The sequence below is a fragment of the Streptomyces sp. NPDC051218 genome (assembly GCF_044455475.1).
GTDB lineage: Bacteria > Actinomycetota > Actinomycetes > Streptomycetales > Streptomycetaceae > Streptomyces.
Genome location: NZ_JBITEU010000016.1, coordinates 114,688 through 168,063, shown reverse-complemented (window position 1 = coordinate 168,063; position 53,376 = coordinate 114,688). Strand labels below are relative to the sequence as shown.

Annotated in this window: 45 protein-coding genes and 1 pseudogene (1 of these 46 only partly in view); 23 read left to right on the top strand and 23 right to left on the bottom strand. The window is 69.0% G+C overall.

What is annotated here, in order from left to right; all coding sequences use genetic code 11:
* Window positions 1–143 precede the first annotated feature (143 nt).
* The 4 genes from ACIBCK_RS37045 (at window position 144) to ACIBCK_RS37030 (ending at window position 3,856) form a co-directional block, all read left to right on the top strand.
* Window positions 144–1,472 carry an MFS transporter gene (locus tag ACIBCK_RS37045; protein WP_399397511.1) on the top strand — a complete coding sequence of 443 codons (1,329 nt, stop codon included), beginning with the start codon at window positions 144–146 and terminating at the stop codon, window positions 1,470–1,472.
* Between the two features lie 122 nt (window positions 1,473–1,594).
* The gene (locus ACIBCK_RS37040) at window positions 1,595–2,077 is read left to right on the top strand and encodes a hypothetical protein (RefSeq protein WP_399397509.1); all 483 of its coding nucleotides are present in this window, start codon (window positions 1,595–1,597) and stop codon (window positions 2,075–2,077) included.
* A 98-nt stretch (window positions 2,078–2,175) separates the two neighbouring features.
* Window positions 2,176–2,694, top strand: a complete 519-nt coding sequence (locus ACIBCK_RS37035) for a hypothetical protein (protein WP_399397507.1) — start codon at window positions 2,176–2,178, stop codon at window positions 2,692–2,694.
* Entirely contained in the window at window positions 2,684–3,856 is a 1,173-nt protein-coding gene (locus ACIBCK_RS37030; RefSeq protein ID WP_399397505.1) for an MAB_1171c family putative transporter, read from the top strand. Before ACIBCK_RS37035 ends, ACIBCK_RS37030 begins: the two co-directional genes overlap by 11 nt.
* Before the next feature lie 486 nt (window positions 3,857–4,342).
* Here the strand turns inward: ACIBCK_RS37030 and ACIBCK_RS37025 are convergent, their stop codons facing one another.
* Window positions 4,343–5,761, bottom strand: a complete 1,419-nt coding sequence (locus ACIBCK_RS37025) for an aldehyde dehydrogenase family protein (RefSeq protein ID WP_399397525.1) — start codon at window positions 5,759–5,761, stop codon at window positions 4,343–4,345.
* A gap of 280 nt (window positions 5,762–6,041) precedes the next feature.
* On the bottom strand, window positions 6,042–6,857 hold the full coding sequence (locus ACIBCK_RS37020; RefSeq protein ID WP_399397503.1) for an SDR family NAD(P)-dependent oxidoreductase: 816 nt from the start codon (window positions 6,855–6,857) through the stop codon (window positions 6,042–6,044).
* A gap of 2,455 nt (window positions 6,858–9,312) precedes the next feature.
* On the opposite strand from ACIBCK_RS37020, the gene ACIBCK_RS37015 reads away from it, so the two are divergent.
* The 3 genes and pseudogenes from ACIBCK_RS37015 (at window position 9,313) to ACIBCK_RS37005 (ending at window position 11,674) form a co-directional block, all read left to right on the top strand.
* Entirely contained in the window at window positions 9,313–9,837 is a 525-nt protein-coding gene (locus ACIBCK_RS37015; protein ID WP_399397501.1) for a hypothetical protein, read from the top strand.
* 69 nt (window positions 9,838–9,906) lie between these two features.
* Window positions 9,907–11,444, top strand: a pseudogene (locus ACIBCK_RS37010) (ISKra4 family transposase).
* Between the two features lie 38 nt (window positions 11,445–11,482).
* On the top strand, window positions 11,483–11,674 hold the full coding sequence (locus ACIBCK_RS37005) for a hypothetical protein (RefSeq protein ID WP_399397500.1): 192 nt from the start codon (window positions 11,483–11,485) through the stop codon (window positions 11,672–11,674).
* A 218-nt stretch (window positions 11,675–11,892) separates the two neighbouring features.
* On the opposite strand, the gene ACIBCK_RS37000 is transcribed toward ACIBCK_RS37005, so the two are convergent.
* From ACIBCK_RS37000 to ACIBCK_RS36980, 5 genes are all read right to left on the bottom strand, one after another.
* Window positions 11,893–12,870 carry a tyrosine-type recombinase/integrase gene (locus ACIBCK_RS37000; RefSeq protein ID WP_399397498.1) on the bottom strand — a complete coding sequence of 326 codons (978 nt, stop codon included), beginning with the start codon at window positions 12,868–12,870 and terminating at the stop codon, window positions 11,893–11,895.
* Window positions 12,871–13,349: 479 nt separating this feature from the next.
* On the bottom strand, window positions 13,350–14,042 hold the full coding sequence (locus tag ACIBCK_RS36995) for an excisionase family DNA-binding protein (RefSeq protein WP_399397496.1): 693 nt from the start codon (window positions 14,040–14,042) through the stop codon (window positions 13,350–13,352).
* A 229-nt stretch (window positions 14,043–14,271) separates the two neighbouring features.
* Window positions 14,272–15,594 carry a DNA cytosine methyltransferase gene (locus ACIBCK_RS36990; protein ID WP_399397494.1) on the bottom strand — a complete coding sequence of 441 codons (1,323 nt, stop codon included), beginning with the start codon at window positions 15,592–15,594 and terminating at the stop codon, window positions 14,272–14,274.
* Window positions 15,581–16,555: a TRM11 family SAM-dependent methyltransferase gene (locus ACIBCK_RS36985; RefSeq protein WP_399397492.1), complete on the bottom strand. Its 975-nt coding sequence runs from the start codon at window positions 16,553–16,555 to the stop codon at window positions 15,581–15,583. Before ACIBCK_RS36985 ends, ACIBCK_RS36990 begins: the two co-directional genes overlap by 14 nt.
* A 12-nt stretch (window positions 16,556–16,567) precedes the next feature.
* Window positions 16,568–17,230, bottom strand: a complete 663-nt coding sequence (locus tag ACIBCK_RS36980) for a hypothetical protein (protein ID WP_399397490.1) — start codon at window positions 17,228–17,230, stop codon at window positions 16,568–16,570.
* A gap of 380 nt (window positions 17,231–17,610) precedes the next feature.
* Between ACIBCK_RS36980 and ACIBCK_RS36975 the strand changes: the two genes are divergently transcribed.
* The 10 genes from ACIBCK_RS36975 (at window position 17,611) to ACIBCK_RS36930 (ending at window position 30,007) form a co-directional block, all read left to right on the top strand.
* Complete coding sequence (locus ACIBCK_RS36975; RefSeq protein ID WP_399397489.1) at window positions 17,611–18,366, top strand: hypothetical protein; 756 nt, start codon at window positions 17,611–17,613, stop codon at window positions 18,364–18,366.
* Between the two features lie 362 nt (window positions 18,367–18,728).
* On the top strand, window positions 18,729–19,067 hold the full coding sequence (locus ACIBCK_RS36970; protein WP_399397524.1) for a pilin: 339 nt from the start codon (window positions 18,729–18,731) through the stop codon (window positions 19,065–19,067).
* Window positions 19,064–21,097 carry a hypothetical protein gene (locus tag ACIBCK_RS36965; RefSeq protein WP_399397487.1) on the top strand — a complete coding sequence of 678 codons (2,034 nt, stop codon included), beginning with the start codon at window positions 19,064–19,066 and terminating at the stop codon, window positions 21,095–21,097. Before ACIBCK_RS36970 ends, ACIBCK_RS36965 begins: the two co-directional genes overlap by 4 nt.
* Window positions 21,094–21,999, top strand: coding sequence for a PrgI family protein (locus ACIBCK_RS36960; RefSeq protein WP_399397486.1), 906 nt, complete (start codon window positions 21,094–21,096; stop codon window positions 21,997–21,999). Before ACIBCK_RS36965 ends, ACIBCK_RS36960 begins: the two co-directional genes overlap by 4 nt.
* A complete protein-coding gene (locus ACIBCK_RS36955) occupies window positions 21,999–23,828 on the top strand; it encodes a VirB4 family type IV secretion system protein (protein WP_399397484.1) in 1,830 nt (609 codons plus the stop codon). The genes ACIBCK_RS36960 and ACIBCK_RS36955 overlap by 1 nt, the downstream gene beginning before the upstream one ends.
* A complete protein-coding gene (locus ACIBCK_RS36950; protein ID WP_399397482.1) occupies window positions 23,825–26,221 on the top strand; it encodes a type IV secretory system conjugative DNA transfer family protein in 2,397 nt (798 codons plus the stop codon). The genes ACIBCK_RS36955 and ACIBCK_RS36950 overlap by 4 nt, the downstream gene beginning before the upstream one ends.
* A 29-nt stretch (window positions 26,222–26,250) precedes the next feature.
* The gene (locus ACIBCK_RS36945; RefSeq protein ID WP_399397480.1) at window positions 26,251–27,225 is read left to right on the top strand and encodes a replication-relaxation family protein; all 975 of its coding nucleotides are present in this window, start codon (window positions 26,251–26,253) and stop codon (window positions 27,223–27,225) included.
* 2 nt (window positions 27,226–27,227) lie between these two features.
* Window positions 27,228–28,154: an NlpC/P60 family protein gene (locus ACIBCK_RS36940; protein ID WP_399397478.1), complete on the top strand. Its 927-nt coding sequence runs from the start codon at window positions 27,228–27,230 to the stop codon at window positions 28,152–28,154.
* Entirely contained in the window at window positions 28,151–28,990 is an 840-nt protein-coding gene (locus ACIBCK_RS36935) for an extensin (RefSeq protein WP_399397476.1), read from the top strand. The genes ACIBCK_RS36940 and ACIBCK_RS36935 overlap by 4 nt, the downstream gene beginning before the upstream one ends.
* Window positions 28,991–29,242: 252 nt before the next feature.
* Complete coding sequence (locus tag ACIBCK_RS36930; protein WP_399397474.1) at window positions 29,243–30,007, top strand: hypothetical protein; 765 nt, start codon at window positions 29,243–29,245, stop codon at window positions 30,005–30,007.
* Between the two features lie 592 nt (window positions 30,008–30,599).
* Here the strand turns inward: ACIBCK_RS36930 and ACIBCK_RS36925 are convergent.
* The gene (locus ACIBCK_RS36925; protein ID WP_399397473.1) at window positions 30,600–30,779 is read right to left on the bottom strand and encodes a helix-turn-helix domain-containing protein; all 180 of its coding nucleotides are present in this window, start codon (window positions 30,777–30,779) and stop codon (window positions 30,600–30,602) included.
* A 189-nt stretch (window positions 30,780–30,968) separates the two neighbouring features.
* Here ACIBCK_RS36925 and ACIBCK_RS36920 point away from each other — a divergent pair, with 189 nt between their 5' ends.
* The 6 genes from ACIBCK_RS36920 to ACIBCK_RS36895 all read left to right on the top strand — a co-directional run bounded on the left by ACIBCK_RS36920 (window position 30,969) and on the right by ACIBCK_RS36895 (window position 39,255).
* Entirely contained in the window at window positions 30,969–31,802 is an 834-nt protein-coding gene (locus ACIBCK_RS36920; RefSeq protein WP_399397471.1) for a hypothetical protein, read from the top strand.
* Window positions 31,803–31,804: 2 nt separating this feature from the next.
* Complete coding sequence (locus ACIBCK_RS36915; RefSeq protein WP_399397469.1) at window positions 31,805–32,896, top strand: hypothetical protein; 1,092 nt, start codon at window positions 31,805–31,807, stop codon at window positions 32,894–32,896.
* A gap of 64 nt (window positions 32,897–32,960) precedes the next feature.
* Window positions 32,961–33,272: a hypothetical protein gene (locus ACIBCK_RS36910; RefSeq protein ID WP_399397467.1), complete on the top strand. Its 312-nt coding sequence runs from the start codon at window positions 32,961–32,963 to the stop codon at window positions 33,270–33,272.
* A 7-nt stretch (window positions 33,273–33,279) separates the two neighbouring features.
* Window positions 33,280–37,830, top strand: a complete 4,551-nt coding sequence (locus ACIBCK_RS36905; protein ID WP_399397464.1) for a DUF6531 domain-containing protein — start codon at window positions 33,280–33,282, stop codon at window positions 37,828–37,830.
* Between the two features lie 570 nt (window positions 37,831–38,400).
* Window positions 38,401–38,868: a hypothetical protein gene (locus tag ACIBCK_RS36900; RefSeq protein ID WP_399397462.1), complete on the top strand. Its 468-nt coding sequence runs from the start codon at window positions 38,401–38,403 to the stop codon at window positions 38,866–38,868.
* Window positions 38,869–39,042: 174 nt separating this feature from the next.
* On the top strand, window positions 39,043–39,255 hold the full coding sequence (locus ACIBCK_RS36895) for a hypothetical protein (protein ID WP_399397460.1): 213 nt from the start codon (window positions 39,043–39,045) through the stop codon (window positions 39,253–39,255).
* Window positions 39,256–39,420: 165 nt separating this feature from the next.
* On the opposite strand, the gene ACIBCK_RS36890 is transcribed toward ACIBCK_RS36895, so the two are convergent.
* From ACIBCK_RS36890 to ACIBCK_RS36820, 15 genes are all read right to left on the bottom strand, one after another.
* A complete protein-coding gene (locus ACIBCK_RS36890) occupies window positions 39,421–39,807 on the bottom strand; it encodes a hypothetical protein (protein WP_399397458.1) in 387 nt (128 codons plus the stop codon).
* Between the two features lie 108 nt (window positions 39,808–39,915).
* The gene (locus ACIBCK_RS36885) at window positions 39,916–40,350 is read right to left on the bottom strand and encodes a hypothetical protein (protein WP_399397457.1); all 435 of its coding nucleotides are present in this window, start codon (window positions 40,348–40,350) and stop codon (window positions 39,916–39,918) included.
* A gap of 37 nt (window positions 40,351–40,387) precedes the next feature.
* Window positions 40,388–40,864, bottom strand: a complete 477-nt coding sequence (locus tag ACIBCK_RS36880) for a hypothetical protein (RefSeq protein ID WP_399397456.1) — start codon at window positions 40,862–40,864, stop codon at window positions 40,388–40,390.
* Window positions 40,865–40,941: 77 nt separating this feature from the next.
* On the bottom strand, window positions 40,942–41,160 hold the full coding sequence (locus ACIBCK_RS36875; protein ID WP_399397455.1) for a hypothetical protein: 219 nt from the start codon (window positions 41,158–41,160) through the stop codon (window positions 40,942–40,944).
* 191 nt (window positions 41,161–41,351) lie between these two features.
* The gene (locus ACIBCK_RS36870) at window positions 41,352–43,145 is read right to left on the bottom strand and encodes a VWA domain-containing protein (RefSeq protein ID WP_399397454.1); all 1,794 of its coding nucleotides are present in this window, start codon (window positions 43,143–43,145) and stop codon (window positions 41,352–41,354) included.
* A 44-nt stretch (window positions 43,146–43,189) separates the two neighbouring features.
* Entirely contained in the window at window positions 43,190–44,269 is a 1,080-nt protein-coding gene (locus ACIBCK_RS36865; protein ID WP_399397522.1) for an AAA family ATPase, read from the bottom strand.
* 995 nt (window positions 44,270–45,264) lie between these two features.
* Window positions 45,265–47,943 (bottom strand): BTAD domain-containing putative transcriptional regulator, encoded by a 2,679-nt coding sequence (locus ACIBCK_RS36860; protein ID WP_399397452.1) that lies wholly within the window; start codon window positions 47,941–47,943, stop codon window positions 45,265–45,267.
* On the bottom strand, window positions 47,943–48,413 hold the full coding sequence (locus ACIBCK_RS36855) for a pilus assembly protein TadG-related protein (RefSeq protein ID WP_399397450.1): 471 nt from the start codon (window positions 48,411–48,413) through the stop codon (window positions 47,943–47,945). Before ACIBCK_RS36855 ends, ACIBCK_RS36860 begins: the two co-directional genes overlap by 1 nt.
* The gene (locus ACIBCK_RS36850; protein WP_399397449.1) at window positions 48,410–48,844 is read right to left on the bottom strand and encodes a TadE/TadG family type IV pilus assembly protein; all 435 of its coding nucleotides are present in this window, start codon (window positions 48,842–48,844) and stop codon (window positions 48,410–48,412) included. The genes ACIBCK_RS36855 and ACIBCK_RS36850 overlap by 4 nt, the downstream gene beginning before the upstream one ends.
* Window positions 48,845–48,848: 4 nt before the next feature.
* The gene (locus tag ACIBCK_RS36845) at window positions 48,849–49,253 is read right to left on the bottom strand and encodes a TadE/TadG family type IV pilus assembly protein (protein WP_399397447.1); all 405 of its coding nucleotides are present in this window, start codon (window positions 49,251–49,253) and stop codon (window positions 48,849–48,851) included.
* Window positions 49,246–49,455 carry a hypothetical protein gene (locus ACIBCK_RS36840; protein WP_399397446.1) on the bottom strand — a complete coding sequence of 70 codons (210 nt, stop codon included), beginning with the start codon at window positions 49,453–49,455 and terminating at the stop codon, window positions 49,246–49,248. The genes ACIBCK_RS36845 and ACIBCK_RS36840 overlap by 8 nt, the downstream gene beginning before the upstream one ends.
* 46 nt (window positions 49,456–49,501) lie before the next feature.
* Window positions 49,502–50,401, bottom strand: coding sequence for a type II secretion system F family protein (locus ACIBCK_RS36835; RefSeq protein WP_399397445.1), 900 nt, complete (start codon window positions 50,399–50,401; stop codon window positions 49,502–49,504).
* Complete coding sequence (locus tag ACIBCK_RS36830; protein ID WP_399397444.1) at window positions 50,398–51,267, bottom strand: type II secretion system F family protein; 870 nt, start codon at window positions 51,265–51,267, stop codon at window positions 50,398–50,400. The genes ACIBCK_RS36835 and ACIBCK_RS36830 overlap by 4 nt, the downstream gene beginning before the upstream one ends.
* Window positions 51,264–52,592 (bottom strand): CpaF family protein, encoded by a 1,329-nt coding sequence (locus tag ACIBCK_RS36825; RefSeq protein ID WP_399397520.1) that lies wholly within the window; start codon window positions 52,590–52,592, stop codon window positions 51,264–51,266. The genes ACIBCK_RS36830 and ACIBCK_RS36825 overlap by 4 nt, the downstream gene beginning before the upstream one ends.
* Window positions 52,592–53,376 carry the 3' portion of a hypothetical protein gene (locus ACIBCK_RS36820; protein ID WP_399397442.1) on the bottom strand. 64 nt of this gene lie beyond the right edge of the window, so the window shows 785 of its 849 coding nt (coding positions 65–849); its start codon lies off the right edge, out of view; its stop codon occupies window positions 52,592–52,594. The genes ACIBCK_RS36825 and ACIBCK_RS36820 overlap by 1 nt, the downstream gene beginning before the upstream one ends.

Genomic DNA, 53,376 nt, shown 5'->3' with positions numbered 1-53,376 from the left:
TTGAGACGTCAGACATCTCGATCAACAGCCCGGGGGCCTCGCTCGTTTCGCTTCACGGGCTGTCACCCGATCGGTGGCCACATCGAAGAAGCTCAGTTACTCCCGTTACGAACAACCCGCCCCTCACAGTGATCCCTGGGAGCATGATGCGCCGGACCCCGCGCACACCTACTAGACGACCCTGGCTGTCCCCCGCTCACAAGGCGGGACTCGCCGGCCTGGCAGGGACCACGGTCGAGTGGTACGACTTCTTCGTCTTCTCTACGGCATCCAGCCTGGTCTTCCCAGAGTTATTCTTTCCCGGAGCGCAGCAGGCCACCGGTCTGCTGGCATCGTTCGCGACGTTCTGGGTTGGCTTTCTGGGCCGTCCTGTCGGTGCAGCGCTATTCGGCCATTTCGGGGACCGGCTCGGACGAAAACGCAGTCTGGTGGCGACACTTGTACTGATGGGGTCGGCCACCACAGCCATCGGATTGCTGCCCCGTTACGACGAAGCGGGGATCACCGCTCCGGTGCTGCTGTGCGTTCTGCGCCTCGTCCAAGGGGTCGCAGTGGGCGGCGAATGGGGCGGCGCCGTGCTGCTGGCCGGTGAGCACGCGCCGCAGGGCCGCCGGGTGATCCTGACAGCTATGGTGCAGCAAGGGGCCCCGCTGGCCTCGATCCTGACCAGCGCGGTGTTCCTCCCGTTCTCGCAACTGAGCGACGGCGAATTCTTGTCCTGGGGCTGGCGGGTCCCCTTCCTGCTCTCTACGGTCCTCATGGTCGTAGGCCTGGTCATACGGCTGATGGTGCCCGAATCCCCAGAGTTCGAGAGGCTGTCGGCGCAGGGGCGGGTTGCGCCCGCCCCTGTGCGCGACACCTTGCAGCGACACTTCCCGAAGATGGCGGTGTGTGTCGGGGCCTGTGCCGTTCCAGTGGCCGGAACATATCTGGCCGGCACCTTCGTGCTGTCCTGGGCGACGGTGCACATCGGCTTTCCCCGGGAGAAGGTACTGAGCGTGGTGCTATGCGCGGCTGTCGCCCGATTCCTGGTACAGCCCGTTGCTGCGATAGCCGCCCAACGCTTGGGTGCCGCACGGATCTGCGCCCTGGGGCTGGCTCTCTACTTGCTCGCGGTACCACTCACTGTCCTGGCCTTGGGGAGCGGCTCGCTGCTCCAGATCACTTTGGGGGTATGCGCGTTGGAGTCCGCCAGCGCAGTTGTCTACGCCGTGATCGCCGCTCTGCTCGTCGATACCTTCCCGGTCCAGGTGCGCTACACCGCGATTTCCATATCCCAGCAGTTGGCTGGTGTGGTGTTCGGGGGCACGGCGCCAGCCCTGGCCCAGACCCTGGTCACGGTGGGGCACGGCTCGCTGTGGCCGGTAGCTCTCTACCAGGCGCTCCTGGCCGTCCTGTCAGCCTTGTGCCTGTCCGCTCTGACATCCGCCCGCCGCACTGCCAAGACGGCCGCGCACCCCGCCGGGAGGTGACCATTGCGCCAGGATGTTTCCCTGGGGCAATGTCATTGGCCGGGTTAGACTCTCTCCCTCTTGGCAGACGCCGAGGTGGCTCCTGCCTACGTTGGGAGATCTCTGTTTGGGAAGGGCGAGAGATGCGCAGTACCGGATCCGGGCGCGGCGAGGACGACCGTCCGCTACTCATGCAACTCGAGCAACGTCTCACCAAGTTGATCGAGACGCTCTATCCGGACGAACGCACTCGTCCCGGTTACTCGCGGCTCGCTAAGGAGATCCGGGAGACGACCGGAGGCACCATCTCCGCCACCTACCTGTGGGAACTTGCTACCGGAAAGAAGCGCAACCTCACGCTGGAACAGCTGGACGTTCTCGCGCAGTTCTTCGGAGTGCCACCCGATTACTTCCTCGACGACGAAGTGTCGGAACGGGTCAATGCCCAACTCACGCTGGCCACCGCACTGCGCGACGCCAAAATCCGCAGTCTGGCGCTGCGCGCCGAAGGTCTCTCGCCTGCCAGCCTGGATGCCCTGCTCTCAATGGTCGATGAGGCCCGCAAGCTACAAAACCTCTCGGCGATGAACGACCCGAATCCCCCCGCAGCGGGACCCCATGGCTGAGGCAGCGTTCTCCTCGGAATATCCGGGCGGGCAGGCCCCTTCGTCACTACGCACCCCGCAAGCAGCCAGCCTTTCCATAGCAGGCTGTTGAGAGACGCATGCTGAAAAAGTATGCTCGCTTACAACAGCGTTGCCAGTCGATTCTGGATCAACTCAGTGTGCCACGCCCCTTTTCCATCGATACTCTATGCCAGGAAGTTTCCGCCCAGCGTGGACGTCCGTTGCATCTGCATCCGTTGCCGCAACAGGCCACCGGGAAGAGTATCTGCGGCATATGGCTCGCCACTGAGACCGACGACCACATTTTTTTCGAGCAGCGCACCAGCCGGGCACACCAAGAGCACATTGTGCTGCACGAGATCGGGCACATGCTGTTTGACCACTCTGGCACGGACCTAGGCCACGGCGAGGCTTCTCAAGCTCTCCTTCCCGACCTGAGCCCACAGTTGGTGCGCCGCATACTCGGACGCGCCAGCTACACCAACCACCAGGAACAGGAGGCGGAGATGCTTGCCAGCCTGCTGCGCATCGGCGCTTCACCGACCGCCAGAACACCGCACGGCGTGCTGGGCCGGCTAGAGACCGCCCTGGGGGCGTGTGCCGCGGATGAACGCTGAACCCTCCACCGTGCTGGGCTGGTTCAGCTATATCTGCGTGAGCTGCCTATGGCTGGCTCTGGCGCTGCGCTGCTCCACCGCCCTACGCACGCCTGAGCAGCGCGGACTGTGGTTAGCCGTGGCTACCGCTACGGTGGCCATAACGCTCACGCTCCCCGACGTGACCCAGCTCGCTCTCCAGGCCACCGGAGGGGGCCATGCCATTCCCCTGGCACGGAACCTGATCGGAGTGCTCTCCTCAGGTGCAGTGCTGTACTTCGTCTCAGCGGCCTCCGGCGGCCGATCACGTTGGGGCGTGTGCTGCGCGACGAGCCTGGCCATGGTGAGCCTGCTGATCCTGGATTCCCTGGCTCCACCGCACCAGGAACACGTCGTAACGGGCCCCGGTGCGCCCGCTCCCTCCACTGCCTACTGGCTTGTCTTGGTCATGGTGCATCTCATCGCGGACATCTCCTGCACCTCCCTATGTCGCCAGTACAGCAATCGCACAGCCAACCCCGTCCTCAAGGTGAGCCTACGGACCTTCGGAATCGGCACCGCGCTCTCCTTCCTGTTCTGGTTCTCCCAGCTCATCAGCCTGCTGTTCCACACCCATCGGCTTATGCCGTACCTCCCGTATGTCATGAATTTGCACGGCCTACTACGCGCGATCGCCCTCTTGACGCCCTCCCTGTATGCCGTGCGGGGTGCCGTCGCGGAGATCTGCATCATCTGGCGTCTGTGGCCATTGTGGCGCGACCTGGTGCAGGCCGTGCCGAACGTCGCGTTCCTCAAACCCCGTCACCGACTGCTTGAGGTCGTGTGGCCGCAGGCATCCTGGCGGCTGGTGGCCTACCGCAAAGTCATCGAAACCCGGGATGCCATCCTCATCCTCAACGACTATGCGGCCGCCGATACGTGGGCTCGCGCTCGCCGACATGTGGCCACTGCGAGTGTCGCTCAGGCTAAAGCCGATGCAACGGTGCTTGCGTGTGTGATGGCAGGGGCACGCAGCGCCAAGCTCGCCGGGTTGCCTCACCAGCGCTCCGCCGACAACCTCGTTAACTTCGACAAAGGCGATCTCGATCGCGAGAAGGAATTCCTCCTCGACATGGCGCAAGCTTACGCCTCGGCCCACGCACGGAACTTCGCAGTCCATCCGAACACATCCAGCAAGAAGTGAGTTTAGATATTCATGCCGTTTCGTTTATGCAGCGCCCGGAGCAGCACGGGGTGTCGGGGGCGATTCGGCCGATCGGCAGCAAGGAACCGTCCAGAGTGACGAGCACTTTCGTTTGCGCCGTCTACATCACGTGCCAGTGTAGGTGCGAGTGCGATCCGGATGCCGAACCCGGCGGCGAGCTGGGCGTCACCCCCGGCAAATAGGCCAGGACGAGCAGGGCCTGTCACGGCCGAGTGATGACCTCCCGTCGCCGGACAGCAAGTTACGCAAGGTTTCGCAGGGTGCGACGGCCTGATTCATAGACGCCGGTCACCAAGCACGGAAGCTCCTGGCGACACGGGAGTCTTGGTCGATAACCTGCCCACCAAGAACTTCATCGTTCACATGTCTACCCGACTCGCGGTCACTTCCACCAGATTGGAAGAAGCTCACTCAAAGGGTTCGGGGCAGACCCCGCCAGCGGCGCCAACAGGTAAATCATCACTGTCAGAGTTGTAGCGACTTTGTCTGCAGAAACTCCATAAGCCCGTGCTTGCCTAGTTCTCGCCCGATACCTGATTTCTTATACCCTCCGAACGGAGCGAGCGGGTTGTATGACCCACCGTTAACCGTCACTTGGCCGCACTCCATCGAACGCGCAAAGGTGATTGCCCGATCCTCCTCAGCCCCCCAGACGGCCCCCGCCAGACCGTATTCGGAGTCGTTGGCGATGCGCAGTGCCTCCCCCTCGTCCTCATACCTCATGAACGAGAGAACAGGACCGAAGATCTCCTCACGAGCAATGCTCATCTCGGCAGTGACGTCAGCGAAGACTGTAGGGCGGATGTAGTGGCCCTTGTCTCGTCCTTCAGGGGCCTCCGGTCCACCCGCAACGAGACGGGCACCTTCTGCTACACCACGACGAATATGGTCGCGGACTTTCTCTTGCTGGGCGCTGCTCACCACAGGGCCCAGGCGGCAGTCGGGGTCGGCCGGGTCGCCGGGAACGTATCTAGCAATCTCCTCGACAGCGATCCGGACTGCCTCTTCATAGTCATCGGTATGCACCAACGTGCGCGTCAACGCGTTGCATGACTGCCCTGTGTTGCGCATAACATCAGCGACATTGGTGCGGACAGCCTGTGCGAGGTCTGCTCCGGGGAGGATGACACTGGCAGACTTGCCGCCAAGTTCTAGGGCTACACGCTTAACATCAGCACCGGCAAGTGACCCAATATGCTTGCCGACCACCGTAGAACCCGTGAACGAGATCATGTCGACCCCAGGGTGACGTACCAGTGCCTCCCCAGCTTCCGTTCCTCTGCCGGTGACTAGGTTGAAGACGCCTACAGGGAAGCCTGCGGCTGCCACGCACTCGGTGAACATCTGGGCCGAAAGCGGCGTCAACTCCGCAGGTTTGAGGACCACGGTGCAACCTGCAGCGAGTGCGGGAACAACCTTGCAGACGATCTGGTGTACCGGGTAGTTCCACGGTGTGATGGCCCCCACGACTCCGACGGGCTCTAGCATGACAAGCGAGTTGCCAACGCGCTCCTCGAAGACGAAGTCAGCCGCAAGCTCAGCATGCAGACGCGTCATGGTGACCGGCAGACCGGCTTGTACCCTGCGGGAGAACCCAATTGTGGTTCCCATCTCGGCTGTGATGATCGACGTCATCTGATCCTGGCAAGCGGCAAGTTCGTCAGACAACGCAGCCAGCAACTCGGCTCGGCGGCTAGGCGCGGTGGCCGCCCACCCCGGCAGCGCCGCACGAGCTGCGTTGACTGCAACATCAACATCGGCTGCAGAGCCAGCTGGGACAGCTCCGATAACTCGCTCGTCCGACGGGTTGGTGACCTCAATGACGCCTGTTCCTACCGCAGATCGCCAGTGCCCTGCGATGAACACCTCGTCGTGTGCATTCACAAACATGATCTCCTCCATATGTCTGGCGGTAGCGGAAATGCAGTCGTGGAAGCTGTATGACACACCAGCCCCGCTCATTAGTTAGAGACCGCTCACTCGTTGGCGCTGCTCAACCTGAGTCCGGGAGGGGGTGCAGCCGGGGTAGGCGCACTCGTGGTCACTCGGTAGACGGCCGACTATGCCGCGAGCACGTCAGGCCGCTTGCTGGAGCCCTGCTCCTGCCATGGGTCCTGGCTAGCCTCGAGGCGGTCCCTGGGAAGTGGGCCTGTCCGGTAGTCCATTACGGGCGCGAGGGACGCGCCTCAATGCGGTAGTCGAAGGCGGCACCACCAACGCCGACCGCGGTCACCCCACCATCAACAGTGAGGACGGACCCGTTCACGTAGGACGCGGCGGGGGACAGCAGCCAGTCGATCGCCTCAGCGACCTCCTCCGGATCGCCCGGCCGCCGGGCGGGAGTCAGCCGGTTTGCCTCCACGTAAGCCGCCTCGGCACCACCCGCCAGCCCGGCCTCCGCAGCGAACCGCGCCATCCGCTGGTCGGCCATCTCCGTACGCACCCAGCCCGGGCAAACCGTGTTGGCCCGCAGCCCCTGCGGGCCATAGTCGACGGCGAGGGAGCGGCACAGGTGGAGCAAGGCCGCCTTGGACGTCGCATAGGCGGCGTTGCCGACGCTGTTACGGAGGGCGGCAACCGAGGCCACCGCAACCACCGCACCGCGGGTTTCCAGCAGATGCGGCAGCGCGGCACGCAGCAACAGGAACGGGCCAGTGAGGTTGGTCCGTATCAGCTCTTCCCAATCCTCGACCTCGGTGTCGCCGACCGCGCCGCCCCGCCCGATTCCGGCGTTGAGCACTACGCCATCGAGTCTCCCGTAGGCCTTCACCGTCGTCTCGACAAGTTCGCACACGGCCTCGGGATCCGCGACGTCGGCAGGATGGGCCAGCGCTCCCGTCTCGGCAGCGACTTGGTGCAGCGGCTGCGGTCTCCTGCCAGCGATCACGACCTGGTGTCCGTCGGCCCGTAGCAACCGGGCTGTCGCAGCACCGATGCCCGTCCCCCCGCCAGTGACGACAACAACTCGCTCACCAGTCATGAACGTTGAACTCCTCACCTCTTGAAAACGTGCAGTGCGATCATATGCAGCACTGTCGAATCCGGATGGCCCCGCTCTTGTTCGCACATGTCAATGGCTGGTTCTGTCGCTGACGATGATCAGTCGTGGCTGAATCACAACCTCCCAAGCCTGCAGGCTGCGGTTCCACAGACGAGGCGGTTAGTGGGAAACAACTAAAGCAGGCCAAGCATCGCCAGACGGCAGGTCCTGAGTCGTCACAAAGCCACCCCAGACCGCCCGCTCCTCACTGAGTGTTCCGCTCTGGGTTTCGTGTTTGGTTCCGTGGGGTCAGACATCCCTCTGTGCTAAGCCGTCAAGAGGCCTCCGAGAGGATCTTGTCGGCGAGTGAACGGGGAAGGCCTTCGATTCGTCGTAGGCCTCCCCGGCAGGCAGACAGTGGAACATCATGCCCACGAAGCGGTTGAACCAAAGACCGCGGCCGCCAAGTCAAGGCCCTCCGCTCTCTGCGGGCAATAGGCACTCGGGTGCGAGTTTGTAGGTCACGTTCGCGGTCTTCTCGAGGAGCACTTCCCTGGTCCAGCGGCTCAACTGGACGCAGAAGCCGTCGTAGTGGGTGAGAGTGAGGGCGGTCGCAAGCGCGCGCGTGCCAGGACCGATGCGGCGAGGTTCGCATGTGCCGGAGGACCTGATTGCGTCCGTTGCTGGTGGTGAGTGTGATGTCGGCTTCGATGATGCGGGCACGCAGGCCGCGGAAGCAGGTGAGGTAGGAGCCGTAAGGGAGGGCTGCCAGCACTGCGGAGCGTCGGTGTGCACCCGGCCGGATCAGGAACTGAGAGCCGGTGTCGGAGACAGCTCGTAGGAAGTCGTCGCCGTCGAAAGCTCGGTGTGCCAGCAGGAGCATCTGCGGTGTGAGCCGGGGCAGTAGCGCGGTCGCCTGGACGGTCTCTCCGTTCTCGGATGGGCCGAAGACCGCGCCGAGCAGGCCTCGAGTCCCGGTCTCGCACAGGACGGTCAGTCTCAGAGCGGGGTAACCCGACATGCCCCAGTGGCGCCGAACCTTGCCCAGCAGAGTTCGGATGAGCGGCACCCGAACCACTCCCCCACACACAAATCACCCAACTGAAAGTGCGCCGAAGGGACCGCCTCGGCGGAGTCCTCCACGAGTACCAACACGCCGCTTGAACTGCACGGATGGAGTTTCCGGCAGGCGCAGTGTTCTCTCCCCGTCGCTCCCGCTCGCGGCTGCCGCATCGATCACCGAGCGTACAGGGAGTCGGCCTTAGCGCCATGGCTGGCCTGCAAGACTGCCGTCTCGGCGGTCTGTCGAGACCATGGACGCAGCACGGCTCCAGGTGTCTTACCGGTGACGTCAGTAGTTGTGTATTTGACGCAGCTCCGCCTCGACGACGTCTCGCAGCAGCTCACGGTCAACATCAGGCAGTTGCAGGCCTTTCCGCCCGTACTTGGTCCATAGGCGCCTCCGTCATCAGCGGGCCCCCGTGGGTCGCCACCGCAATGTCTGCTGTATCCAGCGCCCCCAGGTGCGTGGCCGCTGCTCCGGGCAGCACGGGGGTTCTGCCTCTTCGGTGAGGAGGCATCGCAGGGCGAGATCCTGGGGCATGGCTCTGCGACTGCTGTACCTGACCTCCTTGAAAGTCCTGGGATGGATCACATTGGTGGCGCGATCGGAGGCTGCCAAGAACGCGGAGATACTCGTACTCCGACACCAACTCGCCGTCCTCCGCCGTTAAGTCGCCCGGCCACAACCATTATGGGTCGACCGGGCAGTGATCGCGGCACTGGCCCGGCTGCTGCCCAAGAACCTGCGAGGGCATCTGTTCGTCACTCCGGGCACACTGCTGCGCTGGCACTCCGACCTGATCAAGCGCCGCTGGACCTACAAACGCCGACGTCCCGGCCGCCCGCCTACCCGGCCCGCTGTACGGGAACTGGTGCTGCAAATGGACCGGTGGTCGCGCTCAAGCGTCCTTCCGGTATGCCCCAGCCAAGTCCCAGGCCAGCCCTTGCCCCTCCATGGCAGTCGCGACGACGGCGGCCGTCACGGTGAGCACGGCTGTGACTCGGCGGCGCGGCGTGGAGAAAGGACGGGGTATCACCAGCGGATGTTACGGAACGGCACACCGGCAGCGGACGACCGGGGTGTTGTGCCAGCAGTTGATGACACCTTCGGTGACACCACAACTGACCTCACCGAGGAATACGCAACACCTCAACATGAGGGCCTACCAGTCCCGCGGCCTCATCTGTAGCACGCCCCTGCCCGGCAAGGAGCGTTCCACCGGATATCTGTACGGCCCGCACCGAGCGGCTCCTACGTTGAAGCACTCGCATCTCCCGACACGGAGGAACACCGATGGGTGTGGATCCTCTCGGGGGAAGACTGACCTGGGGAGACGCTGATCGGTGGTGTCGGGTCGGTGGCTTGCTTCTACCGTGCTGGAGGTGGGGCGCCATGGTGTCTTTGCCGGAGGAGCTCGAGGCGCGGGAGGCCGCGGCTCGGCGCCGTGTCGAGGAACTGCGGGCTGATACAGCTGAGTTGGCACTCAGGCTGGAGGCTGCTCAAGAGGTCCTGTCGCGGTTGGAGATCACGCGGGAGACCGTCACGAAGGTGCTCGCTGAACTGTCGGCCGCACAGGCGGACAGCGAGGCGGATGTGCCGGTGGAGCCTGCGCAGAAGCCGCATCCGCACGGTGCGGGTGTGGTGATGGTTCCGCCGGGGCGGGAGGGCCTGGCGGCAACGGTGTTGCCGGATGTGTATCGGGACATCATGGAGGTGCTGGCTGACGCGCCGGGCCCGTTGCAGGCCAAGCAGATCGTGCCGCGGATCGGGCTGGCGGCGACGGCCGGGAAGATCGAGGGCACACGGGCCAAGCTCAAGCGGCTGGTGGAGCGGGGCTGGCTGACCGAGGATGCGCCGGGGCGCTTCACCCTCGTCCGTCGTCGTACTTTGGGCATCGACCCGCCCGATCTCCAGTGACCAAGGGGCTCTCCTTCGTAGATTCGTAGGTACCAACCGAAACGAATCGCTGCCGAAGAAGAGCCCGCGATGAAACCGTACGACGCCTTACCCGAGCCTGATCCGTATGCCGCCTCCCGTGATGCCTTCGACCGCCTGATCTCGACGCTGGCTACCAGCCCGGCGACGCATATGGCCCACGACCAATTGGAGGAGCAACTCGAAGTATGGGGACGCGAACTGTTGCGCCAGATGCTGCAGGACCACCTCGATCAGCGAGCCAGGACGGAGGAAGCCGTGCTGCCGGCGGCCGCGGGGCAGCCAGCGGTGGTCGGTCCCGAAGGACAACGGCGAACCTGGCGGGAGCGGGGCCATCACCACATGTTGACCTGCGTATTCGGACCGATCCAGGTGACCCGGATCGCGCATCGCGGCCGGGGTGTTGCCAACGTGCACCCGGCGGACGAAGCCCTCTCGCTGCCCGCCGGCCGGCACTCTCGCGGCCTGGCCCGGCTCGCGGCCCTGGAAGCCGTGCGCGGCTCTTTCGACCAGGCTGCCGCCGCGATCGCGACGCTGCGGCAAGGTGCTGGCCAAACGCCGTCTGAAGGATCTGGTGGCCGCCGCGGCCGTCGACATCGCCGCCTACTACACGGCGAAGATCCCCGTCCCCTGCACCCGCGAGATGCCGCTGGTTCTCCAGGTCGACGGCAAAGGCGTGGTGATGCGCCCCGAAGCCCTGCGCGAGGCCACCCGCAAAGCCGCGGCCAAGAGTGCCGCGGCCGGTCGGCGCGGGCGCCTGGCGCCGGGTGAGAAACCCAACCGCAAACGTATGGCGACGGTGGCCTGCGTCTTCGACGCGACGCCCGCCCCGCGCCGGCCGCACGACATCGTCCATCCGCCCGGCGGCCGCAGCCGGGACCGGCCGCCCCGGCCAGGGCCGAAAGCGGAGCAGAAGTGGTGCACCGCCTCGGTGATCCGCCGGCCGGAGCAGGTCATTGCCGATGCGTTCGCCCAGGCCCAGGCTCGTGACCCGCAGCAGCGGCGGGACTGGATCATGCTCGTCGACGGCGCCCGGCACCAACTCGACCTGATTCAGGCCGAAGCCGTTCGCCGCGGCGTCCGCCTGCACATCCTGCTCGACTTCGTGCACGTCGCCGAGTACTGCTGGACAGCCGCGCACGCCTTCCACCCGGTCGGCAGCCGCGAGGCCGAGACCTGGGCCGCGGACAAACTCACCGCGATCCTTGCCGGAGATGCCGAACGGGCCGCTGCCGAGATGACCGCTCAGGCCGCAGCCGAACAGCTTCCCGCCACCCGCCGCGACGCCGTCACCACCTGCACCCGTTACTTCACCGGCCCACCTCGACCAGCTCCACTACGACACCGCGCTCGCAACTGGCTGGCCGATCGCCACCGGCGCCATCGAAGGTGCCTGCCGCCACCTGATCGCCGACCGCCTCGACATCACCGGCGCCCGCTGGGGACTCAACGGCGCCGAAGCCATCCTCCAACTCCGCGCACTGATCACCAACGGCGACTTCGACGACTACTGGACCTTCCACACAGCCCGCGAACATCAACGTCTCTACCCAAGCCTTGACCAGCAGAACTACAGCCTCACTGCCTGATCCCGACCGTCACTGCAGAGGATCCGCACCCAACACCGATGAACACCCCAAGCCTGCCACTCACCGGCCCGCAGCAGGTCGTGCTCGGCACCGTTGCGGCGCTCACCGTCGCAGCTTTCTCGGCCGCGCTGTGGGGAAACCCCGAACAGAGCGAGCGCGGATTCCGGCTGCTGAACTGGCTGCACAACCGTAGCGAGACCGAACTCCCGCCCGCAGAAGAGGGCCTGTAGCGCTCGCAGCCCCTCCGTGCCGTGCCGCGCCTGCGGGAAAGTGGACTGCTCCCGCAGGCGCCGGTTTTCGTTCCAATCTTCCTCGTCCGCCAACTAAGCGAGCGACTAGGGCCGAGGCGGCGGTGCATGGGATCACTCGGTTGCTGCGCTGACCTGGCGGTCATGGCAAGTCTGGGAGGCCGCCGCACCTCTCGCCTCTGGCCGGCCCACGCCTCTCCCTACAACCTTCGGGAACCCCCGCGGCCGCGCTTGAGTGAGCGTTGCCAGCGGTCTTCGAGCAGGTTGAGGATTCGGGTGTTGATCTTGTGGGCGACGTGGGAGTAGATGTCGTCGATTTCGTTGTTCATGGTGTGGCCGAGGCGGCGGGCCTGGGCGACGTCGGGGATGTTGTCCTCGATGAGCCAGGTTTTGTGGGAGTGGCGCAGGCCGTGGAAGGTCAGGCCGGGCTTGATCGGCTTCCAGACGGTGTCGTCGGGGAAGGTACAGCCGGATACGGCCGGGGCCCAGTAGCGGCGTTGTGTGGTGGAGCGGCGCAGGAGTTTGCCGGTGACGCTGGTGAAGACGTGGTCGCGGCGGTGGGTGGCGAGGTCCTGGGTGAGGAGCGTGGTGAGGAAGGGGGGCAGCGTGACAGTGCGGACGGAGGCGGCGGTTTTGGGCGGTCCGTAGGAGTGGTGGCCGTTGATCTCGTGGAGGGCGCCGTGGTCGGGGTGGACGCTGAGGGTTGCGGCGTCGAGGTCTACGGCGTCGCGGCGCAGGCCGGTGAGTTCGCCCCAGCGCATGCCTGTGTAGGCGGCTGTGATGATTAGCAGGCCGAGGTTGGGGCTGCCGAGGTGGGTGATGCGGCGGGCGATGTCCAGGACGTGGTACTCATCGCACCAGGCGGCTTCTTCACGCCGGGTGCGGCCGCGCTGGCGGGGGATGCGCACGGGGTTGACGGGGATGAGGCGTTCGAGGACGGCTGCGGAGAGGATGAGGCTGAGGAGTTTGCCGATCGCGGCGACGGTGGTCGGCTTGTAGCGGACGCGGAGCTGCTTGAGCCAGGTGATGACGGCGGTGGGGGTGATCTCGTCGAGGGGCATGTCGCCCCAGGCGGGCAGGAGATGGTTCTTCAGCAGGCTCTGGTATCCGGCGGCGGTATTCGGGCCGACTTCGAGGCTGGCTGACCAGGTTTTGGTCCACTGCGCAAACGTAGTCATCTGCGCGGAGCCGGCTGTCCCTGCCACGGTAGAGCGAGGGAGGTGGGTGGCGTCGCTGGCCTGCAGCTCGGGCACAGCCACGGACTCGGCGTTGGGGCTTTCTGGCGCAGCCTTCTCGCCTACGGAGGCGGGTGGTTCAGGCCGTTGCATCGCGTCGGGGCCGGAGGTGCGGGACGGGAGGTGAGGCTCCGTGAAGTTGTCCGCGCATTTGGTCGCGTCGTCGCGGGTGTCGAATGTGGAGGCGGTGGCTGCTCTGCCGGATTCCGCCCAGTAGCGGACTCGCCATCGGTTACCTCGGCGTTCAACCCAGGCCATGGTGCTACCTCCTTGGAGAGTACGAGAACGGCCCCGTCGGGAACGTCGGGGCGCGCCACCCGCCGGGGTGGATCGGCGGCGGGCGGGTCCATGGACGCTCGGTGCCGAGTGAAGCGGAAGCCGCCATCGGCGAACGGGGCGCGCCTCGACCCGAACGGGTGGCGTTATGACGGGTCGGTGGGCTGAGCAGCGGGTGGATGCTGACCTGCATGCACGAGCGCGTGCAGATCAGCGGTCGAGAAGCGAAGGTGGCGGCCGATGCGGGTGTGCGCGATGGCGTGGTCCGCTGCCCTCTTGCGGAGCCAGGAGGCGGGCACCTGCAGCAGGCGGGCGGCTTGTTCGGGTGTGTATAGGCGTGGGGCGCTGGCCTCCGTTTCAGGGCTCGGGAGGCCCGGATCGCTGTCGCCCTGCACTCCGCCAGGCACGTCGGCTGACTCGCCGGGATCGGAATTCTGGGCTTGCGCGGCGTCGACTTGTGGTGGGGTTGCCTGCCTGAGTGGGAAGGTGCGGGATCTGGCTTCGTGCTCCGGGATGGAAGCGTTGCTGAGAACAGGTGGAGCCGCTGAGGCGCCGATCGCGGGCGGTTCCCCCCTCCGGGCGGGGGTCGGCTTCTTGCGAGCGCGCTTGCCAGGACGGGGCGGTTCACCTGATGCGGGGTGGGCGGGTGAACGGCGAGCGGCGAGCTGTTTCAGTTGGTCAGCCGGTGACAGCTCCAGGACGTGGTGCAGGTCTTCGCGCTGCGCGCGACGGCTCGTGACCCGCCGCGCAGCTCGCTGACCGTTGACGTCGGTGCCGGAAGGTTTTGCACCACGTGGTACTGGGGTGCCCTTTCGGCTGCTCCGCCCGGGGCGGCTCATCGTTCGTCTGGAGGCCGAGTGCGCAGGACCACGGCAGACGCCCGATTCCCCACGGCGTGGTCCCAGGGCGCTGCGATAGGTGCTGCCACTGCGCTGGCAGGCCTGTCCTTCCCTGCATTGCAGACGGCGGTCTCCACCGCCCGCACGGCGGCGTGTGCACGGCGTGTGTACGTAGCCGGGCTCGAACGCCAGTGACCAGAGAGACTGGAATGAGGACCTGCTGCCGGGGTCACGCCTCGTCTCCAGGGCAGCGACCGCCGTTTGACTCTGGCGCGTGCGACGGACAACCGTCAGGCAGCAGAGTCCCCAGGGCATAGGCGGCTTGCCGGGGTACGACGCTGTTGCCGAGCAAGCGCAGCTGGGCGGCTCTGGAGGGGCCTGCGGCGGTGACCCATCCTTCGGGCAGGCCCATCATCCATTCGACGAATTCGGCGGATAGCCGACGTGCACCGGGCACGGTGGCCGTGGGCGCGGCGCGTTCGGTCACTTGCTCCCAGCGTCGGATGGCGGGTAGGTACTCGCCCCACCAAGAGGCAGGTGAGTGACGGCCGTTCGTAGATTCATGCCGCCCTTGCGTTTCGGAGTCGTGCCCGCGCCGCCCCTCCCGTCCGACGTGGTCGGGGTGGGTAGCAGGCGCTCGGTCTCCTGCGCCGGGGTGAAGCCATGCTCGGTGGCCGTGCGGGTGGCGCTGGGCGCTGGCGCGACAGGCCGATGCGTTGGGGCAGATCCCGTCGAGATATGCGGCTCTGCGAGTGTCGCCGCGGTGGAGGCCAGGGTGAGGCTGCCGTTGCCGTGGCGCTGGTTCGGGGAGCCTTTGGCACCGTCGCTGGCGGTTGGGGTGGGCAGGAGATGTTCGACCTCGTCGGCAAGCGTGGGGCCGTGGCCGCCCGCTTTGCGTTTGGCCGGGTGCTGGGATCCGCCGATCACGCCGAGGTTCGCCGTTGGTGTCTTCAACAGGGCGCAGTGGGGCCGCTGTTGTGGGCCAGGCGGTGATGAAGACCCGCTCGCGTCGGTGCGGGGCGCCGACGTCACTTGCGCGTACGCAGCGCCATGCTGCGTCATACCCGCGGTCGGCCAGGTCGCCGAGTAGCACTCCCAGCGCCCGCATGGAGAGTTGTTGGGGCGTGTCTCCCAGCGGCGGTTTTCCGGGTTCCAGTGGGCGAAGGGGGATTGTTCCGGCGTGGGTTGAGAGCAGGCCGCGGACATTCTCGATCACCACCAGGCGGGGACGCAGGATGTGGATGGCCTCGGCGGCGTACTGCCACAGGCCCGAGCGGGCACCGGCGAGTCCGGTGCGCGGCCCGGCCACCGACAGCTCCTGGCAGGGGAAGCCCGCAGTGAGGACGTCGATGGGCTCGGCCTGTCTCCAGTCCGCTTCCCGGATGTCTCCCAGGTTCGGCGCGTGGGGCCAGTGCCGGGCCAGGACCTGGGCGGCGAGCGGGTCGTTCTCGGCGTGCCAGGCGACGCGGCCGCCGAACGCTCGCTGCACGCCGAGGTCCAGGCCGCCCACTCCGCTGTAGAGCGAGCCGATCCGCAGCTCAGCGGCCGCCATCGCGGACCCCCGCCGTGCAGGTGCGGGAGCGGAAGGTGGCCGTGGCGGTCGGCTTGGTCCGCCGACCGTGCGGGCTGGCCGGGTGTCGGCGCTCGCGAGGCGAGAAAGAGGGTGGGGGCGGGGTGGGGCGGCGTACAACGAGGGTGTCCTCGTGCACGATCAGCGCCAGCGGAAGGCCGGCGCGGCGGGCGTCGCCGACGTTCTTCATCTGGAAGAACGAGGGACGGGCGACGAGGTGCCCATCACGGATACCGGCGAGGAGGGCGATGTTGCGCTCCACGGGGATAAGCCCGGCGGTCTCGGCTGCCGCGAGAACGGCCGAGGGAAGATCGATGAGTTCACCGCGATCGCGCCAGGGACGCGTGGTGATCACGGCGTGGCCTCCAGGGCGCAAGGCGTGGCGGCACTGGATGAGGATGTCGGTGAAGGCGTCCATGAGGGCTTCGAGGCCGACGTGGGCGAGGTTGTTGGGGTCGCTGCTGTAGCGATAGTCCCTTTTCGTCACGCCGCGTTCGCCGGATTCGCGGGTGGAGCGGACCTGGCCGTGCACGCTGGCGCCGTAGGGCGGGGAGGTGACGACGAGGTCGACCAGGCCGTGGAACGCGGCGGGGATGTGGGCGGTGAGCTGGCGGGCGTCGCCGCAGTAGACGGCTGCGGAGCAGGTGGCACCCTGGCGTTCGGCGTGGCGGAGGTTGGCCTGGGCGATTTGGGCCCACTTGGGTTCGTACTCGGTGCCCAGGGCGTGGCGGCCGAGGTGGAGGGCTTCGATCAGGGTGGTTCCGATGCCGCACATCGGGTCCAGGACCAGGCCGCCGGGCTCGGTGTACGTGGTGATCGCGTGGCGGGCGATCGCGGGGAGCATTTTGGCGGGGTGGGCGGCCGAGCCGGGCACGTAGCGATCAGCGCGCTGGGCGGGGGCGGAGGTGGGTGCGGTGTTCCACACCGAGGGGGACTTCGGCACGGTGACGCTCCTTTACTGCGCGCGGACGGCGGACAGCACGATGAGGTCGGAGTGGATCAACTCGGGCGTGGTGGCGTCGGGCGGCGCGGGCGCGATGCGGGCCTCGATCGCGTGGCCGTGGACGACCGCGATGTGCTGGAGGTAGCGGAAGCCCGCGGTGCGGGCGGTGGCGATGAGCAGGCCGAGCGGGTCCGTCAGATGCCCGGCGTCACGGCGTTGTCGGGTGGCGAGAAGGAGTAGGCCGTCGGCGCGCAGTAGGCGGTGGGCGCGGTGGAAGAAGCCGGGCCAGCCGTCGTCCATCGCGCCGCGTTCCTCGGTCCCGTAGCCGCTGTGCAGCGGCGCGCAGGGCAGGGTGTCGGGGTGCAGCTCTGCGAGGATCACCGAGGAGCGGGCGTTGCCGCAGGGTCCGGCATTCGCGTCGCGGGGTGGGGTGCAGCGGGAGCGGGCGTCCATCCCGGCCCGGGTGTCATTGATCTCCAAGCGCAGGAGCGGAGCGGACCGTTCGCTGGGCTGGGGGGTGAACTGGGCGCGGAGCTTGTCGAGGGCCCAGTCGGGCAGCACCCGTCCTGCCGGGGGATCGGCGAGGTCGTCGGGGGCGGGGAGCCAGATCGTCGTCGGGAGCTTTGCGAGTGTGCCTCGACGGGCGGAGGAACTGCTGCGGCGGGAGTGGGTCATGGCGGGTGCGCCGCCACGGGCCGGGCGCTGGTGGTTACGTACTGACACCTCTTAAGGAGGAAATCCCGGCTGATCGTGCCGCCTCCCGGTAAAGACGCTGATCAGCGCCCGATCCGTCACGCGCCGATCCGCGCCGTCGCGTGGCGGGAGCCAGGAGGACCGCGCGACGGGGCCAACGGATTTTCCCGGGCATTTTCGTGCCGCGCAGTGGTGGGTGAAGGTACTGGTCAGCGGCTCATCCGGCACGCGAATTCCGGGGGTTGGCGGGCCGACGGCGAGGCTGAGGCGAAGGCGCGGCAGGCCGGTGGCGCGGTGGTGGCAGGGCGGCTTGGCGCTATGGGCGACGTCCCGTTTCGCCGTCGTCGGCAAGGAGCCCGCTCATGCGCCGCACCACGTCCGTCTCGCTCTCCGCCGTCTCCCCGTTCGACAAGGTCGATGCCGCTCTGCTGGATCTGGCCTCGGCCCCGCGCCCGCTGACCCTGCCGGCCGTACTGCTCTCGGCAAGTGAGCCGGGCGGAGCCTGGCCGGTCGACCTCGTCCGCGCCCGGATGGCGCACCCCTCCACTCCCGGTACCGCGCGGGCACGGGTGTGGGCCGAGATCTTGCGTCGCCATCTCGCGTTCGGTGAGCCGTGGGGCTCGGTCGCTGTCGCGATGACGGTGCCCGTGCTGCGCCGGGCGATGGCCCGGCTGCCCCGGCTCCGGGAGCTGGAGAGGGGCGAGTTGGAGCAGGAGGTCCTGACCGCGGTCATCGAGCAGCTCGCCGTTCTGACACCGGAGGAGGCGCCCGAGGAGATCGGGCTGCAGCTGGTGCGGGCCGGTGACCGGGCAGCCCACCGCCTGCTCTACGCCACCCAGCGCGAACGCCGCCTCGGTCCCCTGCCCCTGGACGAGGGCACGGTCGGGCAGCCGCTGGTTACCGGCTCACAGGCGCAGGTGTACTTGGTCCTGGAGCGCGCTGCCCGGGCCGAGGTCATCACGTCGGCAGAGGCCGAGCTGATCGCCGCCACACGGTTGGACGGGCAGAGCGCGAAGGAGTGCGCGAACGGTGCGGGCATCAGCGTCCGCGCGATGTTCCGGCGCCGGTCAGCCGCCGAACAGCGCCTCGCGCAGTCCCTGCTCGCAGACGAGCTGTGAGACGAGGCAGGTAGCTCCGTCGGGCTGCTGGCACGGTCGGCCGGCTTTTTCTCCTTAAGGGAGTAAGAGCACACGAGGCGCCGGCGCCTGACTGAGCTCCCATCTCACTGAAGGTCCCCAGGGTCCGGGTACGGCGCTTCGTGCTGACACCCGAAAACTCCCGCCCCTCGCGCAATGCGCCCCACTCCTCACAAGGAGGTGGTGCGCCACCGCGGGCCTGCCCGGCCCCTGGGGACGTATCTCGGCTCATGTCCGGTGCCGCAGGCGCCGTCATCCCTCTTTCCCTGTCTGCTCTGCTGGAGGTGGTCTTCGTGCGTGCTCTGCCGTCATCCCGGCTGCGGGCAGGGGTCCTCCACCCCGGTCTGCGCCGCCTGGCCCGCATCGCGGCCCGGGCGCTCTTCGTCTTCGTCCTCGTAACGTGCACTCTCCTGGCAGACCCGCCCAGTTCGTGGGCGGTGGCGACCATCCCGCAGGTGATCACGAACCTGCGGAACTGGATCGTCGGGATCCTCGCCGCTCTCGCCACCCTGTTCCTGACCTTCGGCGGGCTGCGCTACCTGATGGCCGGGGGCGATCCGGGGGAAGTCGAGTCCGCCAAGCGGGCCTTGCGGGCCGCCGCGGTCGGCTACGGCCTGGCGATCCTGGCACCGGTCATCGTCACTGTCCTTAAAGGCATCGTCGGCGCCGGGGCGGGGCAATGATCAGCGCCCGCTGTCTCGCGCGCGCCCGGTTACTCCCCGCGCTCCTGCTGACCACAGGTGTCCTGGCCGTTGTGCCCATCGCCAACGCCGCCGTGCCTCCGGCAGCCATCGCGCATGCGCCCGCTGCTCCTTGGGAGCCGGAGCCGCAACCTCAGCCGCAGCCCGGCCCGGTAGTTCCGCCGCCGGAATCCGGGCCCGGCACCGCCCGGCCGGAACCCGCCCCCGGGCCCTCCCCCTCGCCGGGAAAGCCCAAGCCTCCGCCGCGGCCCTCGGCGCCGGAGCCGACACCGGGGCCGACGCCGCCCGCAACGCCGTCGGATCCGAATGCGGAGGGGTTTTTCGGCAACCTCCTGGACCTCCCCGGCCTGGTCATCAATGCGATCACCGCGTTCCTCGGCATGCTCCTCGAAGAGGCCATGAAGCCTTTGCGGGAGCTGATTGCCGACACGCTGTTGGCAGCCCCGGACGTCACCAAGCACGCGGACATCAAGCGGCTGTGGACCGCCTCGATGGGCATCACGGCCGGCATCTATGTGCTGTTCGTGACGGCGGGCGGCGTCACCGTCATGGGCTACGAGACGGTGCAAATCAGCTACGCCCTCAAACAGATCGTGCCGCGGCTACTGCTGGGCATCGCCGCCGCGGCCTCCTCGCTAACCGTCATGGGCAAGACGATCAGGCTGGGCAACTCCCTCACCCACGCGATCATGGGTACGGACATGGCGGACGCCGGGCAGGGGCTCGTCGAACGGGCCCTGCCCTTCGCTCTGTTCGGCCCCACCGGCATCGCGATCTATCTGCTGTTGCTCGCCGTCGTCGAACTCGTCCTCATCATTGCGGTGCTGATCGGGTTCATCGTGCGGGTCGCGCTGATGGCACTGCTCGCGGTGCTCGCGCCGCTGGCACTGGCCTGCCATGCCCACCCGCTCACCGATCCCGTCGCCCGGCTGTGGTGGCGGGGCCTGGGCGGTTGTCTGGTCATCCAGATCGCACAGTCGATGACGTTCATCCTCGCGCTGAAGCTGTTCTTCGCCCCCGGCGCCACCGTCCTCGGCATCCCCAAGGCCGATCAGCTGGGCACGCTGCTGGCCGGAGTGGCCCTGTTCTGGGTGCTGTTCAAGATTCCCGGCTGGACTCTCCAGGTCGTCCTGCGCGGCAGCCCGATCCAGCAGCCTCACGCCCCGGCGCCGGTGCGCATGCTGCGGCAACTGGCCATGTATCAGCTGATGGGCCGCTACCTGCCCGGCGGTGGGGGTGCCGCCCGCCGACCCCGGCGGGGTGGCATCCCTCCGGGCGGCGGTGGAGGCGGAGGCCCGCGCGGCAGGGGCGGCCCGCGGCCCGGCCGCGGTGGCGGTGGCGGTGGCGGTGGCGGTGGCGGTGGCGGTGGCGGTGGCGTCAGGCCACCCCGGCCCGGGCCCGGCGGTGCAGCCGCAGGCGCTGCTCCTCGCCGCGCCCCTCGCCCCGGTGGCGCCCAGCCCGCGGGGGCATGTCCGCCCGCCGCAGGTGGAGGCCCCGCAGTCGGCGCCGCGCCGTCGCCCCCAGCCCCCTCCCCAGCCGCTCCTCGCGGAGCTGGCGCCCCAGCACGACCCGGCGGCGGCCGGGGAGCTGGCCCAGGTCGACGTGCCGGCGCAGGTCAGCGTGCTGCTCCCCGCCCGCGACCAGCGCAGAGTCCACCTGCCGTCCCCCACCCCGCCCAGGCCCGGCGCCAGCAGCAGTTGGCGCTGCCCATACCCGTTAACCGCACCCCAGCCAACTCAGCCCGCCCAGGTCAGACCTGGCTCCCCATCGCCGCTCCCCACGTCCCCCGCCCTGGCCCCGTACTCCCCACCGCTCCACCAGCCACCCCCGTTCCGCCAGCCACGCCCGCCCCCGCTACCCCCGCCGTACGCGCCCCGGCGCCTCGGCGCCGACAACTCGCCCTGCCCATCCCAGCCCCTCGCGTCCGCGTACGTCCCGCCCGCCCTGTGCAACTGCGCCTGCCCCTCGAACCGCCCACCCCGCCGCGCACACCCCGGAGGCGCACGCCGTGACCGAGCCCGCCGACGACGACGTCGTCACCCCCGCCCGAATCCCCGCCGACGTATCCCGCGAGGACCGTATTCTCGGGCCGTTGACCGCGCGGCAGACCGCGATCCTGACCGTGGCCGCGCTCGTGCTGTACGGCGGTTACTGGGCCAGCCGACCACTGATGGGCCCTCTCGCCTACGTGGCTCTCGTCTCCCCAGTCGCCCTGATCGTGACCGTGGTCGCGGTGGGGCGACGCGATGGCATCGGCATGGATCAACTCCTGCTCGCCGCCCTCCGCTTCCATTCCGCACCCAAGCGGCGGGTGCCCGCCCCCGAGGGCGTTCCCGCGCTGCCCGCCATCACGCCCGCCCCCTGGAAGAAGCAGGCCTCTCGGCAACCGGCGGCGCTGCGTCCGCCGTGCCGGGAGGTCGCCGAAACGGGCACGCTCGATCTCGGCGCCGACGGCCAGGCGGCGCTGGCGGTGTGTAGCACGATCAACTTCCACCTGCGCACCGGCGGTGAACAGCAGGCCCTGACCGAGGCGTTCGCCCGCTGGCTGAACTCCCTGACCGGGCCCACCCAGATCCTCATCCGTGCCCACCGCCTCGAGATCGCTCCGTTGGTCGACGAGCTGGCCCAGACCGCGCCCGCCCTCCCCCACCCGGCGCTGGAACGGGCAGCACTCGCCCACGCCTCCTTCCTTGACGAGCTGGCCGCCGAGCGCGATCTGCTCACCCGCCAGGTCCTGCTGGTGGTCCGCGAGCCCTCGGCCACCGGCGCAGCCCGGGCCGGCCACCGCCTCACCGAGGCTGCCCGCGCTCTGGAGGCAGCCGAGATCACCGTCTCGGCGCTGGAGGCGCCGGCCGCCGCCGAGGCCCTCCGGCTGGCAGCCGACCTCGATGCCGCGCCCCTGGCAGGTGTGTGATGTTGCGACTGCTTCGCCGTGGCTCCGTGCCGGGCACGTCCGTCGACGCCCGTGACGTGCTGGCCCATCACGGCCCGGACGGGCTCGAAGTCCATGCCCGCACGCTCGCCGTCGGCGGGCACCTGGCCGCCACCCTGGTGGTGACCGGCTACCCCGCCGAAGTAGCACCCGGGTGGCTGGAACCGCTGCTCACCTACCCCGGCCGCTTGGACGTGGCCCTGCACATCGAACCGGTCCCCAGCTCGCTGGCCGCCCAGCAGCTCAAGAAGCAGCGGGCACGCCTGGAATCCTCCCGCCGCACCGGCATGGACCACGGCCGCCTGGACGACCCGGACACCGAAGCCGCCGCCGCGGACGCGACCGAACTCGCCTATCGCATCGCGCGCGGGGAGGGGAAGCTCTTCCGCCTCGGCCTGTACATGACCGTGTACGGGGAGAGTGAGGAGCATCTGGCCGACGAGGTGGCCTCGGTCCGCTCGATCGCCGACTCGCTCCTGGTGGCCACCGCGCCGGCCACCTACCGGGCGCTGCCCGGCTGGCTGGCCACCCTCCCCCTGGGTCTGGACACGCTGAAGGTACGGCGCACCTTCGACACCGAAGCCCTCGCCGCCTGCTTCCCCTTCGCCTCCCCCGACCTGCCCGCCGACATCGCGCTGGCACCGGGCGGAGTGCTCTACGGCATCAACACCTCCAGCGGGTCACTGGTGTTGTGGGACCGCTTCGCCCAGGACAACTACAACTCCATCACCCTGGCCCGCTCCGGGGCCGGCAAGTCGTATCTGACCAAACTCGAACTGCTGCGGCAGCTGTTCACCGGCACCGAAGCCATGGTCATCGACCCGGAGGACGAGTACGTCACCCTGGCCGAGTCGGTGGGCGGCACCGTCATCCGCCTCGGCGATCCCGCCGTGCGGCTCAACCCCTTCGACCTGCCGCCGACGACGAGTGGCGAACAGGATGTGCTCACCCGCCGCGTGCTGTTCCTGCACACCTTCCTGGCCGTCCTGCTCGGCGGGGAACTCTCCTCCGCCGAGCGGGCGGTGCTGGACCGGGCGGTCCTTGCCACCTACCACCACGCCGGGATCACTACCGATCCCGCTACCTTCTGCCGTCCCGCGCCGCTGCTCGCCGACCTGGCCACCCAGCTCGCTGCGATGAACGAGCCGGCCGCGGGCGAGCTGGCCGTTCGCCTGGCCCCGTATGTGGAGGGCTCCCACCGGCAGTTGTTCTCCGGGTCGACCACCACCCGCCCCGCCGGACATTTGGTCGTCTTCTGTCTGCGGGAGGTATCCGACGAGCTGAAGACGGTGAGTATGCTCCTGGCGCTCGATGCCATCTGGCGGCAGGTCGCCCACTCCGGCCACCGCAGGAGGCGCCTGGTGGTGGTCGACGAGGCGTGGCTGTTGATGCGCGAGGGGCACGGGGCGCGCTTCTTGTTCCGGATGGCCAAGGCAGCCCGCAAGTACTGGACCGGCCTCGCGGTGGTCACCCAGGACGCCGACGACGTGCTGGCCAGCGAGTTGGGCCGGGCGATCGTCACCAACTCCGCGACCCAGGTGCTCATGCGACAGGCTCCACAGGCCATCGACCAGATCGCCGCCGCCTTCCACCTCTCGCGCGGCGAGCGGCATCATCTGCTGTCCGCTCCCCGGGGCTGCGCGCTCCTGCTGTCGGGCCGCACGAAGATCTCCTTCACGCCGGTCGCCGCCACCAGCGAGCACGATCTGATCACCACCGACCCCGTCGAGCTCGAGGCGGACGAGCAGGCCGTACGGGACGAGGCGAGCGACCCCTACGGACTGCCCGACCTGACCGGACTCCAGCTGTGACCGCCACCGCCGGCCCGGGCGGCCTGCTCGGCCCCCTGCTGACCGATCCCCACCACTTCTGGCACACCCTGCTGCACCGCAGCGGGGACTTCCTCGCCGACGCCTGGCCCTGGCTGGCACCCGGCACGGCACTGATCTCCGCCGCGCTCCTCGCCACCCGCATCGCCGTCCACCGCAGGCGGCAGCAGACCTTCGCCGAGGGCGCCCGGCTGGTCACGATCCTCGCCCCGCCCACAGTGCCCGGCAAGGGCGGCGAGGTGCTCTGGGCCCAACTCTCCGGCCTGCTGCGCCCCTGGCACCAACGCCTGCTGCACGGCCAGCCACATGTCGGCTTCGAGTACGCCTGGGACACCGGCGGGCTGACCATCCGACTGTGGCTGCCCGGCTCCACCCCCACCACCCTCGTACGTCGCGCGGTGGAGGCCGCCTGGCCCGGCGCCCACACCACCCTCTCCGACGCCGCACCCCCCTTCCCGGCCGACCACCGGTGCACCGCCGGCGCCTTGCGGCTCGCCCGGCCGGAGGTGCTGCCGCTGCGCACCGACCACAAGGACGATCCTCTGCGCGCCCTGCTCCAGGCGGCCACCGGAATGACGGAGGGCGAGCACGCGCTGGTGCAGTTGCTCGCCCGGCCCGCGACCGGCGCCCGGCTGCGCCGCTCAAGGCGCAGCGCCCGCCGTCTGAAGGCCGGACACACCGCACCCCGCCTCTCCGCCCTCTTCCGGCTGTTCACCCACGCACCGCAACGCACCTCGCCCGCCGCCACCGACCCCTCACACGGCGTCGAGGTACGCCAGAGCGTCGGCAAACTCACCGGCCCCCAGTGGGAGGTGGCCATCCGCTACGCCATCGCCCTGCCGCACAAATCCGAGGGAGCCGAGGCCCGGCTGCGCGGCCGCGCCCATGCCCTGGCTTCCGCCTTCTCCCTGTACGCCGCCCGCAACTGGCTGGCCCGCCACCGCCTGCCAGATCCACACCCGGCCCTGAGCGCCCGCCGCTTCCCCCGCCACCGCGGTGACCTGCTCTCGGTGCCCGAACTCGCCGCCCTGGCCCACCTCCCGGCCGACCCCGACGCCCCCGGCCTGGCCCGCGCGGGCGCCCGTTCCATCGCCCCGCCGCCTGCTGTGCCGCAGCCCGGCCCCGGCGTCAAACCGCTGGGTGCCTCGGACACCGGCGCCCGCCGGGATGTCGGGCTGAGGGTTCCCGATGCTCGACATCACCTGCATCTGATGGGCGCCACCGGCTCCGGCAAGTCCACCCTGATCGGCCAACTCGTCCTGGACGACGTGCGCGAGGGCCGGGGTGCGATCGTCATCGACCCCAAGGGCGACCTCGTCGCCGACCTCCTGCACCGCCTGCCGCCCTCCTGCGCCGACAAGCTGGTGCTCATCGACCCCGACGACACCCACACCCCGCCCTGCCTGAACGTCCTGGACGGCAGCGACATCGACGTCGTCGTCGACAACATCACCGGCATCTTCCGCCGCATCTTCGCCGCCTTCTGGGGCCCGCGCACCGACGACATCATGCGCGCCGCCTGCCTCACCCTCCTGCGCCACGCCCAGATCACCAGCCGCCTGGTCACCCTCGCCGACATCCCCCGCCTGCTGGGCGAACCCGCCTACCGCATCCGCATGATGCCCACCATCAAGGACCCCGTCCTCAAGGGCTTCTGGATCTGGTACGAGTCCCTGTCCGAGCCCTCCCGCGCCGCGGTCATCGGCCCGATCATGAACAAGCTCCGCGCTTTCCTGCTGCGCTCCTTCGCCCGCCAGACCATCGCCTCGGGCGAGTCGACCTTCCACCTGCCCGACGTCCTGGACGGCGGCATCCTGCTGGCCCGCCTGCCCAAGGGCGCCCTGGGCGAGGAGACCACCCGGCTGCTCGGCTCGTTCATCGTCGCCAAGACCTGGCAGGCCGCCGCGGCCCGCGCCCGCACCCCCGAACGCGACCGGATCGACGCCGCGCTGTACGTGGACGAAGCACACAACTTCCTGACCCTCCCCTACCCGCTGGAGGACATGCTCGCCGAAGCCCGCGGCTACCGCCTCTCCATGAACCTGGCCCACCAGCACCTCGCCCAGCTCCCCCGCGACCTGCGCGAAGGCATCTCCGCCAACGCCCGCAACAAAGTCTTCTTCAACGCCTCCCCCGAAGACGCCAACGCCCTGGAACGCCACACCCTGCCCACCCTGGGCGCGCACGACCTCGCCCACCTCGGCCCCTACCAGGCCGCCGCCCACCTCCTGGCCGACGGCGCCGAAACAGCCGCCTTCACCCTCACCACCCGCCCCCTTCCCCCGCCCGTGGCCGGGCGCTCGACCGCACTGCGGGCCGCTGCCGCCGACCGCTTCGGCGCCACCACCAGCCGCTCCACCTACCTGCCCCTCTAACCCCCGCCGCGCTACTCCAGGAGTAGGTCATGCCCACGACGAGTTCGAACCCCGGCTACGTCCCGCGCGCGGCCTCCCGCCGACGCCGCCCCGCCCAGCCCGACCGGGCCCGCACCGACCTCTCCCGGCTCGCCACCCGCCTCACCCCGCGCGACCTGTGGCTCATCGAAATGCTCCACGAGCACAAGGTCCTCACCTCGCACCACATCACCGCGCTCGCCTTCACCGGCCACCGCACCGCCAACCGTCGCCTGCGCGAGCTCTACCTGCTGGGCGTCGTCGACTCCTTCCGCCCCCTGCGCCAGAGCGGCTCCGCCCCCGAGCACTACACCCTGGGACGGGCCGGAGCCGAACTCCTCGCCGCCCGCGCCGGATGCGACCTGGCCGCCACCGGCTGGCGCAAGGACCACTGCGCCCGCATCGCCTTCTCCCCCACCCTGGACCACACCCTGGGCGTCAACACCCTCCTCACCCACCTCGCCGCCAGAGGCGCCCTGGTGGAGTGGCTCTCCGAACGCTCCGCGACCCGGCTGTGGGGCGACTGGATCCGCCCCGACGCCTACGCCCACCACACCACCCCGGCCGTTCAACTCCTGCCGCTCTTCCTGGAGTACGACACCGGCTCCTACAACCTCGCCCGCGTCGAGGCCAAACTCCCCGGCTACGCCGCCCTCGCCGCCACCACCGGCACCCGCACCCCCCTCCTGATCCATACCGCCACCGCCCGCCGCGAGGCCGCCCTGCGCCACCGTCTCGCCGAGAGCACCGACCGCCTCGAACTGCCCATCGCCACCGGCAACACTCAGCTCGCCAAACCGGACGGCGCCGCCTGGCTCCCCCTGGGACCTGCCCCAGCCAGCCGGCTCGCCCCGGCCCAACTAGCGACCTACTGGCCCGGCCTCGTCCCGGCCCTCACGCCCGAAGCAACACTTGCCACCCCCGGCCGCCACACCGCCTTCCCCTGGCGCCCCATCCCTCCCCAGCCTCCAGCATGCGGTGCCTGACCGTGAGCGCCCTCGCCAGAATGGCCGCCGGGGCCGGATGCGCAATCCTTGCCCTGCCGCTGCTGGTTGCCGTCATTGCCGCCACCCTGCTGAGCGGCTCCATGACCGGCAGCGGCGGCGCATCGGCGAGCCCGAGCAAGCACGCGCTGGCCGACATCCCGCCCAAGATGCTCGCGCTCTACCAGCGGGCGGCACCGGAGTGCCCGGGCCTCCCGTGGACAGTGCTCGCGGCGATCGGCAAGGTCGAGACCGACCACGGCCGCTACCCCACCATGACCTCCTCTGCGGGCGCGGTCGGACCGATGCAGTTCCTGCCCTCCACCTTCAAGGCCTACGCCCACCCGGTGCCGCCCGGCGGGAAGAAGCCGCCCACCCCCTGGGACCCAGTCGACGCCGTCTACGCCGCGGCCCGCCTGCTGTGCGCCAACGGCGCCAAGAACGGCAAGAACCTGCGCCGGGCGATCTGGCACTACAACCACGCCGACTGGTACGTGAACAAGGTCCTCAAAATCGCCGACGAATACGCGGCCGCCGCAGCCCCGGCAACCGGCAACGCAGGCAAGGCAGTTGCCTACGCACACTCCCAGCTCGGCGTCCCCTACCAGTGGGGCGGCAACGGACCGGCGGACGGCGGCTTCGACTGCTCGGGCCTGACCAAGGCCGCCTACGCCAAAACGGGTATCTCCCTGCCCCGCACGGCTCAAGCCCAGTACCAGGCCACCACCAAAGTCGGCGCCGGACAGCCCCTGCTCCCCGGCGACCTCCTCTTCTACGGCAGCCCCGGCAACCTCCACCACGTCGGCCTCTACATCGGCAACAACAAGATGATCAACGCCCCGAACAGCCGCTCCGTCGTCCGCATCGAGGACTACCGCTGGCACGACTACTACGGCGCCACACGTCCCACCGCGCGCAAGGGTTCTCGGTGACGCGCCCGACGCCGGCTCAGGCCCACGCCCTGCTGACCGCGCTCACCCGTGCCCTGGCCGGCGTCGCCGTCCTCACCCTCGTATTCACCGCGGTCAACGTGACGCTGTTCGCCACCAGCAGGGGCGTCTCCCTGGGCATCGCCATCCTGCTGGACCCCATGGTGGCCCTCGCCCTGGCCACCGTTCTGTACGCGGACGCACGCCTGGCGGCCTGGGGCCTGGACCCGCCGGCCTGGTCGGCGGCCCTGCGCTGGTTCACCGCGATCGCCGCCACCCTGATGAACACCTGGACTTCGATCTGGCCCGACGGCCAGATCGGCTGGCCGACGCACACCGACCCCGCCGGCATCCTTCTGCACGGCGTACCGACCGTGCTGCTGATCCTGCTCACCGAGACGATCGCGGCCTACCGCCGTACCATCGCCCCGCTCCTGATCCCGGCCGACGACGCCGATCGGGCGATCGCCGCGGCTCGCCCCGCACCGGATCCCGTCCCGTACGGGCCGTCGCCCTCGTCTCTCTCCGATCCGCTGCCGGTCACACCCCTAAAGCACCGAGGCCACGACGGCCCGGTGCCAGTGCAGCCCACGCCCGGCGACGACACCCCCTTTACCGCTCCGACGGCACCCGCCCACCGGGGAAGCCCGGCTCGGGCGGCAGACGGCGACACGTGGGCACGCGCCACCGCGATCGATGACACCGCCCGCGCGACGACCGGCCGCCCGGCCAGCATCTGGCGGCTGCGCACCCAGCTGCACATCGGCCCGGACCGAGCCCGCCAGATCCAGACCCAGCTCCTCACCCGCCGCCCCGACAGCGACCCCCCATCCTCATGACCAGCACCGATCCCCGCATCACGATCGATCGGCCCGATGGATCGCTGCCGCTTGACTTGTCGCCGGGTCCAGAGCGTCCATGGTCGTACCGGCCGATGGCCGCGAATTCAGAACCCCTGAACTCGCTTTCCATTAAGCCGCGTTCGACCGGAACTCCGCGATGCGCACGCGCCGGATCGGACACCACAGCGCCTGGCGCTGAACCCCGGCCGGGGCCCACATCCACCGCTCACATGGAAACGAGGCTCCACCATGTCCAACACCAACAACACCCGCATCCTGCACCCCGTGCCCGACCCCGTACCACTGACCGGCCTGACCGGCGCACCCGCCGCGATCTACACCAAACTCGTCGCCTCGCCCGGCACCACTGGGGCCGAACTCGCCCTCGCCACAGGCCTCGGCCGCTCCACCGCCGGAAAAGCCCTGGTCACCCTGGAGGAACACGGCCTGGCCGTCCGCACCCCCGGCGGCCACGAGGGGGCACGCCGCACCCCCGACCGCTGGAACCCCGCTCCGCTCGGCGCGTGCCGGGAGCAGCAGACAGAGGCAGAGGAGGGCTCGGAGCCAAACGGGGACGACTCAGACACGGGAGCCACCGCCCCGACACCTGACGCCGTCACCACTACCCGCCCAAGCGGTACTCCCCAGGGCGTCACCCCCCACACCCTTGCGGAGGCCGACGCGGAAGACTCCAACGGGGGTGAGGATGCCGAAGTCGCGGACGCCAACGCCCACGCCCGCGAAGCCGAGCATCCGGTCGTACGCATGGCCGCCCCCATCGGGCAGAGGGCGCGGCTGGCTCCCGGCGGCCTGCGCCAGATGGTCATCGACCACCTGCAAGCACACCCGGCCGAGGCATTCACCGCCACCAAGATCAGCCGCGTGATCGAGAAGAGCTCGGGGGCCATCGCCAATGCCCTGGTGACTCTTACCGTGCAGGGGATCAGCGAGCAGGTGACCGAACGGCCCCGCACTTATCGACTGGCAGGAACTGGGGCGTCAAAGGCCCAGTAGTCAACCGTCCCTGAGGCGGGTGCCGCCCCGAGCGATGGAGCTCGGGGCGGCACCCGCCGTTGCACACTGCGGCACGTCTGGCCATGCGCGAACGCGAACGCAGCGCCCTTCAGGATGGCGTGGACCAGGGCGCGGTCGTGGTGATCTCAATGCCGTCGCGGACGCGCAGGCCGCCGTAGACCCAGGTCTTCTCCGGGCCGCGACTGTGGTCGAGCTCGGCCTTGATCCGGTGGCCGTCGGGTGACCCACCGGCCCCGGGGTGGGAAGGCGCGCGGGATCACCGGCAACAGCTCATCGGCGCAGATCACTGTCGCACCGTCGAGTGGTTGGGTGTAGAGGCCGACGATCCGGGTCCTTTTGGGACGAAGTCCGGGTCCCTGGAGCGGGTCCAGGGCCGGGTACGTCGCCAGCGCGCCCCCTCGGTCAGGAATCCTGCGGACCTGCGAGCGGCCCACCTCGATCTTTGCCTCGCGTGCGATGGCGGCCAGCCGTCCAGGGTCCACTCATCCGGCCCCTTCACGTCAGCCGCCGACAACTCGCCGGACGGCTGGATCTCCAGCCCGCCGGGCAGGGATCAGCTTGACCAGCGCGATCATCCGGGAGCGTTCGGCCTCGGTGATCCGCTGCTTGCGACCACAGCCGGGCCGGCCACCGATCCCATCCAGCCCTGCTCGTTGTACCTGTGCAGCCACTTACGGAACGTCTTCTCATGGCATCCCAGCCGCTGCGCGATCGCCGGGACCCGCGGCCCTTCCCAGCTCACGGTGATCATTGCCCGTTGAATCCAGTCGGCGGGCGCATACCGGGCCCCGGCGGCCAGCCTGCGGACCTTCGATTCCTCCAACACATCCGTCGCCGGACGGACAGAGAGGGTGCTATCGCGGATCTCGCCGTCCGGCTCAACGGCCGGCGTCCAAGCTGTTGAGGGGAAGCGAGGATGGCATGTGTCACACCGACAGGCGTGGTGGAAGGCGCCGCGATTGTTATGCCGACCAAGTGGGACATGCACAAGATGCAGATCCTCGACACGTGCGATATCGGCCAACTCATCGCCCCCCAGACCGCGGCGGATCGATCGCATGAAAGCATTTGCACCTTGGGCATCGTCAGTTGCCCCGAGACGCCGTCCCCCCACCTGGAGTCAGAAGTGAACCGCCGTATCTTGCCCGTTGCGGTCGCGATCACCGCAAGCACCATGCTCTTGCTCACCGGATGTGGTTCGGGCAGCGGTGACGATGACTCGTCCGACAAGATCAAGGGTGCCGGGGGCGGAGGCAAGGACAGCTCGGCGTCCGCCAGTCCGTCGGTGAAGCCGGGCGGAGCCAAGCGGCCGGAGATCAAGCTGCCCAAGTCATTTCAGGCGGAGTTCGCCGGATGGACGAACAGCGATCCGAAGCTGCAGGCCATCATGGATGACGGCAAGCAGGAACTGCTCGCCGAGTACGCCGCGATCGTTGAGGGGAACCCGGACTCCAAGGCGGTGGCTTTCTACACCGACGGTGCCGCCGGCCAGTCGGCCCGCAAGTGGATCAAGGGTTTCGTCGACGACGACCTGGTCCTGATCGGCCGCGCCACAGTATCGAAACCGCAGGTGAGCATCGCCGATGACGGCAGCGGTGTGTTGTTCTACTGCGTCGACGAGAGCAGGGGCTCCACCAAGAACACCAAGACCGGCGAGGTCGAGCGGACACCCCAGGATTCCAAGGCGCGCGTCCAGTACCGCAACCGGCTCGACAAGACGTCACAGGGTGTGTGGAAGACGAGTTACTCGGAAACCGAACGGGGTGGCTGCTGAGCATGTCGCGCTCCTCCAGGGCGACAAGTCTGCTGATCGCCTCAGTGTTCGTGGTTGTTGCGATGCCCGGCATGGCGCACGCGTTCGGCGAAGACGACAAGTCCAAACAGCCGAGCAAGCCCTCAGGCCCCAGCGGCGACGCCTCCGGCAAGTCACTCATGGCATCGGTGTCCAACTCGAAGATCAAGCTCACGTACCCCGGCGGCCAGACGGCGAAGGCGTCGGCCGGCGAGCTGAGGTCCCTGGATCCCAACTGGAAGCCGCCGGCCTGCTGGTACGAGCCGGCCTTCTCACCGAAACAGTTGAAGGACGCGGTCGCGACCGGCGAGGGCGGGCTCGTGAACGCCCACGTGTGGTGGAGCAACGGCCTGTGGGTGGACCACTACGAGAAGGGCAAGGCGGACTCCAACTTCGACCTGAATCGCCCCGGAGACACCACGGCCGACGGATACAAGAAGTACAACCTCGGCAAGAAGGGCATGTTCTGGCGCAGCACGGTCCGTAAGGGCATGTACCAGGACGCCAAGGCGTGGGACTGCGGCCGCATCATGTTCTGGCAGGACGAGGGCACGATCCCCAAGGACAAGAACGCCCCGACTCCCGAGACTCTCGCCGCCTTCGCCTACGACAAGATCAGGGTCCCGGACACTGAGATCGAGCTGAAGCCCGAGGGCAAGTCGACGGTGAACCTGCCCACCTGGGCGTGGCTGGACAAGACCACCTTCAAGGACGTCACGGTCCGCGCCGACCTGCCCGGCACCGGCCTGTATGCGGTAACCACGGCCAAGCCCGTCGCCCTCCATCTGGAGCCAGGCACCGAGGATGCAAAGACCTTCCCCGCTTCCGGTGATTGCCCGGTCAACGAGGACGGTTCCATCGGTGCCCCTTACAAGAAGGGCAACGCCGGGCAGGAGCCGCCGTGCGGGATCCAGTACCTCCGCGCCACGAGCGGCGAACCGTACGAGCTGAAGGCGTCGATCACCTGGGAGATCTCCTGGGAGGGCACGGGTGGTGCGAAGGGCGATCTGCCGGACGGCACCTTCGAGACGACCCAGGACATGACGGTCCAGGAGATCCAGTCCATCAACCGCTGACCGAGGCCGTCGGCCGGTCGGCACACCACACGCGGAACTATCTCAACCCACGGGGGCGGGCAGCATGTCGGACCTGAAGAAGGATGCGGAAGCCCTGCACAAGGCAGCCTCTGCGCTGGGCAAAGTGGATCACCACACCCGCAAACCGCTCCATGACTTCAAGGCCGCTTCGCACGACCTGTCCGCCTTCGGCGTGCTGGGCACCCTGATGAGCGCCAAGGATGACATCCAGGACGGCATGGACACCATCGCCAAACTCACCAAGAACCTCCACAAGGAGTGGGAGGCCGAGGCCAAGTTCATGGGCGACGTCTCCGACGCCTTCGACCTGCTGGACGTCCTGCTGACCGCCGCGGCTCGCGCCAAGAAGGGCTGAGCCGTACATGGGCTTCGACATCATCCCCGGCGACATCGACATCGACATCGACGCCGAAGACCTCAATCCCCTGCACTGGATCAACAAGGCCAACCACGCCTTCGGCAACACCCTCGCCAGCGGCCTGGAGTTCCTCGGCATCACCGACCCCGCCGTCGACCCCGACGGGATCCGCGAGATCGCCAAGCAGTGGCGGGCCCTGGCCAAGGGCCTCGACGACGCTGCTCACGACGCTAAATCGGCGCTCCAGGACCTGGAGTGGGACGGCCAGGCCGCCAAGGCACTCCACAAGCGGGCCAAGGCATCCCGCACGCAGGCCACCGACATGGCCGACTCGCTGCGTGAAGGTGCCAAGGCGCTGGACGAATTCGCCGACGAAGCCCACGAACTGCTGTCCGAGATCGGCGTGATCCTCGCGGAAATCGTCGAGTTCGAGATCGCGGGCCTGGCCCTGTCCGTGCTGACCGGCGGCCTCTCCGCGATCGCCGGCAGCCTCGCTGCTGGTGCACGGGCCGCGAAGGTAGTGGCGCTGATCGCACGGATCGAGAAGTCCGGGACCCGTATGGCCTCGGTGATCCGCACCGTCATGGAGGCGATACGCGGCCTGGAGCGGGCGCTGAAGGCCCTCGGAGAGATCAAGACGATCGCGAAGGCTGGCAAGCTCGCTGGCGAGGGTATGAAGTTCTCGGCCTTCGATGCTGCCCTGCAGGACCCTGGCGCCTTCAAGGACCCGGGCAAGCTAGCGGAGTTGCTGGCCACCGGTGCCGCCTTCGGCGTCGGTGCGGGCGCCCTGGGGAAGGCCCTCGGTAAGGGCCTGGGCAAGCTCAAGCCCAGCGAACTCGCCAAGCTAGCCAGGACGACGAAGCTTGGCACCACCGACCTCTCCAAACTCAAGCTGCGGCCTGGCGAGGCCGAGAAGCTTGAAGCTGCTATTCGCGCGGCGGAGAAAGAATGCAAGCTCGACCCCATCGATGTCGCCACGGGCACAATGCTGCTGCCGCAGACCGATGTCGAACTGCCCGCAGCGTTGCCATTGATCCTGGAACGCACACACCTCTCCTCCTACCGGTGGGGCGGCTGGTTCGGGCCCTCTTGGGCCTCCACCCTCGACCAACGCCTTCAGATTGACGATGAGACCGTCACCTTCGCCGCTCCGGACGGATCTCGGCTGATCTACCCTCACCCGGCGCCGGACGCCACGGAGCCCGTTTTCCCCGAGGTGGGGCCCCGCCTTCCCCTGGCCTGGGACTCCGAGGTCGACGGCGCGCTGCGCATCACCAACCCTGCCAACGGCTTGAGCTATGTCTTCCACAGCCCGCAGCCAGCCGCGGACGATGAGGCCGTTGACCTGCCCCTTCAGTTCATCGTCTCCCGTTTCGGGCAGCGGATCACGGTTCATTACGACGAGTATGGCGCTCCTGCGGAGGTCGCTCATTCCGCCGGCTATCGCATCGCACTCGACCGCGACGACACTCTGCCCCGCATCACTGCTTTGCGGTTGCTCGGCCCAGAGCGTCTCAATGGGCGTGGCACAGTGCTGGTCTCCTACGGCTACGACGAGGACGGCAACCTGTCCGAGGTGCGCAACTCCTCGGGCGCGCCGATGCGCTTCACCTACGACAGCGCAGGCCGGATCACCTCCTGGACGGACCGCACCGGAAACACGTACGCCTACACCTATGACGGGCGTGGCCGCGTGGTGCGTACGGAGGGCAGCGGTGGCTACCTGTCGGGCACATTGCACTACCAGGACGCGACCCGCACCACCACGGTCACCAATGCCCTGGGCCACGCCACGACGTTCGAACACAACGAGGCGTTCCGGCTGGTCCGGCAGACCGATCCTCTCGGCAACACCACCCACTACGAGTGGGACGCCGCTGGACGACGGACAGCGACCACCGACCCGTTGGGCCACACGGCTCGAACGCAGTTCAACGGGTTGGACCAGGCGGTCTCCGTCATCGGGCCGGACGGCCGGGAGACTACGTGCGAGTACAACGAGAGCGGTCTTCCGACGCTCATCACCGGCCCCGACGGGGGCATATGGCGCCAGGAATACGACGCGCACGGCAACCGCACGGCAGTCACCGACCCGACCGGGTCCACCACGCGTTACTCCTACAACCCGGCCGGGCAAGTGGCCTCGTTGGCCGATGCGCTCGGCAACGTCAGCCGGATTCGGTACAACGAGGCAGGTCTGCCCGTCGAGGTCACGGACCCGCTGCGGGCCGTGACCTCGTACGGGTACGACAGCATGGGCCGACGCTCAACCATCACGGACGCGGCAGGCAACGTCACGCACCTGGAGTGGACTGTCGAAGGCCACCTGGCGCGTCGTACGAACGCCGACGGGACGAGCGAGACGTATACCTATGACGACGAGGGAAATCGTGTCACGCAGACGGATCCGATCGGCGGCATCACGCGCTTCGAGTACGGGGATTTCGACCTACTGGCGGCTCGGACTGATCCAGACGGTGCCCGTTTCACGTTCACGCACGACGCCGAGCTGCGGCTGACCCAGGTAACCAATCCCCAGGGCCTTACGTGGAGATATGAGTACGACCCCGCCGGGCGCTTGATCTCGGAAACGGATTTCGACGGCCGTACCCTCAGTTACGCCTATGACGCCGCTGGCCGCTTCGCGGCCCGGACAACGCCGCTCGGCCAGGTGATCAGCCACGAACTCGATTCCGCAGGCCGGATCGTCAGCAAGGACGTCGACGGCGAGCGCACTGCATACACCTACAACGCTGCCGGGCAGCTCACTGCCGCGACGTCCTCGTCCTCGTCGCTCGCATGGCAACTTGACTCATTGGGCCGCGTCCTGGCCGAGACGGCCGACGGGAACACCACCCGATACACCTACGACGTCCTGGGGCAGCGGTCCAGCCGCAGCACGCCCAGCGGCGCGGTCACCCGCATCGCCCGCAACGCCGCAGGAAGCCCCACGGAGCTGGCCCTCGCCGGTCATGCTCTCGCCTTCACCCGCGACAGCCTCGACCGGGAAACCCACCGCGTCTTTGGGTCACCCGTAGCCCCTGTGACGCTCAGCCGTGCCTTCGACAGCGCCGGCCGCCCGACCATCCAGCAGTTGACGGCCTCGGGACAGGTAGTGCGGTCCCGTGCCTATGCCTACCGCGCGGACAGCGTCCTCACCACGATCACCGATCAACTCACAGGCGAACAGCGCACCATTTCCCTCGACCCGCTCGGAAGGCCGCTCACGGTTACCGCGGAGGGCTGGAGCGAGTCGTATGCCTACGACACGGCAGGCAACCAAACCAGCGCGCGGTGGCCCGACACGGCACCCCACCCCGAAGCCCGCGGCGAACGCTCCTACGCCGGCACCCGAATACGCACGGCCGGCGACATTCGCTACGAATACGACGCAGCCGGTCGCATGATCCTGCGCCAGAAGACACGCCTGTCCCGCAAACCCGACACCTGGCGCTACGCGTACGACGCCGAGGACCACCTCATCACCTGCGTCACCCCCGACGGCACGACCTGGCGCTACCACTACGACGCACTTGGCCGCCGCACCGCCAAACACCGCATGGCATCCGATGGCGAAACGATCCGCCAGACCATCCGCTTCACCTGGGACGGCACCAACCTCGCCGAACAGACCGAGAGCGCCACGGGCGTCATCACCACGTGGGAGTACCACGACGAATTCCCCCTGGCCCAGCTCGAACGCCGCGCTTCCGGGGAAGGGATGACGCAGACCGAGGTCGACGCCCGCTTCTTCGCCATTGTCACCGACCTGGTCGGAACGCCAACGGAACTCGTCGATGAACACGGCGACATCGCCTGGCAGTCCCGCACCACCTTGTGGGGCACCACCACCTGGAACCGTGACGCCTCCGCCTACACACCGCTGCGCTTCCCCGGCCAGTACGCCGATCACGAGACCGGCCTGCATTACAACTTCCTCCGCCACTACGACCCCGACACGGCCCGCTTCACCAGCCCCGACCCTCTCGGCCTTGACCCTGCCCCCAACCCTGTCACCTACCCGCACAACCCCCACACCTGGAGCGACCCGCTCGGACTCGTCCCGAAGGCATGTCTTGAGATGGACGCCTACCTGTGGGACGGCAGCGTCAGATTTGGCAAACTGGACGACCTCGGGCGCCCCACCGGTGCCTGGGCGGCACTCCGCAGGGACAACATGAAAGGCGGCAGCGGAGCATCGTCCTCCATCTGGCCGCCTGGTTGGCGTGGGGAGGGGCGCCTCTTCAACGAGGCACGTGGCCATCTGCTGGCCAGAAAGCTCGGCGGGCCGGGGTCGGGCGAGAACGGCTACCGGAATCTGGTCACATTGACACAGAACCCAGTGAACACCCCAGTAATGCGTGGAATCGAGAAAGATGTATACAAGGCGGTGGCGAAGGGAGAAAACGTCCAGTACTCAGTCGTGCCCGTCTACGAGGGAACAAACCCCGTACCCATCAGGCTCAACATCTCGGCGCACGGCGACCGCGGATTCAGCCTGAACCGGCCCCTGGAAAATCCCGCCGCCGGCGTACGAATCCCTGTCCCCAAGTAGACCGACTGCAATGTGAGGCAAGCAATGACCCGGACCACCCCACCACGGCCGGTAGACATCGAAGCAGTCTTCCCCGAGCTGAGCTCCCATCGACGGGACTGCACTCGTCTGCACCCTCGCCCTGGCAGCCCCAAGCCCACCGACAGTTCCGTCGGGGGCCTGATTCTGTGGCCTGCCGATGAACCGTGGCCAACCTGCCGGGAGCCGCATGCCCGGGATCAGGGCCGCAGGGTCGAAGACGTTCATGAGTGGCGCCGCATCCTCGCGGCGGCGTGGCGCAGGTCTCCGAGCAGCGGTCCGACCCCGGAGGAGCTGCAGCACCTGTCCACGCTCGAGCAAGAACACCACGCCTCAGAGGGCACCGACACCTCGCCTGTCCCGCTACTGCCCCTGGCACAGCTCTTCGCTCGGGACGTTCCAGGCCTTCCCGCACCTGAGGGAGCGGATCTGCTCCAGGTCCTGTGGTGCCCGTTCAGCGCGCACGGTGATCTGGCGACCCCGGGCATCCACATCGAGTGGCGCAACTCATCAGACGTCGGCGAGCTCCTGACACACCCTCCCCTCCCCGCGGTGGTCGGGGACGATGAGTACGTGCCTGAGCCCTGCGTTCTGCACCCTGAGCGTGTCACGGAGCATGAATACATCGGGCTGCTGGACCCCGGGCTGCAGGAGCGGATTTACGGATGGGAGGAAGGGCAAGCGGAGACTGACGACTTCGAGGATGTCGAGCCGCCTCGCTATCAGACGGACCTCTCCACGGCACCCGGGTGGAAGGTCGGAGGATATGCGACCTGGGAGACCAGTGACCCATACGAGGTCGTGTGTGGCTGCGGCACGCCGATGAGCCCGTTGCTGACCATCGCCAGCACCGAGTGGGATGACGAGACCATGAGCTGGGCGCCGGTGGAGGACCGCCACCTCGCCGAGGAGCTCGAGGCGAACATCCCCACACGTGTCACTGTAGGCAGAGACGGCTCCTTGAGTATCTTCGCCTGCCCCTCGGATCCCACACACGAACACCAAATCACCCTGCAGTGATCAACTGGAACATGACCGCCGGGCTTACCCAACGAACGGAGACCTTCCAGAACAAGAGAGAGTGTTTGCCCGACGTGAATCTCGATCGTGAAATGATCATGATTCGTGACGCAAGGAAACTCAGAGACGATTGCCATTCCAGTAGATGAGAGTTGCCTTGAAGGGAGGTTCTCAGTGTCCCTCAAGGCTCGCGCGGAACTCATCGAGATAGTGCGGAAATTTATTGATGCGACTCTTCCGGAAGCGGAAGAAGATGCACTGTTGGAAGAGTTGATGGTGAGTGTTCCGCACCCGCGAGTATCTGACTTGATCTTCTACCAGGACCCCCCGCTGACCGCCGAGCAAGTGGTCGACCAGGCGTTGGCGTACCGCCCCATCGAACTGTAGTGGCGTAGCAGGTTGGCCTACTCCCTTTGCTCCGTTCCGCTCTGCTCTCCGGAGTCCGCCCGCAGCACGCCAGGCGCGCGGATCGGCGCCGCGGACACTGATACCGAACCCTTGGTCAGGGAGACACTGCCGCCGGCCGGCCCGGACTGTGCATGCGCGGAGCTCTTACCCAGGTAGAGGCGCCTCCGGCGGGCGGCTCCGGCCGTTCTGCCACACGTCCCGGTAGGCGTGGGCCTGGCGGAAATATGCGTCGAAGCAGGGTCCGGGTCGGACGGTGCCGGTGGTGAAGTTGAAGTTCGCGACTTGCCAGGGATCTTCGTCGCGGTCGAAGGGCAGCACGGTGGTGTCGAGTTCACCGCACTGGAGGTGAACGGCGCGCAGCGTCAGGCCAAGAGGCGTGCCGGTGGTGGAGCCCCGGTGGATGGCAAGGATGACGCGTACCGGGGAGTCCTGGGCCGGGCTGGCGTAGGCGTGGTCGCCGATGATCTGCCACCACAGGCGGGTGTCCGCGGGCAGTAGGGCGGTGAGGATGGCATGGTCGTTCAGGCGCATGACGGGTCCTTCTCCATGTGCGGTGCAGTGCCCGGTAGTTCTGTTGGTGTTTCGGTTATGGGGCGGTGGCCCGGGCCGCCCGCTCTGGGAGGGGCGGCCCGGGGTGTGTCACGTGGTTGGCGGGCGGGAAGCGCGGTAGGCGTCGAGGACCAGGCCGAGCTGATTGAGCTGCTGGGCGGTTCGGGCAGCCAGTAGGCCGGTGCTGTGGCCGCAGGAGTTGAGTACGCCGCTGACGGGGATGAAGGCGGCTGTGCGGCGGCAGTTGAGTGCGTCGTTGAGGCGGTCTCGGGCGTGGGCGGCCTGCAGTCGCAGGCGCGCGTAGAGCCGGTCGACTTCCTTGGCGGTGTCCAGGACGAGCTGGGCCAGCAGGGCGTCGGAGGTGCCGCCGTGGGCGCGGGTGCGCAGGAGGCGGTAGGCCTCGTCGTTGCCGAGCACTTCGCGAACCGCTTGCTCGCCTGGCCCCATCGGCTCGGCGGCAGGCGAACTCGTGTCGGCTGACAAGTTCTTGGCGGTGCCGCGAACGCGACTGGTCGGGTTGGTCATGGCCTGGGTGTCCTTCCGTACGGAGATGTGCAGGGGCTCAGGGGGTGTCGCCGTAGCGGCAGGTGTTGGTGTGGGCCTGGTCGGTGGGGAAGGTGTCGGGGACGCTCCCGGGGCGGGTGAGGTCTGCGCTCGTGATGGGGGCGTGGGCGAGGTGGGTGCCGAGGTCGGCGAGGTGGCGGATGCTCGCCAGGGGGACCTGGGCGGTGCATTCGGGGCAGGGGCCGAGGAGTTCGAACGGTTCGTCCTCGTAGATCGGGAATCGGGTGAGGAAGACGTACCGCTCGCCGTTGTCCGGGCAGGTGGCCGTGGCCAGGACCGGCTCGCCGGGGGCGGTGCGGCGGCGCAGCCAGTCCGGTTCGGTGGTGATCTGGTCCAGGCCGAGTCCGAGGGCGGCGGCCAGGCGTACGGCGGTCATGGCGTGTTCTTCGCCGCGATAGCGGCCGTGCGGGCTGACGGTTTTGTTGTGCCGGATGAAGACGGCGGCGGCGTGGGCGCGTTCGGCGAGGCTTGTCATGGTCGGCTTCCTTCTCCTTGGCTTTCGTTGTCCGGGGTGGGGGCCGCCGCCCCGGAAGGCGGCGGCCCAGTGGAGGGTCAGGGGGTGCTGGCGGCGTAGGCGGTGAGCAGGCGTCGCAGGGTGGTGGTGGTCCACTGGCGGGCGGCGCAGACCTGGGCCAGCTGGGTAGCGGTGATGCGGGCGGCTTCGGCGTCGTTGTAGGGGCCGTCGAGGTGGCGGGAGCCGTGCGCGGCGCGGTGGGCGAGCTGGGTGCGCAGCCGCTCGGCCTCGGCGTCCAGGGCGTCCAGTTCGAGCACGGTGGCGGCGGTGATCTGGGCGAACTTGGCCAGCGGGTCGCCGTCCTCGTGCGCGGTGTACAGGTGGATGAGGGGGTCGGCGAGGCCGGTGATTTCGCGGGCCAGGCGGGTGCCCAGCCAGTGCTCGGGGGCGTAGACGGGCTGCTCGGTGGTCGTACGGGTGTCCTCCTGTGTGGGTGGTGAGGGTTTGGTCAGTGGGCGGTGCTGATGGCGGCGGTCGCGGCTTTGGCGATGGCTGCGGCGGCGCGGGCGGGGTCGGTCAGCTGGAGGAGGGTGGTGCGGGGCAGTGGGGTGGGGTCAGGGTCGAAGGCCAGCCACAGCACGGCGCATCCGGCGTCGGTGAGGGTGTTGATGCGTTCGGTGGCCCGGGTCTTCTCGGCGCGGGAGTAGTAGCCGTCGGAGGCGATCACCAGGAGTCGTCCTCGGCCCGGTTGGGTCAGGCCGAGCCCGGCACTCAGGGCGTCGGTTGCCTCGGCGAGGCTGTGGCCGAAGCCGTCGGCGGCGAACTCTGTTACCCGGGTGGGGGTGTGGCCCGGGGCGGTGATCGCGGTGAGGCAGTGGTCGTAGGCCACCGTGGCGGCCATGGAGTCCGGGTCGGTGAGCGCGGTGGCGCGGGCCAGGATCCAGGCGGCGGAGGCAATCGGGGCGGCGGCGGCATCCATGGAGCCGGAGATGTCTACGGCGATGGCGATCCGCAGCGGCGGGCTCGGGGCCTGGCGTCGTTGGGTGTGGATCCAGGGCAGGGCGGTGGGGGTGGCGCCTGCGGCTTTCTGCGCGTCGCGGGCCAGGGCTCCGCGCATGCTGAGGCGTCCGGGCGGGGCGGCCGATGCGGTGACGGTGGCCACGCGTTCGCGGTAGGCGGCCGCCCGCAGGGCCCGGGCGAGTTGTCCGGCGGCGGCCTTCTCCGCTGCCGTGGGTGTGCGGGTACCGGTGATCGGTGACCTGGGCGGCCTGCCCTTGGTTTTGTTGGGGGTGTAGGGGCGGGCCCCGGGTGTGAAGACCTTCTCGGCGGTCTTGGCGGACTGGCGTGCGCGCTCGGCCTGTTCGGCTTTCGCCTGCGTGCGGGCCTCTTTGGCGGCGGTGACCGCCTGCTCGGTGGCCTCGTTCGCGGCGACATGGCCCATGGCCTTGCCGATCGCCTCGGCGAGTTCCCCGCGCCCCCGGGTGCCGCAGGTGGGCGGGGGTTGCCTCTGGTCGGCGCCGAGCGCCTGGCACCAGGCGTGCGCGTGGGCGAGCATGGCCTGTTCGTCGGGATCGGCGGTGGCGTGGGCGGCCGTCCAGATCTCGGCGAGGGTGTCCAGGAGGTCGGCGCCGAGGATGGGGGTGACCGTCTGTTCCAGGGGTTCGGCTTCGTCGGCGTCGAGGATTCCGGCGTCCCGGCGGGCCAGGATCAATCCGGCGGCGAAGGCGGCCTGCCAGGGATCGGCGGGGGTGTCGGCGGTGATCTCGGCGAGGACCAGGTTGCTCACGCAGGCCCGCAGGTAGCGGCGGTCGCCGGGGCGGCGGGCGAGGTGGGCGTGTTCGGCCCGGGATTCCTCCAGCATCTGGGCCGCGCCGTCAAGGGCCGTGCCGCGCAGAGGTGGTGGGGTGGCCCATTTGCTGTGGGCGGCGTGGGCGGCCTCGTGGATCAGGGCGCCCCAGGCCGCTGGGTAGCGCTCCTCGTCGCCGTAGCGCTCCGGGTGGATGGTGGCCGGGGCGTGCGGGGTGAATACGGCGGCGTCCATTTCCAGCTCGGCCAGTGCCGGGTAGAAGGCGGCCGGGGCTCCTGAGCGTGTGCCGGGCTGGCAGGTGACGATCACGTCGTCCCGGTCGGCGAGTTCGGGCAGCCGCTCGGTCAAAGCTGCCGAGATCCGCAGCCACTCCCCCGCGCTCGGTGCCGGTCGTGGTTCGCGGGGTGGGCCTCCGTCGTCTTCCCAGCGGGCGGTGGCCCATTCGTCTTCGGTCAGGGCGGGTGGCGCGTACTGGATGTGGGGGTGGTTACTCATGGCGGGTCGGTCCCCTCTCAAGGGCGTGGGCGGCGGGTGGGGGTTCAGAGTTGGCGGCCCAGGGCCAGGGCGGTGACCGGTCGTCCGGTGGCTTTGGCGACGATCTCGGCGATGGTGTCCCGGTCTTCGAGCGGGGCGATGCCGACCAGGTTGGCGAAGGCCGCCTCGGCTCCCAGAACCTCGGAGATCTTCGAGAAGGCGAGCAGTTCGCGCAGTTGGGGCGCCCAGCCCACCTCGCCGATCTGCTGGCGGGCGGCGATGTTGCGGGCGATGCGCACCGCCGTCCGGTTGATCTTCAGGGCGGCCGCCAGGTCGTAGTCGGAGCCGACCTGGATCTGCACGCTGAACCGTGAGGCCAGTGCCTCGGTCAGGACCGCTCCGTGCACGCCCGGGTTGTGGCCCGCGATCACGTAGAACCCTGGGGCGGCGGTGATCGTCTCGCCCTTGTGGGCCTTGACCTGGATCTGCCTGCGGCCGTCCATCGCCGGGTATAGGGCGGCCAGGACCTTCGGGGAGATGAGGGTCGCGTCGTCCAGGAGGAGGGCGCGCCCCTCCTGCATAGCGGTGACCAGGGGGCCGTAGATGAACTCGTAGCCGCCCTGTTCGTCCTGGGTGTACTCGCCGATCAGGTCGCCGACCGTGGTGTCGCCGTCTCCGGCCACCGTGATCAGGTCGTCGAAGGCCGCCTCGATCAGCGAGGTCTTACCCGTGCCCGGCGGCCCGTAGAGCAGGACCGGGACACTGGCCGTACGCAGCCGTCGCAACGCCTCGACATCAGGCAGGTTCGCCAGAGCTCTGGGATGGTAGTGCTGCCCGTTGGGCCGCAGGATCGGCAAGGGCTTCGCACCCGGCGCCGGAGGACCTGGTTTCGGTGCGGCGGGGGCCTGTTGGGGAGACGCGCTGGCCCTGGGCGGGGGCGGGCTGACCGGGGTGCGCTGGGCGGCGCTCGCGGTGCTGGCGGTCGCCCGGTAGGTGCGGGGCTGCATGCCGATCCGCTCGGCCTCGCCCCGAGTGACCAGGGTTTCGCAGGCGTTGCCGACCGCTCCGCCCGAGTGCCCCACCATCTTGGCCAGTTCGGTGACGGTGAACTGCGCGCTCTGGTGGGCCGCCAGGATTCCGGCGATCCGTGCGCGCAGCTGTCCGGGGCGGGCCTTGGCCAGCGCGGCGGGCGCCGGGATGGGGGCGGAGGTGGGGGGCGGGGTGGATTCGGCCATGGCGAAGCACTCCTCTCACGTCTTAAGGAGAATTCGGGTGGGGGTTCGTGCCAGGTCAGGCCGGAGGTTGATTCCGGTGCCTGGTACGTGGGTTGGGGCCTGCAGGCAGTGATAGGGCCGTGGGGGCGTCCGTCAGTCAGGCGCCGGGGGCGGCAGAGGTCCGGGAGACGTCGATCAGGTCGTCGCGCGTCTGTCATCGCGCAGGGGGCGCCCGGCTGCATGCGCCTCTTTTGAATTCCTTCCTTTCGCTTTCCGGGCACACTCCACCCGTCGTTCGATATCGAGTGGACGCCTTTTGCGGATTTCCATTCCCGGCCTTTTCGGGAACAATTTAAATATAGCTCGACCTGCGGCGGACCTGAAGCTCTATTCCGGCTCGGTAATGCTGGAATTCTCGCGAATTGGCGACGCAATTGCAGGTGAATTCCGGCGCTCTCGACGTCTTGTGTCGTGCGCGGCCGGGTTCACGACGTGATCAGAGGCGGCCTGCGCCGCCGGCGCCGACCCGCCATCGAATGCGTGCACGAATCTGCGGTCAGGGCACTCGGCTGGCGCTCCCTGCCGCGTCCCGGCTCCTGCCCCGCCGGGCCGGGCGCCGGCGGCCGGGCTCAAGGAGGGATTAAGGGGAGGAGGAAGGAAGGGGGGCGAGAAGAGAGAGGAAGCATGTGAAGGAGGAAAGGCGGGTGAGAGCAGGTGAGGAGACAGCTGAACGCAGGTGAGCGGAGAGGGGGCAGCCGGCGCGAGCAGATCGGGACAGATGCTTGTACCGATATGCAGGCTGGCCCGGTCCGCTGTGGCGGATCGGGCCGTGGCCTGGGCGTATGCAGGGGTGGGGTGCTCTTGTCCAAGCAGGACGGCGGAGTGGTGCCCCGTGGTGGGACGGTGGTCGGGACGTGCAGGAGGACTCAGCGTCTGACGGTGGTTTTGGTGGTTGAGGCCCTCGGGTTGGGCGGGTTGCTCTGCTGCAGCAGGGCCAGCGTCGCGGCCTCGGGTTCGGCGTCGATGGCGGCGAGGCGTTCGGTGAGCAGGCCCAGGGTGCGGTGTGCCGCATCGTCGCGCCCTAGGACGAGTTGCAGCTGGATGATCCGGCGGTAGACGCGTTCGTTCTCCGGGTCGAGGTCGGCGGCCTGGTTGAGAAGCGCGAGGGCGGGCTCGGCGTCGGCGGAGTGCTGGGCCATGTGCTCGGCCAGCAGCATCAGCGCGTCCAGGGCGCGCCGGTGGAGCGCGGCGCGCAGGCCGTGGGCCCACAGGTAGTCGGAGCCGTCACACAGCGGCCCCGTGTAGATGTCCGTCGCGCGCCCGAGGGCCTCGGCTCTCGCGTAGGTCGAGTCGGCTGCGGCGGCCTGCTTGAGCGCGTCAGTGAAGACAGCGCTGTCGGTGGTGATGTATTGCGGGTCGAGCTTGTGCACCTGTCCGCTGAGCAGAACGAAGGCCACCTCCTTTTTCCCGGTGGCTCCCCGGAAGACGCGGCGGGCGGCGCGCCGCAGGTTCTCGATTTCCGCTCTTGCCGCCACCGGGTCGTCGGAGAGCTGCATCTTCTCGGCGATTTCCTCGCCGCGCAGCCCCTCCGGGTGTGCAGCGAGCAAGGCGATGAATTCCCGGGTCTCTTCTTTTCGCGTGTCGGTGAGCGCGCATTCCTTGCCGTGCACGAACAGCTTGAAGCCGCCCAGGAGACGGAGGTGCAGCTCGTGCGTCGGCGCCGGTGCGGCGGGGCGGTTTGTTGGAGGTGGTTGCTGCGGCACCGGGGCAGGTACCTGTTCCGGTGCTCGTTCTTCTTCTGGTTCGTCGTCAGGCTCCGCCGGGGCGGTCCGCCGTCCGTGGGCGGCGTGCAGCGTCTCCAGGAACTCGGCCGCCACGTCAGGTGCCAGGAGGAACATGACGGCGTTGTCCAGGGCGGTGAGAGGTCCGTTCGCCGTACCGTCGGCCGCGACGGTGAGCCGTTTCCCGTGCTCATGGTGGGGGCCGAGGGTGATGACGGTGAGGTGGCATGCGTTCGCGGACGCCAGTGCGTGCAGGCGGACCGGGTCGTCGACTGCCCCGTCCACCAGGAGAATGTGCAGTGCGGTGCCGTTGCGTTCCAACGACAGGGCGTCGAAGTGCTGTTCGTGACGGGAGCACCCCAGCAGGGCATGCTCCGCCGTCTCGAAGGCCTCGGTCGCGGTGTCGGTGACCGTCCAGGCACAGAGGGCATCGTGCGCCGCCGTGGGCAGCAGTCGGCGCAGGGTGGCCGCGGGGGTGATCAGCCGTACCCGGGGTGGAGTTGGGCGCAGCCGTTCGGCGGCGCTGGCGATGGCGATCGCCAGATGGCGGGCTGCGGCATCGGCGCCCGGCCCCGTCAGATGCACACCGCCCGGAATGGCCAGGGAGTCGGCGCGTACTTCCACTCCGTGGTGCGCGGCGACGGTGACCGTTCCCGGCGGCTGGGGTTCGGCCGGGGCCGTGCGACGCGGGAGGGTCTCGGGGTTGTGGTGGCGGGCGGCGAGGGTCGCCAGGTGCGCCTGATTGCTGCGCTCCAGCGCATCGCTCAGCAGGAGGTCGTCGTCTGCCAAGGGGGCGGCGAGCGTCTCCAGGCGTGGTGCACGGCGGCGGGCCGCGTGCCACCGGGCGAAGCCGATCGCCGCGGCGATACCGGCCGCAGTCGTGACACCGATGGCCGAGGCGACACCGACTGAGATGGTGGCCGGCCGGCGCTCCGGAGCCTGGCTGTGCGCACGCTCCGGGCGGCCCGTGGGCCGCTCTTCGTTGCGGCGCTCGTCGCCGCCTTTGCCGTGGCCGTGGGGCTGCTCTCCCGTGGGCTCGGGAGCAGGCGACGGGGTGGGCGGAGGCGGGTCAACCGGTGGCCGAGGTGAATTGGGCGCGGGTGCCGGGGCGGAAGCCTCGATCCGGGGCAGGTGCATCTGCCAGCCGGGCACGATGAGGTCGGGGTCGGAGAGCAACTGGCCATCGGACTGCCGGATGGCGCAGGACAGTTGGTAGATCTTTGGCCACAGCATCGGGTCGCCGAGATGCCTGTCGGCGATGTCCCAGAGCGTGTCGCCGCTCCGGACGGTGTAGGCGGTGTACTCGGCTCTGGGCGCTCTCGCGGGCGGAACATGCTGAGGCGCCGTCGCCGCGATTACCGAAGGGGCAGGGCCCGCGGCAGTGTTCGAGGCGTGCGCGACGGGCAACCGCCACATCCCGATCAGCGCAAGGAGCAGGGTGCCGACAAGAAGTACGGCAGCCGCTCGGTGGGCGGGCAGCGATGCGGCACGCCGTCGCAGCAGCGCCGCGTCCGCGGCGAGCACGGGCAAGCGCCCCAGCAGCCAGAGTGACTCGCGCAGCAGGAGGGCGATGAAGTACGTCCAGCACACCCAGCCCACCAGCGCGAGGACCTGGAGCATGAAGGGGTCGCTGACCGGCTGCTCCAGACGCTGTAGGAGGTCGTCGAGCGAGGCGACCTGCTCCGGCCAGGGCATTCCCACGGTCACGGTCAGGGCGTACGGGATGCCGACCACGGCAGCAGCAAGCGCACTGCCGGACAGGAGGAAGCGCGCGACGGCGGCCAGCCGGTGAGCTGTGTGACGTGGCGGGGCAGGCGTAGGCATCAGGAGGGCCCCTCCCCGCCTTCGCCCCAGGGTGTGGTGGCACCGCGTTGGATGTGCGCGGTGGCGGACGCTGTGGTGGTGAGCCGATCCAGACCGACGAGGGAGAGGACTTGCGTCTTTTGGGTGTGCGTGACGGTGACCTGCGTCTGATCCTGCTGGACGCGGACACGGCCGGTGTCGCCGACTCCTGTGATGCGCGCGCGGGCTGCCGTGCGGGCTGTAGGTGCGTCCAGGCGTAGGCGGTGGGTGGCGCGCAGATGGTCGAGATCGACTTCCTGGCAGGCGGCGCGGGCGGCCTCCTGGGCAGTGTCGGCGGCCCGCACCTTGCCCGCCAGGGCGAGTCCGCCGTCGATGACCAGTCCGGCGAACAGGAACAGGCCGGCCACCGACACCACGACCACGACGGTGACCTGCCCCGAATCGCCGTGCAGGCCGCGCCGCCGGGTGCGGGCGCCGCTCGTCGGGCTCATGTCTGAACTCCTCGATACAGATCCACGACGGAGGAGGCCGACGCCGTGACGTCCACGCTGTGCATGCCCGGTACGTCCAGCGCGGCGCGGCAGGTCACGGTCACCCGCACCACACCGCCGGGGGTGAAGCCGCCCAGGGCGGGACTGATCCGCGGGCTCGTGCACGAGGAGCCGGCTCCGACCAGGCTGCGCGTGGCTGCGCCGGCCGCGTCAGCGCGCGCCTCGCCGGGTGAGCGGGCCAGCGAGGCGGCGCGGGCGGCCTGGTGGGCGGCTTCGTCGGCGTCCAGGCGGGCTCCGGCGAGCTTGCCGAAGGCGACGGCGATCAGTGCCAGCAGGATCAGCAGGGGTGTCACCAGCACCAGTTCGGTCGTGGTTGCCCCCGCATCCCGTGAAGGACGACGGCGCGGGCGCGTGCGGACGATGGGGTACATGCGGTCACCTCACCGTCCATCTCTCCACCGGGCCCGCAGCGTGTCCGGCCACCCGCAGGTGGAGTCCCGGCACCACCGCGGCGACCTCTCCCTCCACCCTCGCCTCGACGTGCTGCCCGCCCCGGCTGACATGCACCGACGGGTGCTGCAGCAGTCGGCCGCCCAGCAGGCGCAGTGTGGCCGTCGCCCGCGTGTGGCCGGCTTGCGAGGTGGCGTCCTGCGCGCGGGCGGCGGCCAGTCCTCGGGAGGCTGATGTCTGCGCGACGTGCTGGGCATGCAGCGCGAGGGCGAACTGCACGATGCACAGCAGCAGGAACATCAACAGCGGTACCACCAGCACCAGTTCGGTAGTCGCGGCCCCGCGGTCCTTCGGCCGTCTGCGGGGCCGCAGCCGACGACGCCTAGCCAAGATCAATCCCGTTGGCCTTCGCGGTCACCTTCGCGACGATGATCCCGATGACCGCGATGCCCATGACCGCGAGCAGCGCGGTGACGAGCACCGTCTCCGTGGAGTACCCGGCATCCCGGGCCATCCCGCGGCGCACACGCCGTTTCCAGGCACGGGCGCGGGTGCGGGTGCGGGTGCGGAGAGTGGTTGAGCGAGTGATCACGGCAAGCTCCATTCCGTAGCAGGGATGTAGTGCTCCGAATCGGTTCTCAGAGTCCGACCAGCACGTTTTCGAGAGCCGGGTAGCCGATGAAGACCAGAAAGCCCGCGAAGAGCACGACGACGGGCAACGACATGCGTTCCGTCGCGGACTGCGCGGCGCCGTCGGCTTCGGCCAGACCGCGGGTGCGCATCGCGGCGGCCTTGGCCTCCAGCGAAATACGGATCTTGGCTCCTTCACTGCCGGCAAGGGATACCGTCGCCGCGAGCTCCGCCAACTCCTGGACCCCGGTGCGGGCACCGAGTTCACCCAGTTCGTGCCACACGTTCCGGCGCCCCACATCCGCAGCCATCAGCGCGCGCCGCAGCTGGGCCGCACCCCAACCCTGCGGACCGGCTGCGGCATCCGCCAAGGCCTGGTGGATCCCGGCGCCACCGGCCAGGGCGATGACGACCAGGTTGAGGAAGACGGACAGGGTGTGGCGCAGTTCCTTGCGGCGCCGCTTGGCCGTGGCCCGGACGGACAGGTCCGGCGTGAAGAAGAGCAAGGCCCCGGTGGCGAGGGAGGTGATCGCGGAGAACTGCCATCCCCAGCTGCTCCCGGTCAGCGCCCACCACAGCAGGGAGGCGAGGCTCGGCGCGAGAACGCCGACCATAAAGGCGGTGGCCTTCTCGGCCAGGAACCGCTCGACGGGCACCTCCGCGATTTCCAGGTCCCGGCGCAGATGGCCGGTGGGCAGCCCGCAGGCCTTCAATGCCGGTACCGCGCGCAGCCCGAGGCGCGCTGCCCATCCGTCCGCCTCCTCCGTGCGGGGCACCGCGGAAGGGGGAGCCGGAGTCCTGCCCAGTTGGGCCAGGGTGTGGGCCAGTGAGGCGCGCGGCGGGTTGATGCCGTACACGGTCAGGGCCAGGAAGCCGCCGAGCCCAAGCCCCAGGAGGATCGCCATCATCGGGCCGCCACCTCCCTGGGCGTCGGGCGTGCGCCCTTGAGGACCCGGGGCTCTTCTTCCAGGGTGGCGATCTTCATCAGCCACCAGAAGGCGAGCGAGAACAGACCGCCCACCCCGGCCAGAACAAGCTGCCCCTCGGCGGTCGTGTAGGGGTCGAGGTAGGGGCGGTTGAGGAGCACCACCCCGGCTGCCATGCCCAGGGTGGTGCAGGTGATGACGCGCACCGAGGTCCGCACTCTCCCCCGCCCGGCTTCCGTCTTCAGCCGCATGGTCACCTGCTCGCGCGTGGAGAGCGCCAACTGACCCAGCAGCGGCGCAAGCTGGCGGGCCTGGTGTTCGGCGGCCAGGACGAGTGCGGCGGTGACCATGTCGCACGTCGCGTCGTCCACATCGTCGGCGAAGGCGCGCAGCGCCTCGCCCAGCGGGCGACCGTGGTCGATGGCGGCGGCCAGGCGGGCCGTCTCCTCGCGCAGGGCCGGTGGGGCGACGGGCGCCGTGGCCAGGATCGCCTGTTCCAGTCCGGCCGCCGCCGAGAGGGTGTCGCGCAGCATCTCGGCCCAGACCGCGACCGCTTCGAGCCTGCCCGTCCGCTCTGCGGCCTGCTTGTCCCGGCCCAGCAGGCGGGGCAGAGCCACCACGCCCGCGAGGGTGAGCAGCCCGGCCACCGGCCAGCCGGTGACCGCGGCGGCCAGGATGCCGCCCGCCGCGGCCCGCATCCACTGCCGCCCGTTCTCTTTCCAGGGCATCTGCCACCGTCGCGCCGGATTCTCGTCACGCGGGTGCGGGCGCACCCCGTACACGATCATGCCTGCGAAGAGCGCGAATCCCGCGCCCAGCAGCAGGCCGATCAAGACACCGTGGGTCATGAAATGCTCCCCCGCCGCTCGCCGCGCATCAGCTCCACATCCAGGCCGGCGTTCACCAGGTCCTCAAGGGTCTCCAGGCGCAGCGGCGCCCCGGGGGCGGCCCGCCGGTCGTGGCCGGGCCGGTAGATCTCGTTGGAGACGATCTGCGTGCCGTCCGCGTCGACAACCTCGCGGATGGAGTCGATGGCGCGCCGCCCCTGCACGTCCCAGCCCAGGTGGACCACGAAGTGCACGGCCGAGGCGACCAGCAGGTTCGTGGCCTCCAGTGAGAGCCGTTCGGGGGACTGGGCGGCGTAGGCGGCGAGCTTGGTGAACACCCCACGCGAGGTGGAGGCGTGGATCGTGGACAGGGAGCCGTCGTTGCCCTGGCTCATGGCGTTGCACATGGGTACGACCTCCGCCCCGCGGATCTCCCCGACGATCACCCGGTCCGGGGACATGCGCAGCCCCCAGCGCACCAGCTCCGCCTGGTCGACTGCCCCCTCGCCCTCCAGGTTCGCCTCGCGCGCCTGCAGGGCCATCACGTTGCGGTGACCCACGGGGTCTTCGTGCAGCCCCAGTTCGAGGGTGTCCTCGATCGTCACCAGCCGTTCGTGCGGTGCGATGACCGAGGCCAGCCCTCGGGCCACGGTGGTCTTCCCGACGTTGGTTCCGCCCCCGATGATGATGTTCTTGCGGGCCAGCACCAGCGCCGTGAGGAAGGCCGCCAGCGGCCGGTCGCACACCCCGAGACGATCGACCAGGTCGTCCATCGACACCCGCTTGAAGCGGTGCCTGCGGATCGTCAGTCCCACCCGGTGCGAGAGGGCCATCACCGCGAACAGCCGCGAACCGTCCGGCAGGCACACGTTCAGGCTCGGCGAGCCCCGGTCGAAGCGCCGTTCCTCCAGGCCCGACCGGGCCGCGATCTGCCGTACGAGGTCAATGAGTTCTGTGTCGGAGGCGGCCACCGGGGCGCGCTGCTCCTCGCTGCCGTCGGCGTAGCGGACGAAGACCTGGTCCGCGCCGTTGATCTGGATGTTCTCGATCCGCTCGTCCTCCAGGAGTTCCTGGAGCGGGCCGAGGCCGAACAGGCCCTCCATCACTGCGCGTTCCAGGGCTTCCCGCTCGCCGTCATGCAGGGCGGGCCGGCCCACCCGCAGCCGTCCCTGGTTGTGGGAGGCGATCTCATCGGCGAGGAGTTTCTGCGCCAGCACGCGTCGTTCCCCGCCGCTCTGCACGGGCAGCCCGGCCTCACTTCGGGAGTGCGCAAAACCCGTCAGGGTCTGGGCGATGTTCTCCCGGAACCTCTCGGCGGTGTGCTGTTCCTCCAGGATGTAGTCCATCACGGCATCTCGCCCCTCTGCCCGGAAGGCAGCACGGCGGGCCAGCCGGGCGGCTGAGGAGGTAGGGCCGGGGAGCCGAGCTGGGCGAGCTCACCGCACTGGCCGCCGCGTCCCGGCTCGCTGCCGGCCCCGGCCAGCTGGCGGGCCAGGGCTGCCGCGGCCCTGGACAGGGGGGCGCGAGACCAACGCCGAGGGGGCATGTGGGCGGCACCGATCAGCAGAGCCGCCGCCCTTACATCCCACGGCAGCACGTGGATCCGCTCCCGCTCCATCCGCAGGGCCTGGGCCATGTCAGGCTCGGAGTACCGGCACTTTCCCACCACGACCAACTCAGGCCGCAGCGCCTCCAGCCACTCCGGACGTGCCGCGACCTGCGCCAGCGCGTCCGCCTCACCTCGGGCCACCAACACCACCCGGTCCGCCGACCGCGCCAGCTCCTGCGACCGGCCACCGCCCAGGCGTCCCAGATCGAGCAGCACCGCCCCCTTGCTGTCGCCGCCCCCACGCAGCACCGACGGGCACGCCGCGACCTCCGCCACGCAGGGCGCTGCCTGCTGCCCTCCCGTCGGGGCCACCACGACGCGCAGGCTGCCCGCGACGTCCTGCGCGCAGCCCTCGAGCTCTGCGGGCACCCGCTCCGTTCCGCCGTGTCGAGCGCCGGCCGCCAGGGCGAGCAGTCCCGCCGCATCCGGCAGCCCGAACCGCACGGCGAGATCGCCACCATCGGCGTCCGCCTCCACCACCACCGGCCGCCCGCCGGCAGGCGGCCATGCCGCGGCCAGCG

Coding starts and splice junctions, on each gene's coding strand:
- ACIBCK_RS37045 (WP_399397511.1), top strand. CDS start 144: ATGATGCGCCGGACCCCGCGCACACCTACTAGACGACCCTGGCTGTCC.
- ACIBCK_RS37040 (WP_399397509.1), top strand. CDS start 1,595: ATGCGCAGTACCGGATCCGGGCGCGGCGAGGACGACCGTCCGCTACTC.
- ACIBCK_RS37035 (WP_399397507.1), top strand. CDS start 2,176: ATGCTGAAAAAGTATGCTCGCTTACAACAGCGTTGCCAGTCGATTCTG.
- ACIBCK_RS37030 (WP_399397505.1), top strand. CDS start 2,684: ATGAACGCTGAACCCTCCACCGTGCTGGGCTGGTTCAGCTATATCTGC.
- ACIBCK_RS37020 (WP_399397503.1), bottom strand. CDS start 6,857: ATGACTGGTGAGCGAGTTGTTGTCGTCACTGGCGGGGGGACGGGCATC.
- ACIBCK_RS37015 (WP_399397501.1), top strand. CDS start 9,313: ATGGTGTCTTTGCCGGAGGAGCTCGAGGCGCGGGAGGCCGCGGCTCGG.
- ACIBCK_RS37005 (WP_399397500.1), top strand. CDS start 11,483: ATGAACACCCCAAGCCTGCCACTCACCGGCCCGCAGCAGGTCGTGCTC.
- ACIBCK_RS37000 (WP_399397498.1), bottom strand. CDS start 12,870: ATGACTACGTTTGCGCAGTGGACCAAAACCTGGTCAGCCAGCCTCGAA.
- ACIBCK_RS36995 (WP_399397496.1), bottom strand. CDS start 14,042: ATGAGCCGCCCCGGGCGGAGCAGCCGAAAGGGCACCCCAGTACCACGT.
- ACIBCK_RS36990 (WP_399397494.1), bottom strand. CDS start 15,594: ATGGCGGCCGCTGAGCTGCGGATCGGCTCGCTCTACAGCGGAGTGGGC.
- ACIBCK_RS36980 (WP_399397490.1), bottom strand. CDS start 17,230: ATGACCCACTCCCGCCGCAGCAGTTCCTCCGCCCGTCGAGGCACACTC.
- ACIBCK_RS36975 (WP_399397489.1), top strand. CDS start 17,611: ATGCGCCGCACCACGTCCGTCTCGCTCTCCGCCGTCTCCCCGTTCGAC.
- ACIBCK_RS36965 (WP_399397487.1), top strand. CDS start 19,064: ATGATCAGCGCCCGCTGTCTCGCGCGCGCCCGGTTACTCCCCGCGCTC.
- ACIBCK_RS36955 (WP_399397484.1), top strand. CDS start 21,999: ATGTTGCGACTGCTTCGCCGTGGCTCCGTGCCGGGCACGTCCGTCGAC.
- ACIBCK_RS36945 (WP_399397480.1), top strand. CDS start 26,251: ATGCCCACGACGAGTTCGAACCCCGGCTACGTCCCGCGCGCGGCCTCC.
- ACIBCK_RS36930 (WP_399397474.1), top strand. CDS start 29,243: ATGTCCAACACCAACAACACCCGCATCCTGCACCCCGTGCCCGACCCC.
- ACIBCK_RS36925 (WP_399397473.1), bottom strand. CDS start 30,779: ATGATCACCGTGAGCTGGGAAGGGCCGCGGGTCCCGGCGATCGCGCAG.
- ACIBCK_RS36915 (WP_399397469.1), top strand. CDS start 31,805: ATGTCGCGCTCCTCCAGGGCGACAAGTCTGCTGATCGCCTCAGTGTTC.
- ACIBCK_RS36910 (WP_399397467.1), top strand. CDS start 32,961: ATGTCGGACCTGAAGAAGGATGCGGAAGCCCTGCACAAGGCAGCCTCT.
- ACIBCK_RS36905 (WP_399397464.1), top strand. CDS start 33,280: ATGGGCTTCGACATCATCCCCGGCGACATCGACATCGACATCGACGCC.
- ACIBCK_RS36890 (WP_399397458.1), bottom strand. CDS start 39,807: ATGCGCCTGAACGACCATGCCATCCTCACCGCCCTACTGCCCGCGGAC.
- ACIBCK_RS36885 (WP_399397457.1), bottom strand. CDS start 40,350: ATGACCAACCCGACCAGTCGCGTTCGCGGCACCGCCAAGAACTTGTCA.
- ACIBCK_RS36880 (WP_399397456.1), bottom strand. CDS start 40,864: ATGACAAGCCTCGCCGAACGCGCCCACGCCGCCGCCGTCTTCATCCGG.
- ACIBCK_RS36870 (WP_399397454.1), bottom strand. CDS start 43,145: ATGAGTAACCACCCCCACATCCAGTACGCGCCACCCGCCCTGACCGAA.
- ACIBCK_RS36860 (WP_399397452.1), bottom strand. CDS start 47,943: ATGCCTACGCCTGCCCCGCCACGTCACACAGCTCACCGGCTGGCCGCC.
- ACIBCK_RS36855 (WP_399397450.1), bottom strand. CDS start 48,413: ATGAGCCCGACGAGCGGCGCCCGCACCCGGCGGCGCGGCCTGCACGGC.
- ACIBCK_RS36850 (WP_399397449.1), bottom strand. CDS start 48,844: ATGTACCCCATCGTCCGCACGCGCCCGCGCCGTCGTCCTTCACGGGAT.
- ACIBCK_RS36835 (WP_399397445.1), bottom strand. CDS start 50,401: ATGATGGCGATCCTCCTGGGGCTTGGGCTCGGCGGCTTCCTGGCCCTG.
- ACIBCK_RS36830 (WP_399397444.1), bottom strand. CDS start 51,267: ATGACCCACGGTGTCTTGATCGGCCTGCTGCTGGGCGCGGGATTCGCG.
- ACIBCK_RS36825 (WP_399397520.1), bottom strand. CDS start 52,592: ATGGACTACATCCTGGAGGAACAGCACACCGCCGAGAGGTTCCGGGAG.